General features: G+C 71.9%; 39 protein-coding genes and 1 rRNA gene (1 of these 40 running past the window's edge). 26 read left to right on the top strand and 14 right to left on the bottom strand.

The genetic code is table 11. The features are described 5' to 3' along the window. Nucleotides 1–841, bottom strand: the 5' portion of a protein-coding gene (locus ACFYYH_RS09360) for a threonine aldolase family protein (RefSeq protein WP_388548023.1). It extends 380 nt beyond the left edge of the window; the window shows 841 of its 1221 coding nt (coding positions 1–841); its start codon is at nucleotides 839–841; the stop codon falls past the left edge of the window. Nucleotides 842–975: 134 nt separating this feature from the next. On the opposite strand from ACFYYH_RS09360, the gene ACFYYH_RS09365 reads away from it, so the two are divergent. From ACFYYH_RS09365 to ACFYYH_RS09410, 10 genes are all read left to right on the top strand, one after another. Then, nucleotides 976–1935, top strand: coding sequence for a Rossmann-like and DUF2520 domain-containing protein (locus ACFYYH_RS09365; RefSeq protein ID WP_388548025.1), 960 nt, complete (start codon nucleotides 976–978; stop codon nucleotides 1933–1935). Further along, complete coding sequence (panC, locus tag ACFYYH_RS09370; protein ID WP_388548028.1) at nucleotides 1932–2957, top strand: pantoate--beta-alanine ligase; 1026 nt, start codon at nucleotides 1932–1934, stop codon at nucleotides 2955–2957. The genes ACFYYH_RS09365 and panC overlap by 4 nt, the downstream gene beginning before the upstream one ends. After that, a complete protein-coding gene (locus tag ACFYYH_RS09375; RefSeq protein WP_388548031.1) occupies nucleotides 2954–4960 on the top strand; it encodes an L-aspartate oxidase in 2007 nt (668 codons plus the stop codon). Before panC ends, ACFYYH_RS09375 begins: the two co-directional genes overlap by 4 nt. A gap of 3 nt (nucleotides 4961–4963) precedes the next feature. Beyond that, entirely contained in the window at nucleotides 4964–6004 is a 1041-nt protein-coding gene (nadC, locus tag ACFYYH_RS09380) for a carboxylating nicotinate-nucleotide diphosphorylase (protein WP_388548034.1), read from the top strand. Further along, a complete protein-coding gene (locus ACFYYH_RS09385) occupies nucleotides 6004–6801 on the top strand; it encodes a type III pantothenate kinase (RefSeq protein WP_388548036.1) in 798 nt (265 codons plus the stop codon). The genes nadC and ACFYYH_RS09385 overlap by 1 nt, the downstream gene beginning before the upstream one ends. Before the next feature lie 223 nt (nucleotides 6802–7024). Further along, on the top strand, nucleotides 7025–7852 hold the full coding sequence (locus ACFYYH_RS09390) for a hypothetical protein (protein WP_388548130.1): 828 nt from the start codon (nucleotides 7025–7027) through the stop codon (nucleotides 7850–7852). A 14-nt stretch (nucleotides 7853–7866) separates the two neighbouring features. Further along, a complete protein-coding gene (locus tag ACFYYH_RS09395) occupies nucleotides 7867–8064 on the top strand; it encodes a hypothetical protein (RefSeq protein WP_388548039.1) in 198 nt (65 codons plus the stop codon). 169 nt (nucleotides 8065–8233) lie between these two features. After that, nucleotides 8234–8674 (top strand): BlaI/MecI/CopY family transcriptional regulator, encoded by a 441-nt coding sequence (locus tag ACFYYH_RS09400; protein ID WP_388548041.1) that lies wholly within the window; start codon nucleotides 8234–8236, stop codon nucleotides 8672–8674. 10 nt (nucleotides 8675–8684) lie between these two features. Then, nucleotides 8685–9224 (top strand): amino-acid N-acetyltransferase, encoded by a 540-nt coding sequence (locus ACFYYH_RS09405; protein ID WP_388548042.1) that lies wholly within the window; start codon nucleotides 8685–8687, stop codon nucleotides 9222–9224. Nucleotides 9225–9370: 146 nt separating this feature from the next. After that, nucleotides 9371–9706, top strand: a complete 336-nt coding sequence (locus ACFYYH_RS09410; protein ID WP_066953721.1) for an Lsr2 family protein — start codon at nucleotides 9371–9373, stop codon at nucleotides 9704–9706. On the opposite strand, the gene ACFYYH_RS09415 is transcribed toward ACFYYH_RS09410, so the two are convergent. Further along, the gene (locus ACFYYH_RS09415; protein WP_388548045.1) at nucleotides 9685–10296 is read right to left on the bottom strand and encodes an SCO3374 family protein; all 612 of its coding nucleotides are present in this window, start codon (nucleotides 10294–10296) and stop codon (nucleotides 9685–9687) included. The genes ACFYYH_RS09410 and ACFYYH_RS09415 overlap by 22 nt on opposite strands. A gap of 434 nt (nucleotides 10297–10730) precedes the next feature. Here ACFYYH_RS09415 and ACFYYH_RS09420 point away from each other — a divergent pair, with 434 nt between their 5' ends. Then, entirely contained in the window at nucleotides 10731–13253 is a 2523-nt protein-coding gene (locus ACFYYH_RS09420; protein WP_388548047.1) for an ATP-dependent Clp protease ATP-binding subunit, read from the top strand. 544 nt (nucleotides 13254–13797) lie between these two features. After that, the gene (locus tag ACFYYH_RS09425) at nucleotides 13798–14487 is read left to right on the top strand and encodes a M23 family metallopeptidase (RefSeq protein WP_388548049.1); all 690 of its coding nucleotides are present in this window, start codon (nucleotides 13798–13800) and stop codon (nucleotides 14485–14487) included. On the opposite strand, the gene ACFYYH_RS09430 is transcribed toward ACFYYH_RS09425, so the two are convergent. Then, nucleotides 14477–15055 (bottom strand): TetR/AcrR family transcriptional regulator, encoded by a 579-nt coding sequence (locus ACFYYH_RS09430; protein ID WP_388548050.1) that lies wholly within the window; start codon nucleotides 15053–15055, stop codon nucleotides 14477–14479. The genes ACFYYH_RS09425 and ACFYYH_RS09430 overlap by 11 nt on opposite strands. A 119-nt stretch (nucleotides 15056–15174) precedes the next feature. Here ACFYYH_RS09430 and ACFYYH_RS09435 point away from each other — a divergent pair, with 119 nt between their 5' ends. Continuing rightward, the gene (locus tag ACFYYH_RS09435; protein WP_388548052.1) at nucleotides 15175–16830 is read left to right on the top strand and encodes an MDR family MFS transporter; all 1656 of its coding nucleotides are present in this window, start codon (nucleotides 15175–15177) and stop codon (nucleotides 16828–16830) included. A gap of 131 nt (nucleotides 16831–16961) precedes the next feature. Here the strand turns inward: ACFYYH_RS09435 and cseC are convergent, their stop codons facing one another. The 6 genes from cseC to ACFYYH_RS09465 form a co-directional block, all read right to left on the bottom strand. Further along, nucleotides 16962–18332, bottom strand: coding sequence for a two-component system sensor histidine kinase CseC (cseC, locus tag ACFYYH_RS09440; protein WP_388548054.1), 1371 nt, complete (start codon nucleotides 18330–18332; stop codon nucleotides 16962–16964). A 54-nt stretch (nucleotides 18333–18386) separates the two neighbouring features. Then, nucleotides 18387–19094, bottom strand: a complete 708-nt coding sequence (gene cseB, locus ACFYYH_RS09445; protein WP_388548055.1) for a two-component system response regulator CseB — start codon at nucleotides 19092–19094, stop codon at nucleotides 18387–18389. 8 nt (nucleotides 19095–19102) lie between these two features. Beyond that, complete coding sequence (locus ACFYYH_RS09450; RefSeq protein WP_388548057.1) at nucleotides 19103–19762, bottom strand: hypothetical protein; 660 nt, start codon at nucleotides 19760–19762, stop codon at nucleotides 19103–19105. Next, nucleotides 19759–20430, bottom strand: a complete 672-nt coding sequence (locus ACFYYH_RS09455) for a SigE family RNA polymerase sigma factor (RefSeq protein WP_388548132.1) — start codon at nucleotides 20428–20430, stop codon at nucleotides 19759–19761. Before ACFYYH_RS09455 ends, ACFYYH_RS09450 begins: the two co-directional genes overlap by 4 nt. A gap of 262 nt (nucleotides 20431–20692) precedes the next feature. After that, the gene (locus ACFYYH_RS09460; protein WP_388548059.1) at nucleotides 20693–21685 is read right to left on the bottom strand and encodes an A/G-specific adenine glycosylase; all 993 of its coding nucleotides are present in this window, start codon (nucleotides 21683–21685) and stop codon (nucleotides 20693–20695) included. Between the two features lie 93 nt (nucleotides 21686–21778). Next, nucleotides 21779–22486 (bottom strand): phosphatase PAP2 family protein, encoded by a 708-nt coding sequence (locus ACFYYH_RS09465; RefSeq protein ID WP_388548060.1) that lies wholly within the window; start codon nucleotides 22484–22486, stop codon nucleotides 21779–21781. Between the two features lie 197 nt (nucleotides 22487–22683). Between ACFYYH_RS09465 and ACFYYH_RS09470 the strand changes: the two genes are divergently transcribed. Further along, nucleotides 22684–23619 carry a hypothetical protein gene (locus tag ACFYYH_RS09470; RefSeq protein WP_388548063.1) on the top strand — a complete coding sequence of 312 codons (936 nt, stop codon included), beginning with the start codon at nucleotides 22684–22686 and terminating at the stop codon, nucleotides 23617–23619. Nucleotides 23620–23759: 140 nt separating this feature from the next. Here the strand turns inward: ACFYYH_RS09470 and disA are convergent, their stop codons facing one another. Both disA and radA read right to left on the bottom strand, forming a co-directional pair. Then, complete coding sequence (disA, locus tag ACFYYH_RS09475) at nucleotides 23760–24884, bottom strand: DNA integrity scanning diadenylate cyclase DisA (RefSeq protein ID WP_046507681.1); 1125 nt, start codon at nucleotides 24882–24884, stop codon at nucleotides 23760–23762. A gap of 44 nt (nucleotides 24885–24928) precedes the next feature. Further along, nucleotides 24929–26338 (bottom strand): DNA repair protein RadA, encoded by a 1410-nt coding sequence (radA, locus tag ACFYYH_RS09480; RefSeq protein WP_388548065.1) that lies wholly within the window; start codon nucleotides 26336–26338, stop codon nucleotides 24929–24931. A gap of 174 nt (nucleotides 26339–26512) precedes the next feature. On the opposite strand from radA, the gene ACFYYH_RS09485 reads away from it, so the two are divergent. Further along, nucleotides 26513–28378, top strand: a complete 1866-nt coding sequence (locus ACFYYH_RS09485) for a hypothetical protein (protein ID WP_388548067.1) — start codon at nucleotides 26513–26515, stop codon at nucleotides 28376–28378. Nucleotides 28379–28631: 253 nt separating this feature from the next. On the opposite strand, the gene ACFYYH_RS09490 is transcribed toward ACFYYH_RS09485, so the two are convergent. Then, a complete protein-coding gene (locus ACFYYH_RS09490; protein WP_388548068.1) occupies nucleotides 28632–29510 on the bottom strand; it encodes a hypothetical protein in 879 nt (292 codons plus the stop codon). Nucleotides 29511–29550: 40 nt separating this feature from the next. Between ACFYYH_RS09490 and ACFYYH_RS09495 the strand changes: the two genes are divergently transcribed. From ACFYYH_RS09495 to ilvD, 4 genes are all read left to right on the top strand, one after another. After that, nucleotides 29551–30483 (top strand): Ppx/GppA family phosphatase, encoded by a 933-nt coding sequence (locus ACFYYH_RS09495; RefSeq protein WP_388548071.1) that lies wholly within the window; start codon nucleotides 29551–29553, stop codon nucleotides 30481–30483. A gap of 187 nt (nucleotides 30484–30670) precedes the next feature. Further along, complete coding sequence (locus tag ACFYYH_RS09500) at nucleotides 30671–31711, top strand: sugar phosphate isomerase/epimerase family protein (protein WP_388548073.1); 1041 nt, start codon at nucleotides 30671–30673, stop codon at nucleotides 31709–31711. Nucleotides 31712–31748: 37 nt separating this feature from the next. Then, nucleotides 31749–32360 (top strand): TetR family transcriptional regulator, encoded by a 612-nt coding sequence (locus tag ACFYYH_RS09505; RefSeq protein WP_388548076.1) that lies wholly within the window; start codon nucleotides 31749–31751, stop codon nucleotides 32358–32360. Nucleotides 32361–32578: 218 nt separating this feature from the next. Then, nucleotides 32579–34429, top strand: coding sequence for a dihydroxy-acid dehydratase (ilvD, locus tag ACFYYH_RS09510; protein ID WP_388548078.1), 1851 nt, complete (start codon nucleotides 32579–32581; stop codon nucleotides 34427–34429). Between the two features lie 242 nt (nucleotides 34430–34671). On the opposite strand, the gene ACFYYH_RS09515 is transcribed toward ilvD, so the two are convergent. Continuing rightward, nucleotides 34672–37092: a PQQ-binding-like beta-propeller repeat protein gene (locus ACFYYH_RS09515; RefSeq protein WP_388548081.1), complete on the bottom strand. Its 2421-nt coding sequence runs from the start codon at nucleotides 37090–37092 to the stop codon at nucleotides 34672–34674. Nucleotides 37093–37215: 123 nt separating this feature from the next. On the opposite strand from ACFYYH_RS09515, the gene ACFYYH_RS09520 reads away from it, so the two are divergent. From ACFYYH_RS09520 to proC, 6 genes are all read left to right on the top strand, one after another. After that, the gene (locus ACFYYH_RS09520; protein ID WP_388548083.1) at nucleotides 37216–37530 is read left to right on the top strand and encodes a peptidase; all 315 of its coding nucleotides are present in this window, start codon (nucleotides 37216–37218) and stop codon (nucleotides 37528–37530) included. A gap of 75 nt (nucleotides 37531–37605) precedes the next feature. Further along, a complete protein-coding gene (locus ACFYYH_RS09525) occupies nucleotides 37606–38136 on the top strand; it encodes a hypothetical protein (protein WP_388548134.1) in 531 nt (176 codons plus the stop codon). Between the two features lie 33 nt (nucleotides 38137–38169). Continuing rightward, nucleotides 38170–38934 carry a class I SAM-dependent methyltransferase gene (locus tag ACFYYH_RS09530; protein WP_388548084.1) on the top strand — a complete coding sequence of 255 codons (765 nt, stop codon included), beginning with the start codon at nucleotides 38170–38172 and terminating at the stop codon, nucleotides 38932–38934. A 305-nt stretch (nucleotides 38935–39239) separates the two neighbouring features. Further along, nucleotides 39240–40010, top strand: coding sequence for an ABC transporter ATP-binding protein (locus ACFYYH_RS09535; protein WP_388548086.1), 771 nt, complete (start codon nucleotides 39240–39242; stop codon nucleotides 40008–40010). Further along, nucleotides 40007–40813, top strand: a complete 807-nt coding sequence (locus tag ACFYYH_RS09540) for an ABC transporter permease (RefSeq protein ID WP_388548088.1) — start codon at nucleotides 40007–40009, stop codon at nucleotides 40811–40813. The genes ACFYYH_RS09535 and ACFYYH_RS09540 overlap by 4 nt, the downstream gene beginning before the upstream one ends. A 145-nt stretch (nucleotides 40814–40958) precedes the next feature. Further along, entirely contained in the window at nucleotides 40959–41768 is an 810-nt protein-coding gene (gene proC, locus ACFYYH_RS09545; RefSeq protein ID WP_388548091.1) for a pyrroline-5-carboxylate reductase, read from the top strand. A gap of 107 nt (nucleotides 41769–41875) precedes the next feature. On the opposite strand, the gene trpS is transcribed toward proC, so the two are convergent. After that, the gene (gene trpS, locus ACFYYH_RS09550; RefSeq protein WP_388548094.1) at nucleotides 41876–42874 is read right to left on the bottom strand and encodes a tryptophan--tRNA ligase; all 999 of its coding nucleotides are present in this window, start codon (nucleotides 42872–42874) and stop codon (nucleotides 41876–41878) included. Between the two features lie 882 nt (nucleotides 42875–43756). Here trpS and ACFYYH_RS09555 point away from each other — a divergent pair. Beyond that, nucleotides 43757–44033 (top strand): 16S ribosomal RNA (locus ACFYYH_RS09555); the annotation flags it as partial.

Below are 44033 nucleotides of genomic sequence, written 5' to 3' on the forward strand. Positions count from 1 at the left end.
CCACCAGGGCCGACAGCGCCGCCGGGAACTGCTGGAAGAGCTGGCCCCCGTACCGGTGGCGCCAGACCCGTGCCTCCTCCACCAGCTCCCGGGGACCGACGAGCGCCGCGCCGGACAGCCCGTCCAGGGACTTGTAGAAGGACACGTACACGCTGTCCGCGAGACCCGCGATCTCCGCCCGCGTGCGCCCGAAGTGCGGCTCGCACTCCCACAGGCGCGCGCCGTCGAAGTGCACCACCGCGTCCCGCTCGCGCGCCGCGTTCACCACCGCGACCAGTTCGTCCCAGGTGGGCAGCACGAAGCCCGCGTCCCGCAGCGGCAGCTCCAGCATCAGCGTGCCGAACGGATCGGCGAGGTCCTGGACCTCCTCGGCGGTCGGCAGCCGCGGCTCGGTCGTGGGATGGACCGTACGCAGTCCGCCGACGGCCGACAGCGCCCCGCCCTCGTGCACCTCGGGGTGGGCGAGCGGATGCAGCGCCACGGTCGCGTTCCCCGTGCGCCCCGCCCAGCACCGGAGCGCCACCTGCTGCGCCATCGTGCCCGTGGGGAAGAAGGCCGCGGCCGGGAAGCCGAGCAGCGACGCCACCCGCCGCTCCAGCTCCGCCACGACCCCGTTCCCGTACAGGTCCGTCCATTCGTCCAGATCGTGGACCGACCCCGCGTCCGCCGCCAGGGCGGCCAGCCGCTCCCCGAGCCGCTGGTTCATCCCGGGCCGCACCAGCGCGCGCTCGCACCCCTCCCACGCCGCCAGCCTGCGCCGCCGCGCGGCGTCCGCGGCCTTCTCGTCCGTGTGCCCGGCCTCGGACCGTGCCCGGTCGGCCGGTTCTTTCGTCTCTTCCATGGCCCGCATCATCGCCCACGCGCCGCCGCCTGCCCACAGCCTGTGGACAGCCAGGTGGCCGGGCGGAACGCTGGCGTAGCATGGCGAGAAATCGTCCGGTACCCCCCGCGGACTGGAACGGAAGGCCCCGCCGCGTGAACCCAACAGCTCAGGAACCCCTCGATCCCCGGGACCGTCCGGCCCGGCTCACCGTCGGTGTCGTGGGAGCGGGCCGCGTCGGGCCGGCGCTCGCCGCGTCCCTCCGGCTCGCCGGACACCGCCCGGTCGCCGTCTCCGGAGTCTCCGACGCCTCCCGGCGCAGAGCGGCCGCGCTGCTCCCCGATATCCCCCTGGTCACCCCCGCGGAGGTCCTCGCCCGCGCCGAGCTGGTGCTGCTGACCGTTCCCGACGACGCGCTGCCACGGCTGGTCGAGGGGCTGGCGGAGACCGGCGCCGTACGGCCGGGACAGCTCCTCGTCCACACCTCGGGGCGGTACGGCGCGAAGGTCCTCGACCCCGCCCTGCGGGCCGGCGCCCTGCCGCTGGCCCTGCACCCCGTGATGACCTTCACCGGCTCCTCGGTGGACGTCCAGCGGCTCGCGGGCTGCTCCTTCGGCGTCACCGCGCCCGAGGAGCTGCGTCTGGCCGCCGAGGCCCTGGTCATCGAGATGGGCGGCGAGCCCGAGTGGATCGCCGAGGAGTCCCGTCCGCTTTACCACGCGGCGCTCGCGCTGGGGGCGAACCACCTGGTCACGCTGGTGGCGCAGTCGATGGAGCTGCTCCGTACGGCCGGGGTCGCCGCCCCGGACCGGATGCTGGGCCCGCTGCTCGGCGCCTCGCTGGACAACGCCCTGCGCTCCGGCGACGCCGCCCTGACCGGCCCCGTCGCGCGCGGTGACGCGGGCACGGTCGCCGCACACGTCGCGGAGCTGCGCACACACGCTCCGGGGGCCGTCGCCGGATATCTCGCGATGGCCCGTACGACCGCGGACCGGGCGCTGACGCACGGACTGCTCAAGGCGGAGCTGGCGGAAGACCTCCTGGACGTCCTCGCCGACGGGGACAGCCTGGGGGACACCCGAGGCGGCGGAGCCACCGGGGGTGGCACCCGATGAGCCTCGCACTCGCCGCCACCCGGGCCGAGCTGGACGGGCTGCTCGGCCGGCACACGGGCGGCGGCCCCACCGCCGTCGTGATGACCATGGGCGCGCTGCACGACGGGCACGCGAGCCTGATACGCGCGGCCCGCGCCCATGCAGGACCCGCGGGCTTCGTGGTGGTCACGGTCTTCGTCAATCCGCTCCAGTTCGGCGCGGGAGAAGACCTCGAACGGTATCCGCGCACGCTCGAAGCCGATCTGCGGATCGCCGGGACGGCGGGCGCCGACGCCGTGTTCGCGCCCTCCGTGGACGAGGTCTACCCCGGCGGCGCCCCCCAGGTCACGATCGCCGCGGGCCCCATGGGCGAGCGGCTCGAAGGCGCCTCGCGCCCCGGCCACTTCGACGGCATGCTCACCGTCGTCGCCAAGCTGCTCCACCTCACCCGGCCTGACGCCGCCTTCTTCGGCCGCAAGGACGCCCAGCAGCTCGCCCTGATCAGCAGGATGGCCCGCGATCTGAACTTCCCGGCCGAGATCATCGGCGTACCGACGGTCCGTGAGGACGACGGGCTGGCGCTGTCCAGCCGCAACCGCTATCTCTCCGTGGCCGAGCGCCGCACCGCCCTCGCCCTCTCCCGGGCCCTCTTCGCCGCCCATGACCGCCTCGGGGCGCTGTACGCGCTGCGCGCCCGCGCCGAGTCCGCCCCCGCACCGGGCGCCCGCGCCGCCGCGCTCTCGGCGCTCGGCGAGGCCCGGCTCGCGGCCGACGCCCACGCGGTGGCCGTCGCGGGGACGTCCACCGCGCGCACCCGCCCCTGCGGAGCGGACGCCGTACGGGCCGCGGCCGGCGCCGTGCTCGCCGAGGCGGCCCGCGCCGTGCCGCCCCTCGTCCTCGACTATCTGGCCCTGGTCGACCCCGCCGACTTCACGGAGGTCCCCGACGACCACACCGGTGAGGCCGTCCTCGCCGTCGCCGCGCGGGTCGGCACCACCCGGCTGATCGACAACATCCCCCTGACCTTCGGAGCCCCCAAGTGACCGGAACCGGAATACGGCTGACCGCCCCCGCACCGGGCTGGGCCATCGACGCCGATGTCGTCGTGGTCGGCTCCGGTGTCGCCGGTCTCACCACGGCACTGCGCTGCACGGCCGCCGGGCTCCGCACGGTCGTCGTCACCAAGGCCCGCCTCGACGACGGCTCCACGCGCTGGGCCCAGGGCGGGATCGCGGCAGCGCTCGGCGAGGGCGACACCCCGGAACAGCATCTGGCGGACACCCTGGTCGCCGGGGCGGGACTCTGTGACGAGGAGGCGGTCCGCACCCTGGTCACCGAGGGCCCCGCGGCCGTACGGAGACTGATCGGCACCGGCGCGCACTTCGACACCCATGCCACCGGGGAGCTCCAGCTCACCCGCGAGGGCGGCCACCACCGCCGCCGTATCGCCCACGCGGGAGGCGACGCGACCGGCGCCGAGATCTCCCGCGCGCTGGTCGAGGCGGTACGGGCCGCCGCGCTCCGTACCGTCGAGAACGCGCTGGTGCTCGACCTGCTCACGGACGAGCGGGGCCGTACCTCAGGGGTCACCCTCCATGTCATGGGGGAGGGGCAGCACGACGGCGTCGGCGCGGTCCACGCCCCCGCGGTGGTCCTGGCCACCGGCGGGATGGGCCAGGTCTTCTCCGCGACGACCAACCCCGCGGTCTCCACGGGCGACGGCGTGGCACTGGCGCTGCGCGCGGGCGCGGAGGTCTCGGACCTGGAGTTCGTGCAGTTCCACCCGACAGTGCTCTTCCTCGGAGCCGGATCCGAGGGGCAGCAGCCGCTGGTCTCCGAGGCGGTACGGGGAGAGGGCGCCCATCTCGTGGACGCCGACGGCGTACGGTTCATGCTCGACCAGCACGAACTGGCCGAGCTGGCGCCCCGCGACATCGTCGCCAAGGCGATCACGCGCCGGATGCTGGAGCAGGGCGTCGAGCACATGTATCTGGACGCGAGGCACTTCGGCGCGCGGATGTGGGAAAGCCGCTTCCCCACGATCCTGGCCGCCTGCCGCGGCCATGGCATCGACCCCGTCACGGAGCCGATACCGGTGGCCCCCGCCGCGCACTACGCGTCGGGCGGCGTCCGTACGGATCTGCGCGGCCGGACGACGGTGCCGGGGCTGTACGCGTGCGGGGAGGTCGCCTGCACGGGAGTCCACGGCGCGAACCGGCTGGCCTCCAACTCCCTGCTGGAGGGACTGGTGTTCGCGGAGCGGATCGCGGCGGACATCGCGGCCGCGCCACGCGGCGCCGCCCCCGCGGAGCCCGCCCCGGCCCCGGCCGGACCCGCCATCAGCCGGCTGGCCCTGATCGACCCCGAGGCGCGGGCCGGGATCCAGCGGATCATGTCCGAGGGCGCGGGTGTGCTCAGATCGGCGCGGAGCCTGGGGACGGCGGCGGAAGCCCTGGAGACCATCTTCCAGCGCTCTCTCCAGCAGGACACGGCCCCGGCCCACGACGGCGGCCGGGCCCACGACGGTGGCCTGGTCCACGACGGTGGCCTGGTCCACGACGGTGCCCGGCGGGACGACGCGCGGGAGGCCGGGGACCACCCGGCCGGGTCCCGCGGCGGCGGTCCGGACAGCTCCGGCGGCTTCGGTGGCACCGACGGCTCCGGTGGCACCGACGGCTCCGGTGGCTCCGGCGGTCTCGGCGGGAAGGCCGCCGTGCCCGGTGTCGACTCCTGGGAGACCTCCAACCTCCTCTGTGTCGCCCGCGTCCTGGTCGCCGCCGCGCTGGAGCGCGAGGAGACCCGGGGCTGCCACTGGCGCGATGACCACCCCGAGCGCGAGGACACCGACTGGCGCCGGCACCTTGTCGTCCGCCTCCTGCCCGACCGCGCCCTGGAGATCCGGCGCACCGGCACGGCCTCCTTCCCGCCCGTGCGCCCCGCCGCCGGACCCTCCCCCGTATCTCCCGCCGCCCCCGCCTCCGTAGCTGCCGCCCGTCCCGCCCCCCGTGACCTCCCACATCCCGCCGACGCCCCCAGGGAGCCGTAAACCGTGAGCACGCCCGAAGACAGTCCGCGCCCCGAGCCCGTGGACGTACCGCTGATCCAGATCGGCGCCCCGGCCCCGGCCGCCGCCGGCGGCTGCGGCGACGGCTGCGGCTGCTCCGGCGGCGAGGAGGGGTTCGGCCTCGCCGACCTGGAGTGCGGTCTCGACCCCGCCCTCGCCCAGCTTCTCGCCGACGCCGGCCTCGACCCCGTACAGGTCGAGGACATCGCCCATGTCGCCGTCGAGGAGGACCTCGACCACGGCGTGGACGTGACCACCGTGGCCACCGTCCCCGAGGACGCCGTCGCCACCGCCGACTTCACCGCGCGCGAGAGCGGTACGGTCGCGGGCCTGAACATCGCCGAGGCCGTTCTCTCCGTCGTCTGTACGGAGGAGTTCGCGGTGGAGCGGCATGTCGCGGACGGCGACCGCGTCGAGGCGGGACAGAAGCTGCTGAGCGTCACCACCCGTACCCGCGATCTGCTCACCGCCGAGCGCAGCGCGCTCAATCTGCTGTGCCGGCTGTCCGGTATCGCGACCGCCACGCGCGCCTGGGCGGACGCTCTCGAAGGCACCGGGGCCAGGGTCCGCGACACCCGCAAGACCACCCCGGGGCTGCGCGCGCTGGAGAAGTACGCGGTGCGCTGCGGCGGCGGCGTCAACCACCGGATGTCCCTCTCCGACGCGGCCCTGGTCAAGGACAACCACGTGGTCGCGGCGGGCGGGGTCGCCGAGGCGTTCAAGGCCGTACGGGACCGCTTCCCCGAGGTGCCGATCGAGGTGGAGGCCGACACCCTGGGGCAGGTGCGCGACGTGCTGGACGCGGGCGCCGATCTGATCCTGCTGGACAACTTCACCCCGGCCGCGACGGCGGAGGCCGTGGCCCTCGTCGGGGGCCGCGCGCTCCTGGAGTCCTCCGGGCGGCTCACCCTCGACAACGCCCGCGCCTACGCCGAGACGGGCGTCGACTTCCTGGCGGTCGGGGCGCTCACCCACTCCTCCCCGATCCTCGACATCGGCCTCGATCTGCGCGAGGTCGAGGCCTGATGCTGCTCACCATCGATGTCGGCAACACCCATACCGTGCTCGGTCTGTTCGACGGTGAGGAGATCGTCGAGCACTGGCGGATCTCCACCGACGCCCGCCGCACCGCCGACGAACTCGCCGTACTGCTCCAGGGTCTGATGGGGATGCACCCGCTGCTCGGCGAGGAGCTGGGCGACGGGATCGAGGGGATCGCGATCTGCTCGACGGTGCCCTCCGTGCTGCACGAGCTGCGCGAGGTGACCCGCCGCTACTACGGCGACGTCCCCGCGGTGCTCGTGGAGCCGGGCATCAAGACGGGTGTGCCGATCCTGATGGACAACCCCAAGGAGGTCGGCGCGGACCGCATCATCAACGCGGTCGCGGCGGTCGAGCTGTACGGCGGCCCGGCGATCGTCGTGGACTTCGGTACGGCGACGACCTTCGACGCGGTCAGCGCGCGGGGCGAGTACGCGGGCGGCGTCATCGCCCCGGGCATCGAGATCTCGGTCGAGGCGCTCGGCGTCAGGGGTGCCCAGCTCCGCAAGATCGAACTGGCCCGGCCGCGCAGTGTGATCGGCAAGAACACCGTCGAGGCGATGCAGTCCGGCATCCTCTACGGCTTCGCGGGCCAGGTCGACGGCGTGGTGGCGCGGATGGCCCGCGAACTGGCCGAGGACCCCGGCGAGGTCACCGTGATCGCGACCGGCGGCCTCGCCCCCATGGTCCTGGGCGAGGCCTCCGTGATCGACGAGCACGAGCCCTGGCTGACCCTGATCGGCCTGCGCCTGGTCTACGAACGGAACGTCTCCCGCATGTGAGCCGCCTCCCGGTCCGCTTCCCGGTCCGCCGGCCGGTCCGCTTCCCGGTCCGCCGGCCGGTCCGCCTCCCGGTCCGCCGCCCCGCCACGGCCGGGCGGCGGGCCCGGCGGCGGCATGGCCCGTTCGGCGGGCGGGCCGCGCCAGCGGAGAGGCGTTAAACGGATTTTGTCCCTTTGGCGCGTAGTGTCGCCGCATGCCCACGCCATACGGATCCCGCGGCGGCATGGTGTTCGGCGCCGAGGAGCTGCGAGTGCTCCGACGCGCCCTGGCCGTCGCCCTTCATCCCGTCCCGCTCCCGAACGAGGATGTCCAGGCCTGCCTGCGGCTCGCCGAATCCGTGGACGAGGCGGTACGGGAGGCCGGGCGGCTGCGGGCGTTCCTGCTGGCCGATCTCGCCCGGTACCGTGCGGCGCTGCCCGGCTCCCTCACCGGCTATCTGGAGCTGCTCCAGGACGCCCTGGCCGCCGGCTATGTCCCGCGGCCCGACGATCTCGCGGCCCTGCGCGCCCTGCGGGGCAATGCGGCCGCCGCCGCCCTCCTCGACCGCTGCCAGGCGCTCGCCGAGCGGTCCGTACGGGCCCGGCTCGCCGCCCGCTCCCCGGACCCGGGACCGGTGACCGCCACGGCCCCCGCTCCCCGTACCCGGCTCTTCGCGCTCCCCGGCGGCACGGCTTCCGGCGGCACGGGTCCCGTCAGGACGGGTCCCGTCAGGACGGCCTTCACCGGCCCTCGGAGCCGCGGTGGCGCCGGCCCCGCGCGCGGCGGCCGGTACCTCGCCTCCGACGAGCCGGAACAGCCCGGGGACCCCAGGGAGTCCAAGGACCCCGAGGAGCCCGAGGTGCCCGGGGTGCCCGGGGTGCCCGATGACCCCAAGGACCCCAGGGACCCCAGAGACAAAGACCCCGAGAAGGAGCCCCGCGAGCCGAAGGAGCCACGGAAGCCGGGGCCGCCGCGGCAGCCCGCGCCCGGCCGGCCGATGCCCAAGCCGTCCGAGGTCTTCCCGCCCCGCCGCCGGCCCTCGCCCCCGCCGGAGAAGCTGGCCGCCGGATAGCTACTCTGGACGGCATGGACTACGTATCCGCGCTCGTACCGCCCGTGGTGATGGCCGCCTTCTTCATCGGCCTGGTCGTGACGATCGTCAAGAGCCAGGGCGGGCCCAACAAGGCCAAGGAGGACGCGGCGGTCGACGCGGTCCTCGCGGCCCGGACGGACTCCGCCCAGCAGGGCGGCACACCCGGCACCCCGGGCCCCGGCGGCGTCTGAGCCGTCGGCGGGCCCCGCGCCGCGAGCGCCCGGCCGCGCCCGCGGAGAGCGGTCAGCGCCCGGCGGGCACTTCACCGTATGACCTGGACGTACGACTGATTCCCTGTCGTACGTCCTTTTTGTTACGTCAATAACCGGCCATTCGGACATCTCGCACTATGGTGAAGGCGTGCCCCGTCAATTGGGAGACCTGGAAGACGCCGTCATGACACGCGTCTGGCAATGGAACCGCCCGGTCACCGTCCGGGAAGTCCTCGAAGACCTTCAGCGGGAACGGTCCATCGCCTACACCACCGTCATGACCGTAATGGACAATCTCCATCAGAAGGGCTGGGTACGCAGGGAAGTCGAGGGCCGTGCGTATCGATATACGGCGGTCTCCACCCGGGCCGCGTACGCCGCGGCGCTGATGAACGAGGCATGGTCGAAGAGTGACAACCCGGCGGCGGCACTTGTCGCCTTCTTCGGCATGATGTCGCCCGAGCAGCGGCAGTCACTTCAGGACGCCGTCCGTATGGTCCGGGCGGACCGTCCGGAAGGCGACCCCCCTGAAGACGCCGTCGGGCCGCCTTCCGGGGGGTCCGAACGTCCCCCGGAGGCGGGGCGATAGCGTCCGGGGCATGCTCACACCCGTTCCGCTTCCCAATGCCGAAGCAAATGCCGTCACCGTCCGGCGGGCCAGGACCAGGGATGTGCCGGCCGTCCGCCGGCTGGTCGACCCTTACGTGAGCGAAGGCATCCTGCTCGACAAAGCACCGGTGACGCTTTACGAGGACATCCAGGAGTTCTGGGTCGCGGAACGGGCCGAGGACGCGAGTGTCATCGGCTGTGGTGCCTTGCATGTGATGTGGGAAGACCTCGCCGAAGTGCGCACACTCGCCGTGGATCCCGTGGTCAGGGGCGCGGGAGTAGGGCATCAACTACTTGACAAGCTGCTGGAGACCGCCCGCTGGCTCGGAGTGCGGCGCGTATTCTGCCTCACCTTCGAAGTCGAGTTCTTCGCGAAGCGCGGCTTCGTGGAGATCGGTGAGACGCCGGTGGACGGAGATGTCTACCGAGAGCTGCTGCGTTCCTATGACGAGGGTGTTGCGGAGTTCCTCGGTCTCGAACGGGTGAAGCCGAACACCTTGGGCAACAGCCGGATGCTTCTGCACCTGTGATCGCCCGACTCCTGCGCTGATCCCTATGTCCGAATCGCGCACGTTTCCCGTCTTCTTGCGGCACTGAACCTCTGCCGGGGGTTTGTGTTTTCCTGAGAAAAGCGGTTTCCTTTCCGCGTACTGCATTTTCGATGAAAGGAAATCCGGTGGCACAGAAGGTTCAGGTCCTTCTTGTCGATGACCTCGACGGCGGCGAGGCGGACGAGACAGTGACGTTCGCTCTGGACGGGAAGACCTACGAGATCGACCTCACTACCGCCAATGCGGACAAGCTGCGGGGGCTCCTCGATCCGTACACCAAGGGTGGCCGGCGTACGGGTGGCCGGGCCGCGGCCAGCCGTGGCAAGGGCCGTGTCGCCACGGGCGGGAACAAGGACACCGCGGAAATCCGCAAGTGGGCCAAGGAGAACGGCTACAGCGTCAACGACCGCGGCCGTGTTCCCGCCGAGATCCGTGAAGCCTACGAGAAGGCCAACGGCTGAGTATTCGTACGAAGCGTATTTCCGCGCGAAGTGCGCGACAACCGGGCCCGGTGGCACTCAGCCGCCGCCGCGTCCACGAGTCGTACGAGATCGGGGGCATCCCCACCACTGCCCCCGTGGCCGCCCCGCCCGCCGAGAGTGAGCGCCGGCAGCGTCGACTCCACCTCGAGTCCGGGCTCGGGGGGCCGCAGCCACACGGCGGCCCCCTGCGCGCCGACACCCGCGCCGACGCCGCGGGGCCGTCGCGGTGGCGCCGGGGCGGTGATCCGCCCGCCCGTGCCCAGAGCGGTCAACTCCAGGGCGATTCCGCCCCACTCCAGCCAGTCGAGCAGCCCCGGCAGCTCGTCCGCGCTCCCCGCGGCCACCAGCAGGGCGATGCGCCCGCCGGACAGCGCCACCGGCCCCGTCGGGCCGATCCGCCGCAGTACGGCCGCCCCCGCGTCCGCGGGCAACTCCAGCGCGTCGAAGCGGAGTCCGGTCGGCAGCAGGACCGGCGGCCCCGCCTCCGCCGCCCAGCCGAGTTCGGTCTCGTACCACCGTGCGAGATCGCCGTCGAGCGGGCCGCGAGGGGGCGGGACAGTGAGGGCCATGCCCGGAGCAACTCCCGACCCGCGCCCGGAGTTACGCTACGTCGGGACCCGATCGCACAGTGTTTCCGCGAGGGGGGCGCGCGGGCGCGTTCAGGAGCGCAAGGGTGTTCGCCCGTAGCGGAGGGAACAGGGGTGCGCCGCATGGACTGTCACTGCTTGCGGGTAAGACATTCCTAGTGGGAAGGGGCGACACGCGGTCCCGGGCGTCTTCGCGTTCGCCATCGGCGTACTGATGGTGAGGGTATCTGCCTGGCCTGCGGGAACATCGTCTCGCACCATCGGGTTGGAGCTGTTGTCCGGTGTTCGGGGCTGGGAGCCTGGGACAGGTAGTCGGCAGTTGGAATGAGCGGTCCCCGCTTGCGGGACTAAGCTGCGGAAGGACAGGGAGGGGACCGACCCCTTTACTGCCTGACCGCTCTGAGGAGCGATTAACGATGTTCGAGAGGTTCACCGACCGCGCGCGGCGGGTTGTCGTCCTGGCTCAGGAAGAAGCCCGGATGCTCAACCACAACTACATCGGCACCGAGCACATCCTCCTGGGCCTTATCCACGAGGGTGAGGGTGTCGCCGCTAAGGCCCTGGAGAGCCTCGGGATTTCGCTCGAGGCGGTCCGCCAGCAGGTGGAGGAGATCATCGGCCAGGGGCAGCAGGCCCCGTCTGGCCACATCCCCTTCACCCCCCGTGCCAAGAAGGTCCTGGAGCTTTCGCTCCGCGAGGCTCTTCAGCTCGGCCACAACTACATCGGCACGGAGCACATCCTGCTCGGCCTGATCCGCGAGGGCGAGGGCGTCGCCGCCCAGGTCCTCGTGAAGCTGGGCGCCGATCTCAACCGGGTGCGGCAGCAGGTCATCCAGCTGCTCTCCGGCTACCAGGGCAAGGAGGCCGCCACAGCGGGCGGTCCTGCCGAGGGCACGCCCTCCACGTCCCTGGTCCTCGACCAGTTCGGCCGGAATCTCACCCAGGCCGCCCGTGAATCCAAGCTCGACCCGGTCATCGGGCGCGAGAAGGAGATCGAGCGGGTCATGCAGGTGCTGTCCCGCCGTACGAAGAACAACCCGGTCCTCATCGGCGAGCCCGGCGTCGGCAAGACGGCGGTCGTCGAGGGACTGGCCCAGGCCATCGTCAAGGGCGAGGTGCCCGAGACCCTCAAGGACAAGCACCTCTACACCCTCGACCTGGGCGCGCTCGTCGCGGGCTCCCGCTACCGCGGTGACTTCGAGGAGCGTCTGAAGAAGGTCCTCAAGGAGATCCGCACCCGCGGCGACATCATCCTGTTCATCGACGAGCTGCACACCCTGGTGGGTGCCGGCGCCGCCGAGGGCGCGATCGACGCGGCGAGCATCCTCAAGCCGATGCTGGCCCGCGGTGAGCTCCAGACCATCGGTGCGACCACGCTCGACGAGTACCGCAAGCACCTGGAGAAGGACGCGGCGCTGGAGCGCCGCTTCCAGCCCATCCAGGTCGCGGAGCCGTCGCTGCCGCACACGATCGAGATCCTCAAGGGCCTGCGCGACCGGTACGAGGCGCACCACCGCGTGTCCATCACGGACTCCGCGCTGGTCGCCGCCGCCACCCTCGCCGACCGCTACATCTCGGACCGCTTCCTGCCGGACAAGGCGATCGACCTGATCGACGAGGCCGGTTCCCGGATGCGCATCCGCCGGATGACCGCGCCGCCGGACCTCCGTGAGTTCGACGAGAAGATCGCGGGTGTCCGCCGCGACAAGGAGTCGGCGATCGACTCCCAGGACTTCGAGAAGGCCGCCTCTCTCCGTGACAAGGAGAAGCAGCTCCTGGCCGCGAAGACCAAGCGGGAGAAGGAGTGGAAGGCCGGCGACATGGATGTCGTCGCCGAGGTGGACGAGGAGCTGATCGCCGAGGTCCTGGCGACGGCGACCGGCATCCCGGTCTTCAAGCTCACCGAGGAGGAGTCCTCGCGCCTGCTCCGCATGGAGGACGAGCTGCACAAGCGCGTCATCGGGCAGAAGGACGCCATCAAGGCGCTCTCGCAGGCCATCCGCCGTACGCGGGCCGGTCTGAAGGACCCCAAGCGTCCCGGTGGCTCGTTCATCTTCGCCGGTCCGTCCGGTGTCGGTAAGACCGAGCTGTCCAAGACGCTCGCCGAATTCCTCTTCGGTGACGAGGACGCGCTGATCGCTCTCGACATGTCGGAGTTCAGCGAGAAGCACACGGTGTCGCGTCTCTTCGGTTCTCCCCCCGGATACGTGGGTTACGAAGAGGGCGGCCAGCTCACCGAGAAGGTGCGCAGGAAGCCGTTCTCCGTCGTCCTCTTCGACGAGGTCGAGAAGGCCCACCCCGATATCTTCAATTCCCTTCTCCAGATCCTGGAGGACGGTCGGCTGACCGACTCCCAGGGCCGGGTCGTGGACTTCAAGAACACGGTCATCATCATGACGACCAACCTCGGGACGCGGGACATCTCCAAGGGGTTCAACCTGGGCTTCGCGGCGCAGGGTGACACCAAGACCAACTACGAGCGGATGAAGAACAAGGTCAACGAAGAGCTGAAGCAGCACTTCCGGCCCGAGTTCCTCAACCGTGTCGACGACACGGTCGTCTTCCACCAGCTCACCGAGGAAGACATCATCCAGATCGTCGATCTGATGGTCGCCAAGGTGGACGAGCGTCTGAAGGACCGGGACATGGGCCTCGAGCTCAGCCCGTCCGCCAAGTCGCTGCTCGCCAAGAAGGGTTACGACCCGGTCCTGGGCGCCCGGCCGCTGCGCCGGACGATCCAGCGCGAGATCGAGGACATCCTCTCCGAGAAGATCCTCTTCGGAGAGCTGCGCCCCGGTCACATCGTGGTCGTGGACACCGAGGGCGAGGGGGAGGCGAAGGCCTTCACCTTCCGCGGCGAGGAGAAGTCGCCTCTGCCGGATGTTCCTCCGATCGAGCAGGCGGCGGGCGGCGGTCCGAACCTGACGAAGGACGTCTGACAGGGACGCGTGAGGCCGCTCAGGCCCTTCCGGCGCTGAGTGACTGACTGAAGGGGCTGCCCCGGACCGTTTCACGCGGTCCGGGGCAGCCCTTTGTCGCCGTGCGGGCGCTTTGTCCTCGTACGGGCGCCCCGTGCGCCGGGCCCTTGGTCCCGAACCGGACAGCCCTTCGGCCCGGTGCCCGTGATATGACGCACAGGCGTTCGCGGGTCTACGAGCCGGGTTAGTGGCGGGGACGGCCTCGGCCGGGACGTTCGGCCCCCGGCCGGGCGGGTCCTTCAGCGCCGCGGCGCCTGCGGTGCGTCCGGCCCGAGGGGATGCCGGTTTTCCGCCCCTTTCACCTGGTGCTAAACATATTTATTTCGGTCCATAACGGCGCACCGTGCTCGGGCGTGGCGGGGAATCGAGCGGCGGATCAAACGGGACATTTCTACGAGGTGATGTCGTAGATGGGGCGTTTTGGTATGTGATGGGGTCCGGGTTACCAAGGTGGGGTCAGCCCGGCGCACAGGTGCCGGGCCCCTTGATGCCCGGAGGTTTCCGCATGTCGCCGCGCAAGCTGTCCCGTCTCACCCGCTCGTCCGTCCTTCGTACCCGTGCCGGTGTCCTGGCTGCCGGACTCGGAGTGTCGTTGGCGGCCGGAACCGGGGCCGCGTTCGCCGCGACCGGCGGCGACGCTCCCGCCAGTTCGTCCGTCACCGCGGCCGCCGTCCAGCAGCAGGCCGCTGTGCAGAGCAAGGCCGTCTCCAAGGCGGGCGTCAAGGCCGACGCCAAGGCGGCGGAGTCCAAGGCCAAGGCGACTGCCAAGAAGGCCGTTTCCTGGACCGATCCGGTCGTCAAGTACACGCTGAGCGCGACCTTCGGCCGCGGCGGCAGCATGTGGGCCGCCAAGCACTCCGGCCAGGACTTCGCCGTACCGCTCGGCACCCCGGTGCGCGTCGTCCACAGCGGTACGGTCGTCAAGGCCGGCCCCTACGGCGCCGGTGACGGTCCCGCGTACGGCAACGCGATAGTGGTCAAGCACGCGAACGGTACGTACTCCCAGTACGCGCATCTGTCGAAGATCAAGGTGTATGTGGGCCAGCAGGTGAGGACGGGCCAGCAGATCGGTCTGTCCGGCAACACCGGCAACTCCAGCGGTCCGCACCTGCACTTCGAGATCCGTACGACCCCGAACTACGGCTCCGCCGTCAACCCCGTGAACTTCCTGCGCTCGGTCGGCGTCAAGGTGTGACCCGATGGGCCCGGCTGATCAGTTCGGTGGAGACCTCAAGGATGGCCTGGCGCTTCTCCTCGGGGTCTCCTTCGACTTCCCGGAGGGCGAACTGGCCGGCGTGCATGGTGAAGAGCGCGCTGATGCAGCGGACGCGGTCCGTCAGGGACGCCTCCGGGTCCTGGATCAGATCCATCAGGTCGATCATGCGGCTCTTGAACGTCTCGCCGATGCTCAGATCGCGCACCGTCGCCTGGTTCTCCTGCATGAAGCGGAAGAGCGGGGTCGCCCGCGTCAGCGCGTCGCTGTAGCGGCGCAGGATCTCCTGCTTGGTCTCCAGCGTGTGCGGCTGGGTCCGGCCCCAGGCGATCAGCTCGTCGATCGGGCGGGTCAGATCCTCGAAGATGCTGACCAGGATGTCTTCCTTGGTCTTGAAGTGGTAGTACAGCGCCGCCTTGGTGACGTCCAGCCGCTCGGCGATCTCCCGCAGCGAGGTCTTCTCGTACCCCTGCTCGGCGAAGAGCTCCATCGCGATGTCCTGGATGGCCTGACGGGTGTTGCTCCGCCGCGGCTGCTGTGTGCTGCCCATGGTGCTCTCCCGAGGAATAACTTACTTGACGCCCGGCAAGTAAGAGGTCTACCTTCCCCAGTGTAGTCAGCTTGCCGGGCGGCAAGTAAGTGTCAGGGGAGCGCAGGGGAGTGGGCAACATGAGTCCGACCGGGAAACAGACGGGGAAGGGCCGGCCGACGGACAGTGTCGAGACCGTGGCCGGGCCCGGGACGGTGACCTCCGACGGCCCGGGGGCGCCGGAGAGCGGGGCGGCCAAGGCCGGGCCCCAGCAGCGCAGTGTGCGCGTGGTCCTGCTCGCGCTGATGATCGCGATGCTGCTGGCCATGCTGGACAACATGATCGTCGGTACGGCGATGCCGACCATCGTCGGTGAGCTGGGCGGGCTGGAACATCTGTCCTGGGTGGTCACCGCGTACACCCTGGCGACCGCCGCCTCCACCCCGATCTGGGGCAAGCTCGGCGACATGTACGGACGCAAGGGCGTCTTCCTCGCCTCGATCGTGATCTTCCTGATCGGGTCCGTGCTGAGCGGTATGGCCCAGGACATGGGACAGCTCATCGGTTTCCGTGCCGTCCAGGGTCTGGGCGCCGGCGGTCTGATGGTCGGTGTCATGGCGATCATCGGTGATCTGATACCGCCCCGGGAGCGGGGCAAGTACCAGGGCATGATGGCCGGTGTGATGGCGCTCGCCATGATCGGCGGACCGCTGGTCGGCGGCACCATCACCGACCACCTCGGCTGGCGCTGGAGCTTCTACATCAATCTGCCGCTGGGCGCGGTCGCGCTGGTGATGATCACCGCCGTACTGCATCTGCCCGCCAAGGACCGGTCGAAGGTCAAGGTCGACTACCTCGGGGCCGCGCTGCTGACCATCGGCATCACCTCGATCGTGCTGGTCACCACCTGGGGCGGTACGGAGTACGCCTGGGGCTCGGCCATGATCATGGAACTGATCGCGATCGGGGTCGTCTCGCTGGTCGGCTTCGTCGTCGTACAGACCAAGGCCGCCGAGCCGATCATGCCGCTGCACATCTTCCGCAGCCGCAACTTCACCCTGATGTCGGTGATCGGGTTCCTGACCGGTTTCGTGATGTTCGGCGCGGTGCTCTTCCTGCCGCTCTACCAGCAGTCCGTCCAGGGCGCCTCGGCCACCAACTCCGGTCTGCTGCTCCTGCCGATGCTGCTGTCGATGATGGTCGTCTCGCTCATCGCGGGCCGGGTCACCACCAACAGCGGCAAGTACAAGATCTTCCCGATCATCGGCGGCGGACTGATGGTCGTCGGGCTGTTCCTGCTGGCCCAGATGGACACCGGCACCTCCCGGGTGACCTCCGGCGTCTATATGGCGGTCCTCGGCGCCGGTATGGGCTTCCTGATGCAGATCACCATGCTGGTCGCGCAGAACAGCGTCGAGCTGAAGGACATGGGGGTCGCCTCGTCCGCGACCACCCTCTTCCGTACGCTGGGCAGCTCGTTCGGTGTCGCCATCATGGGGGCGCTGTTCACCACGCGGGTGCAGGACCAGATGGCCTCCGCGGGCGGTTCGGGCGCCACCCAGCAGTCCGCGCAGCTCGACGCGGCGAGCCTGGCGAAGCTGCCGGACGCGGTGCGCGAGGCCTATCAGGTCGCGGTCTCGTCCGGTACGCACGCCGCCTTCACCCTCGGCGCGTCGATCGCGGTGCTCGGATTCGTCGCGGCCTTCTTCGTCAAGGAGGTCCCGCTGAGGGGCGCCGGACCGCAGGCGGCCGACGAGGCTCCCGTGCTGGACAGCAAGGTCCCGCAGTCCGCCTGATCCGCCTCCCGCCGCGTGCTCCGTACGCGGGGACTCCGGCCCCCGGCCCCGCACGGCCCCCGGCGCACCCGCGCCGGGGGCCGTCGGCGGTTTCCGGTCCGGCCCGGCGGGACGTTCGCGGCACGCGCCGGTCAGGAGATCCTGAGTACCGGGAAGCTGCCCGTGGCCGTCGGGGCGTGTTCCGGGAGCCAGAGGACCGCGATGGCACCCCCCGCGCCTCCGACCCCCGCGCCTCCGATCCCCGCGCCTCCGCCTCCGATCCCGGCGCCTCCGGTCCCCGCGCGTGCCGCCGCGCCCTCCGGTTCCGCGTTGCGGAAGGTGAGCCGGGCCCCGAGGACCCGCGCCTGGCCGGCCGCGATGGTCAGGCCCAGACCGTGCCCATGGCCCGCGCGGTCGCTGGCGCCCGTACGGAACCGGCTCGGGCCCTCGCGCAGCAGGGCCCCGGGGAAGCCGGGGCCGTGGTCCCGTACGCGCACGACCCGGCCCTCGACCGTGACCTCGACCGGTGCGGCGCCGTGCTCGGCGGCGTTGGCCAGCAGATTGCCGAGGATGCGTTCGAGCCGCCGCGGGTCGGTGTTCACCCAGGACTCGCGCGCCACCGTGACCTCGATCCCGGAGGCGAGCAGGGCCACCCGCCGCTCGACGAACTCGCCGAGGGCGATCTCCTGGAGTTCGGCGCGCTCCGACGCGCTGTCGAGCCTGGCCACCTCCAGCACGTCCTCGACCAGGGTCCGCATGGCCTGAGCCCGGTCCCGCACCAGCTCGCTGGGGCGGCCGGGCGGCAGCAGCTCGGCCGCCGTGAGCAGGCCCGTCACCGGGGTGCGCAGCTCATGGGCGATGTCCGCGGTGACCCGGCGCTCCGCCTCGATCCGTTCGTGGAGGGCGTCGGTCAGCGCGTCCACCGCGCGGGCCAGGTCGTCCGTCTCGTCGCGGACGACTCCGCCGACGGCGTCCCCGACCCGTACGTCCGTGTTGCCCCGCGCGACCCGGGCCGCCGCGCCCGCGGCCCTGCGCAGCCGGCGGGAGAGCTGCCCACCGATCAGCACCCCCAGGGCGCAGCCCCCGAAGACCACCGAGACCGAACCGATGATCAGGGAGCGGTCCAGATCCTCGATGATGGTGGCGCTGCGGTCGGTGGACCTGCTGTGCAGCGAGAGCACGGTGCCATTCCCCATCGGGACGGCCGCCCAGACGTCGGGCACCCCGCTCGCGCTCTCCTCCACATAGGTCGCGCGCCGGCCCTGCCGCATCTTGGCGCGCAGGTCGTGCGGGAGCGCGGGGTCATTGACCACCGTGCCGAACCTCGGCTCCTTGGTCGAGTCGTACAGCCGCTCCGCGAACAGCAGCCGTTCGAGCTGCACCTCACGCGCGTTGTCGAGCATCGAGACCCGGGCCGAGTTGTGGACCACCAGACTCAGCGCCACCGCGACCAGCGCGCCCACGGCGGCGATCGCGATGCTGATCTTCCAGCGCACGCCGGTGCGCAGGGCGAGCCGTCTCATCGGGGGACCCGTTCCGTACGGTGCGTGCTGTCAGGGGTCATACCGTGCGCCGTCTCATGCCCTGAGCTTGTAGCCGAAGCCGCGGACCGTGTCGATCCTGTCCTGTCCGATCTTGGTGCGCAGCCGCTGGACATGGACGTCCACGACCCGGGTGTCGCCGCCCCAGCCGTAGTCCCAGACCCGCTCCAGCAGTCTGTCGCGGGAGAGCACGGTCCCCGGCGCGGCCGAGAACTCCAGCAGCAGCCGCATCTCCGTCGGGGTCAGCGCGACCGGCTCACCGGCCCTGCGCACCTCCATGCCGTCCGTGTCGACCTCCAGCTCGCCGAAGGTCAGCACACCACGGCCGCCGGGCTCGTCCCGCCCGTTCCCGTCCTGCGCCGCGGGGCCGCCCGCGTGGCCGAAGCGGCGCAGTACGGCCCGGATCCTGGCGACCAGCACCGCCCCGTCGAAGGGCTTGGTCACATAGTCGTCGGCGCCGGCCTCCAGGCCGAGCACCACATCGATGGCGTCGGCGCGCGCCGACAGCATGATCACGGGCACGGTCGACTCGTCGCGGATACGCCGGCACAGGCTGACGCCGTCCAGACCGGGGACCATCACATCGAGCAGCGCGATGTGCGGCCGGTCGGCGCGGAACGACTCCAGCCCGGAGAGCCCGTCGGGCCTGGCGGTGACCACGAAGCCGACGCGTTCCAGCGCGAGCTGGGTGGCCTCGCGGATGACATCGTCGTCCTCGACGAACAGCACACGGGTCCCGGCCATCCCCGGCCTCAGTTCCCGGTCGGCACGGTCGGCACGGGCGTGCTCACGCCTCCGTTGCCCACCGCCCTGCTGTAGTCGTTGCGCACCCGGTAGCGCTCGCTGAACCTCGCGTCGCCCCAGTGGTAGGTGACGACGTCCTCCCCGGAGGGGTACGAGACCGGATCGCCCTTCGCGTACACCTGCCGGGTGACCACCAGCGCGCCGCGGTCGATGGTGGCGTAGACGGCGGGCTCCTCGCTGGCGAAGACGTTCCGGTAGCGGCCGTCCTCGGACCGGTACACATAGGTGCCGATGCCGATCGCGTCGGCGCAGGTCATCACATTGATCACGACATCGGGCGCGGCGCCGCCGGTGAGATCTCCGTACGAGGTGTCCACCGGGTAGGTGTCCTCGGCGCACGGCTTGAGATCGGCCTTGATCCGCCGGCCGACCTTCGGATCCCGTCGGAGCAGGGACACCGCGTCGACGGTCCTCGCGGGGGCCGGCCGGGATGTGCGGGGGGCCGGTATCGCCCGTTCGACGGGCATGGTCACCGCCGCGCCCTCGTCCCTGGTCCCCGTGCCGCCGGCCGAGCAGCCGGTGGCGAGCACGATGAGAGCGGCGAGCCCGGCCAGGGCCGGGGCGCCCGCCGCGCGGGCCGTGCCCCCCGGACGGCCGGGGCCTGTCACGCCGCGCACCTCTCCCGCCCCCGTTCCTCACGACCGCCGTGCCCATCGCGTGTACCGCGCGCATCGCGGTCGCGCTCACCGGGGGTGCCCAGGCCGTCCGTCCTGTCCCGGCGACGGGCCGTACGCTCCGGGGCGCGGGCGGCGCGCAGCTCCGCGTGCGCCGCTTCCCTGCTCGCCCGTTCCCTGCTCTCCAGCTCCTCACGGAGCCGGGCCAGCGCCCGGTGGAGCGTGCTCTTCACCGTACCCGCCGACATCCCGAGCGCCGCCGCCGTCTCTTCCGTACTCATCTGCTCCCAGTGTCGCAGCACCACGACACCGCGCTGCTTGGGTGCCAGGACCTCCAGGATCTCCAGCAGCAGGGCGCGGTCGGCGTGCTGCTCCGTGCCGTCCTCCACGCGCGCGTCGGGGAGCTGCTCGGTGGGCACCTCGTCGAGCTTGCGCGCGCGCCACCACTCCGTACGGGTATTGATCATGACCCGGCGCAGATAGGCGTCGGCGAGCGACTTGTCGGCGATGCCGTCCCAGCGGCCGAACATACGGGCCAGGGCGGTCTGGAGCAGGTCCTGCGCGTCGACGGGGTCGGGGACCAGACGGCGGGCGCTGCGCAGCAGGGCCTCCTGCCGGGTCCGTACGTACTCCTCGAATCCGAGCACCTCGCCCTGCGCCATGCCGACCGCCTCCGCCCCTGTGACCATCCGTGCCGTTCGTTCGCCCACGGCACCGAAATTACGGAGGGGTTGTCACGGAGATGTGCGGGACAGCCGTCGGTAAACGCACGGCTGCCCATCGGTTGTGTAACGGCCGGCCGGGGGTGCGGACGCCGTCCGGCGCGGCCCCACCCGGCCCGGTCGGCCGGGTGCGGCCGGACGGGACCGGGTCAGGACCGGGTCAGGACCGGGTCAGGACCGGATCACTCGGGTCAGGGCCGGATCAGCTCTGCGGGAGCCGGTAGACGCCGTTCTCCAGGGGCTCGACCAGTCCGTCCGCGACCAGACCGTCCAGCGCCCTGGCGCGCTGCACCGGTTCGTCCCAGACCGCGTCCAGGGCCGTCTGCGGCACCGGGCCGACCGCGTCACGCAGGACGGCCAGAAGCCTGCCGCGCACCTGGCGGTCCGTGCCCGCGTACGTCTGGCCGCGCCGGGGGGCGCCTTCGTGCGCGGGCTTGCCGGAGAGCCGCCAGGCGCAGCGCGCGGCGATCGGGCAGCGCGCGCACTCCTCGTTCTTCGCCGTGCAGATCAGCGCGCCCAGCTCCATCGAGGAGGCGGCCCAGCGCGCCGCGGTCGCCGCGTCCTCGGGCAGCAGGGCACGGGCCAGCTTCCGCTCGGCGGCCGTGGTCGCGTTCGGCGGGTACTGGACACCGGTGACGGCGCGCGCGAAGACCCGGCGCACATTCGTGTCGAGCACGGCGTGCCGCTGTCCGTACGCGAACGAGGCCACCGCGGCGGCCGTGTACTCACCGATCCCGGGCAGCGAGAGGAGCTGCGCGTGCTCGCGGGGTACGTCGCCTCCGTACCGCTCCGTTATCGCCTGCGCCGCGCCGTGCAGTCGCAGCGCGCGGCGCGGATAGCCGAGCCGGCCCCAGGCGCGTACCGCCTCGCCGGGGGCCTCCGCGGCCAGATCGGCGGGGCGCGGCCAGCGGGCGAGCCACTGCTCGTAGATAGGCAGGACCCGGCTGACCGGGGTCTGCTGGAGCATGAACTCACTGACCATCACACCCCAGGCGCCGGCCTCGGGGCGGCGCCAGGGCAGATCGCGCGCGTGCGTCTCGAACCACGCGATGACGGGGGTGTGCAGGGCGGCCGGGTCGATGCCGGCCGCCCTGGTCACGGAGGCCGGCGGGACGGGGGATTCGGGGGAGACGGGGGCAGCGGGGGAGGGGGTGGAGGCCGTGGAGGTCGCGGAGTGCGCTGAGGTAGCAGTCATGGCACCACCGATCCTGGCACGTCACGAGGCGTGGACGGTGCAGCGGACGGGCGTGGGCCGGAGGTTGTCGCAGGCGCGCCGCCGCCGGGTGGCTCAGCCCCGGGGGGTCCGGATGGTCATCGTGGGGGAGTCCCCGAGGTCGGTCCGGACGGGCGCGGCGGCGGCGTGGGCGGGGCGGACCGGAGCGGCCGGCGGACCGCCCGGCCCCGCCAGCCAGAGCGACAGGCTCGAACGGCTGGTACGCATCGTCGCGACGAGCAGCCCCACCGGCCGGGCCGCCGTCAGCATCACCAGCGTGACCACGACCGCGCCCAGGACCAGGCCCACCGCCACGTCGTGCGGGTAGTGGACCCCGACGAAGACGCGTGAGAACGCCATCAGCAGCGCCATCGGTACGGTGAGGAACGCGAGCCGGGGACGGGCGATCACGAGGGCGATCGCCGCCGCTCCGGCGATCGTGGAGTGGTTGCTGGGGAAGGACCAGTCGCCGACCGGCGGGCAGGGGACGAGCGGGGTGCCGGCCCCGGCGACCGCGCGGCACGGCCGCTCCTCCCGCAGGACCGATTTGGACAGTTCGCTGGTCACATAGGCGATCGCGGTGGCGAGCGGGGCGAGCACCGCCAGGGCCACGGCCCGTGTGCCGCTCCGCCGGGAGGACCACCAGACGGTCACGAAGAGCAGGCCGAACACCAGCAGCCCTGCCTCCGTCCACAGTTCGGCCAGGTGCTGGACCCAGGTTGGGGTGGTGCGGGCGAAGTCGGTGATGTCGCGATAGAGATCGCTCGTTGCACTGCCGTTCATGTGATCAACGTACAGATGACGGCTGTTGGTCACATCGCCCCCTGGCCAAAGACGCATCCTGGACGAAAGGAAGGGGTCTCTTCATGGTCAAAAGTGCTATTCCTGAAGGGCGTTCCGGGATGATGATCCGTAAAACTTGCTGAGACGGGCGGCATGTGGGGCGGGAGTTGGCCCTGATCTCTCGTACAGTTGCCGCCGTGGGATCTTTGCGCAATCCGGTCGGGCCGCTTCCCTCCACCATCTACTGGCGACGGAGGGCAGTAGCGGCGACGCTGATCGCGCTGCTCGCGTTGCTGGTGGTCTGGTTCGTCAGCGCCACCGGGGGCGGGGGCAGGAAGAACGGCGACACGTCCGACGGCGCCAATCCCGCGACGTCCATCACCCCCGGGCCGTCCGGATCGGGACCGGCCATCAGTGAACAGCCGGGCGGACGCGACGAATCGGGCGGCACCGGCGGGAACGGCGGTGGCGACGGCGGTACGGACTCCGGCGCCGACGGTGGCAAGAGCGGCGGTACCGGCGGCACCGGAGACACCGGCGGCGGCACCGGAGGCGCGGGCGGCGGCGGAAGCACCGGCGCGGGAGGCGCGGCGGGTACGGGCGGCGCGGGCGGGCCGGGTGGCGCGGGCGGCGCCGCAGGAACGGCCAACGGCGGTGCCGGCGGCGGGGGTACGGGCACCGGCGACGGCGGCACCACCACCGGACGGGCGGTCGGCGCGGGCTCCGCGCTCCCCGACTGCGCCCCCAACTCCCTGGCGCTGACGCTCGCCACGACGAAGGTCGCCTACGAGCCGGGCGAGAAGCCCGCGTTCCGGCTGATCGTCAAGAACACGTCGGGCACCACCTGCAAGGCGGACTTCGGGCCGAAGGCCATGGTGCTGACGGTCACCGACGCCGAGGACGAAGAGGTCTGGTCCTCCGCCGACTGCCCGAGGACCGGCCGGCTGTACTTCGAGGTCCCGGCGGGACAGACCGTCACCCGCACCGTGCAGTGGGACCGCAGGCAGAGCGCGCCGCGGTGCGCCACTCCGCCCGCGGGGGCCGTCGTTCCCGGAACGTATCTGGTCGAGGCCACCAGCTCGCGTGCCACGGTGAAGCAGGGCCAGCAGTCCATCCGCCTGGAGAAGGACTGACGGCGGAAGGGCTGACGGGGAAGGACCGATGGGGAGGGGCTGACAGGGAAGGACCGACGGGGAAGGACTGAGCCGCTCCCGCCACGGACGCGGAACGCCCCGGCCCATGGGCCGGGGCGTTCGCCGTAGGAGCGTGCGGGTCAGACGTACCGTTCCAGGATCGACGACTCCGCGAGCCGCGACAGACCCTCCCGCACGCTGCGGGCCCGCGCCTCGCCGACACCGTCCACCGTCTGGAGATCGTCCACGCTGGCCGCCAGCAGCTTCTGGAGTCCGCCGAAGTGCTCGACCAGCCGCTCGATGATGGCACCGGGCAGCCGCGGCACCTTGGCCAGCAGCCGGTAACCACGCGGCGAGACCGCGGAGTCGAGAGTCTCCGGCGCCCCGCTGTAGCCCAGCGCCCTGGCCACCGTGGGCAGTTCGAGCAGCTCCGAGTGGGTCAGGGAGTCCAGCTCCCCGAGCGCCTCGTCGACCGTACGGGCCCGCTTCGCGGTCGGTTCCGGCACATAGTCGCGCGCGACCAGATCCCGCTCCGGCTCCACCCCCGCGATCAGCTCGTCGAGCTGGAGCGAGAGGAGCCGGCCGTCGGTGCCCAGCTCGACCACGTACTCGGCGATCTCCGTGGCGATCCGGCGCACCATCTCCAGCCGCTGTGCGACGGCCGTCACATCCCGGACCGTCACCAGGTCCTCGATCTCCAGGGCCGAGAGCGTGCCCGCCACCTCGTCGAGGCGGAGCTTGTACCGCTCCAGGGTCGCCAGCGCCTGGTTCGCCCGGGACAGGATCGCCGCCGACTCCTCCAGGACCCGGCGCTCCCCGTTCACATAGAGCGCGATCAGCCGCATCGACTGCGACACGGAGACGACGGGGAAGCCGCACTGCTTGGACACCCGGTCCGCGGTGCGGTGGCGCGTGCCGGTCTCCTCCGTGGGGATGGAGGACTCGGGGACCAACTGGACGCCGGCCCGCAGGATCTTGGTGATGTCCTTGTCGAGGATGAGAGCGCCGTCGAGCTTGCACAGCTCGCGCAGCCGGGTCGCGGTGAACTCCACGTCCAGCACGAACCCGCCGGTACACATCGACTCGACGGTCTTGTCCATGCCCAGGACGATGAGACCGCCGGTGTTTCCGCGCAGGATCCGCTCCAGCCCGTCGCGCAGGGCCGTACCCGGCGCGACCGCGCTCAGGGAGGCGCGCATCAGCGCTTCGTTGCCGGAGCCCGCGCCGGACTTTCCGGGTGCTGATGCCCGGTCGTTGGCTGCCACTGCACTCCTCCGGCTCGTACGGATGGGCGAGACCAGGGCAAAGTCTACCGGCGAGCGTTGTCCTCCCGTGGGGCCTCCGCACGACCCCGGCGCGGCAGCACCCTGAGAGCATCGCCCATGTCGGCGACTTCTGTGACCTTCATACCGGCGGGGATCTTCCCCGGATCGGTCGGCACGAGGGCCTGGGTGAAGCCCAGCCGATGGGCCTCCGCGAGCCTGCGCTGCACGCCCGTGACCCGTCTGACCTCGCCCGCGAGCCCCACTTCGCCGATCGCGACCAGGTTCTTCGGCAGCGGGGTGTCGCTGGCCGCGGAGGCCAGCGCGAGGGCGATCGCGAGATCGGCGGCGGGCTCGGAGAGCTTCACCCCGCCGACCGTGGCGCTGTAGATGTCCCGCTTGCCGAGCGCGCTGATCCGGCCGCGCTGCTCCAGCACGGCGAGCATCATCGAGACCCGGGAGGTCTCCAGCCCCGAGGTGGTGCGCCGGGGCGAGGGGATCTGCGAGTCGACCGTCAGCGCCTGCACCTCGGCCACGAGGGGACGGCGGCCCTCCAGCGTGACGGTGAGGCAGGTGCCGGGAACGGGCTCGTCACGCCGGGTGAGGAAGAGACCCGACGGATCGGTGAGACCGGTGATCCCCTCGTCGTGCAGCTCGAAGCAGCCGACCTCGTCCGTGGCCCCGAACCGGTTCTTGATACCGCGGACGAGCCGCAGCCGGGCGTGCCGGTCGCCCTCGAAGGACAGCACGACGTCCACCAGGTGTTCGAGCAGCCGCGGCCCCGCGATCGCGCCGTCCTTGGTGACATGGCCCACGAGCAGGGTGGCCATACCACGCTCCTTGGAGGCCCGGATGAGCGCGCCCGCGACCTCTCTGACCTGGGCCGTCCCACCGGGCGCGCCGTCGATCTCGGGCGAGGCCACGGTCTGTACGGAGTCCAGGATCAGCAGGGACGGCTTGACCGCGTCGAGATGGCCGAGGACCGCGGAGAGATCGGTCTCTGCGGCCAGATAGAGATGGTCGTGGATGGCCTTGATCCGGTCCGCGCGCAGCCGGACCTGGCTGGCGGACTCCTCGCCCGTCACATAGAGCGTGCGGTGGTCGTCACTGGCCGCCTTCGCCGCGACATCGAGCAGCAGCGTGGACTTGCCGACGCCCGGCTCACCCGCGAGCAGGACGACGGCGCCCGGGACCAGGCCCCCGCCGAGCACCCGGTCCAGCTCGGGCACGCCCGTGGAGCGCGCCGTGGCCGTACGGACGTCGACCTGGCCGATCGGGAGCGCGGCGGTGGAGACCCGGCCGGCCGCGGTGGTCCGTACCGCGGGCGCGCCGTACTCCTCGACCGTGCCCCACGCCTGGCATTCGGGGCATCGGCCGAGCCACTTGGCGGTCGTCCAGCCGCAGTCGGTGCAGCGGTAGGACGGCCTGTCCTTGGCGGATTTCGTACGGGCAGCCATGGCGTCACCGTATAGGGCCCCACCGACAGCGCCGACCACGACGACCGCACCCCCGTCCGGAGCGGCGGCACGCGCCCCCGGGATCCCCTTACGGGGGATGCGTTCACCCGTAAGAGTTAAATGTGCTCAAGGGGTGTGAAAGGCGCGGGTCGCGCTGTCTACGGTCGCCGGGTGATGAGCAGCAGCCCCGGATCCTCCCCGCACACCACCGGCGCACACCGCGCGCCCCGCCGTGCGCCCCGGTCGGTGGCGCAGCACCCACCCGCACGGTACGAGCCGTACCTGGACGGTCTGTTCACGTACTGCCTCTCCGTGCTCTGCGACCACGACGACGCGACCGAGGCGCTCGGCGACGCCCTGGCGGTCGCCGACCGCCAGTACGGCCGGTCCCCGACGGCTGAGGGGGAGCGCAAGGCGTGGCTGTACGCGCTCGCCCGCTGGGCCTGTCAGCGCAAGCTCACCGAAGACCGCCGCAACCGCCAGGGGGCGCACTCGGGCCCACGCGCGCCGGAGCCCGCACCGGCGGCGGACCCCACGCCGGAGATCACCGCGCGCCGCGCGCATGAACTGGGTCTCCTGGCCTGGCCCGAGGCCGCCGGCACCACACCGGAACAGCGCGAGATCCTGGAACTGGCCGTACGGCATCAGCTCGGCCCGCGCGAGGCCGCCGCCGTGCTCTCGCTCCAGCCCACCGCCGCCCGTGAGCTGCTCGCCTCCGCGGCCTGCGAGGTGGAGCGCACCCGCGCCGCGCTGGCCGTCGTCGACGCGGGCGACTGTCCCTCCGTCGCCCGGCTCACCGGCGACCACCGGGTACTGCTGTCCGCCGCGCTCCGGCGTGAACTCGTCCGGCACGTCGACGACTGCCCGCGCTGCCGCCGCGCCGCCGAGCGGGTCGAGGCGGCCGGCCCCTGGCCCGGGTCCCGTACCCCGCCGGCCGGGGCCCCCGCCGCGCCCCCGGGCACCCCCGCCCGGCCCGCCTCCGCCGCGCGGGCGGCCACCCCCGCCGTCCTGCCCCTCGTCACGGCACCGAGGACCGCCGTGCACACCGCGATGACACGCGCCGCACGGGCCCGAGCGGCGGCGCCGCGCCTCGGCCGTGACGGGTTCCCGGTGGACCCCAAGGACCGGGCCGCCCGCCGGGGCCGGCTGCGGGCCCGCGCCCTGACGACCACCGTCGTGGCGACCGTCGTCGCCGCTCCCGTGCTCGCGCTCTGGGCGGCGTACCAGGCCGAGTCCCCGGCGGACGAGGGCCACGAAGGCTCCTCGGTCAGCGCGGGAGAGGCGGACAAGCCCGGCCACGGGCGGCCGTACGACCGGTACGAGAACACCGGGAGCGCCGCGAGCGACTCCCGCTTCGGCGACGACGGCCGTACGTCGGACATCTCCGTCGAGGTCATCAGCGACGGTACGGGCATGCCGTCGGCGCTCCCGGGACAGCCCGTCCCGGGCCGGATCACGGTCGAGGCGCGGTCGGCCGGCGGTCTGACGACCATCACGCTCAGGGCGTCGGGCAGGTCGCCGGTCGCCTGGAGGGCCGGGACGACCGCCTCCTGGCTCCGGCTGAGCCAGGACCACGGCACGCTCGCGCCCGGTGAGTCCGTGACGATCCGGGTCTTCGTGGACCACCGGCGCGAGCCGTCGGGGCCCTGGAGCGAGCGGATCGCGCTCCGTCCCGCGGGAGCGGTCGTGAACATCCACGGCCAGGGCTCCCGGCCGCCGTCCGCGGGCCGTCCGGGGCGTCCCGGCCATCCGGGCCACCCACCGGCCCACCCGGGCCGGCCGGGCGGCTCCGGGAATCCCGGCCACCCCGGGACCGGCGGGCCGAAGCCCCCGGGCTCCCCGGATCCCGCGGAGCCGGGTCCGTCCCGCCCCACCGATCCAGGGCCCACGGATCCGGGCGGTCCGGAACCCACCGACCCCGGCGGTCCCGGGCCCACGGATCCGGGGTCCGAGGGCCCGGGACCCATCCCCGGCGATCAGCAGCCGCCGGACGAGGATCCGACGGTTCCCGAGTACGAGCCCCCGGTCACCCCCGTCTGACCGGCGCGACGGCGTCGGCGCCCCACGGCGTCCGGCGGCCTACGGCGTCCGGCGGCCCACGGTGCTCACGGCGGCCTGCGGTCGGCGTACGTACGGCCGGTCGGCCGTGCGGATTCCCGCCGAGGCCACGCAGGGAGGGTCGGGGGCGGGCCGGGGTTCGGGCGCCGCCCGGGTCCCGTCCGGGCCCCGACCGGCCCCGGCGGCGCCCGTCAAGGACCCGAGCGGGATCCGGTCGCGCTCAGGGCCCCGGCGCTCAGGCCCCGGCGGGGTCCGCCGGATGCGGCGCCACCAGCGGGAGCCCGTTCGCCAGGCGCTGCTCGCACAGCCCGGCCAGTTCCTCGTACGCCGCCTCGCCCATCAGCTCCGTCAGCTCGGGCCGGTACGTCCGGTAGACCGGTTCGCCCGCCCCGTGCGCCGAGGTCGCCGACGTGCACCACCAGTGCAGATCGTGGCCGCCGGGACCCCAGCCCCGCCGGTCGTACTCACCGATCGAGACCCGGAGCACGCGCGTGTCGTCGGGCCGCTCGATCCAGTCGTACGTACGCCGCACCGGAAGCTGCCAGCAGACGTCCGGTTTCGTCTCCAGCGGTTCGCGGCCCTCGCGCAGGGCCAGGATGTGGAGCGAACAGCCCGCGCCGCCGGCGAAGCCGGGACGGTTCTGGAAGATGCACGAGCCCTTCCAGCGCCGGGTCTGCCGCTCGCCGTCGTCGTCGGTCTGCGTCCAGCCGGCCGTCGTGCCCTCCTTGTGGAACTGCCACAGCTCGGGGGTGAGACGGGCCACGTGTCCGGCGACCCGCTTCTCGTCGTCCTCGTCGGAGAAGTGCGCGCCCAGCGTGCAGCATCCGTCATCGGCACGGCCCGCCTGGATGCCCTGGCAGCCGCTGCCGAAGACACAGCTCCACCGCGAGGTGAGCCAGGTCAGATCGCACCGGAAGACCTGCTCCTCGTCGGCGGGGTCGGGGAATTCGACCCAGGCGCGAGCGAAGTCCAGGCCCTTCTCGTCGGGGACCGGCGGAGTCTTCCGGGTGTTCCGCGCATGACGTGCGGCGCGGGCCTCCCGAACCTCCTCCGGTCGTTCCTGCTTGTTCGGGCCGCTGGCTTTGCCCGGCTTCGCCTTTTTCGTCTTTGGCACGGCTCCAGCGTATGCGCGCGCCCGCAGTAGCGTTCCGTTCATGAGACTCGGAGTCCTGGATGTCGGTTCGAACACCGTTCATCTTCTGGCGGTGGACGCCCACCGTGGCGCCCGCCCGCTGCCGGCGTATTCGCACAAGGCGGAGCTGCGACTCGCCGAGCTGCTCGACGCGGACGGTGCCATAGGGCCCGACGGTGTCGACCGGCTCGTCGCGACGATCGCCGACGCGCTCCAGGCCGCCGAGGACAAAGGCTGCGAGGCCGTGCTGCCGTTCGCGACCTCCGCCGTACGGGAGGCCCTCAACGCGGACCAGGTGCTCGGGCGGGTCAGGAGCGAGACCGGCGTGGACCTCGAAGTGCTCACCGGCGAGCAGGAGGCCCGGCTCACCTTCCTCGCGGCCCGCCGCTGGTTCGGCTGGTCGGCCGGGAAACTGCTGGTCCTGGACATCGGGGGCGGCTCCCTGGAGATCGCGTACGGAATCGACGAGGAGCCGGACGCCGCCGTGTCCCTGCCGCTGGGCGCGGGACGGCTGACGGCCGGCTGGCTGCCCGGCGATCCGCCCGACCCGATCGATGTGAAGGCGCTGCGGCGCCATGTACGCGCCCAGATCGCCCGTACGGTCGGTGAGTTCGCCCGCTTCGGCACCCCGGACCATGTGGTGGCGACGTCCAAGACCTTCCGGCAGCTCGCCCGGCTCGCGGGGGCCGCGCGCTCCGCGGAGGGCCTGTACGTACAGCGCGAACTGAGTCGTACGTCACTGGAGGAGTGGGTCCCCGAGCTGGCCGCGATGACCTCCCTCCAGCGCGCCGGGCTCCCCGGTGTCTCCGAGGGGCGCTCGTCCCAGCTCCTGGCAGGAGCGCTGGTCGCGGAGGGCGCGATGGACCTGTTCGGGATCGACGTGGTGGAGATCTGCCCCTGGGCGCTGCGCGAGGGCATCATCCTGCGCCGCCTCGACCAACTCCCGACCACCTAGGCCCTGTCCGGTCGATCTTCGCGGGCCCGGAACGCCTGGCACGGCACCTCGCCGCGTTGTCGGAATCGTCCAAGTACGTCCAGTACGAGAACGATCCTCCGCCTTGCGATGTACCGCACCGGACGCCCCGGGCTGTTCCACGAAGATCGCCCGGACAGCACCTGGAAGGTGCCCTTACGCTGTCTCCGTGGCAGAACCAGTGGTGCGGGTCCCGGATGCGAAGGTCGCCCTGTCGACGGCCTCGGTCTATCCGGAGTCCACGGCGACGGCTTTCGAGATCGCCGGGCGCCTCGGGTACGACGGGGTCGAGGTCATGGTGTGGACCGATCCGGTCAGCCAGGACATCGAGGCGCTGCGCAGGCTCTCGGACTATCACCAGGTGCCGGTACTGGCGATCCACGCGCCCTGTCTGCTGATCACCCAGCGGGTGTGGTCGACCGATCCGTGGGTGAAGCTCCAGCGGGCGCGGGCGGCGGCCGAGAGGCTCGGCGCCTCCACCGTGGTCGTCCATCCGCCGTTCCGCTGGCAGCGGCAGTACGCGCGCGACTTCGTCACCGGCATCTGGCGGATGGCGGGGGAGACGGACGTACGGTTCGCGGTCGAGAACATGTACCCCTGGCGGTACCGGGACCGCGAGATGCTCGCGTACGCGCCGGACTGGGACGTCACCAGGGACGACTACCGGCACTTCACGGTCGATCTCTCGCACACCGCGACCGCCCGCACCGATGCCATGGGCATGGTCGACCGGATGGGCGACCGGCTGGGGCATGTCCATCTCGCGGACGGCAGGGGCTCGGCGAAGGACGAGCACCTTGTGCCGGGCCGGGGCACGCAGCCCTGCGCCGAACTGCTGGAACGGCTGGCGGGCTCCGCGTTCGACGGCCATGTCGTGATCGAGGTCAACACCCGCCGGGCGATGTCGTCGGCGGAGCGTGAGGCCGATCTGGCGGAGGCGCTGGCCTTCACCCGGCTGCATCTCGCGCCGGCCCGGGGGCCGGCCGGCACACCGGCCGGAGGCCCCGGAGGCCCCGGCGGGCAGGGAGTACCCGGTGGCCCCGGCGGGCAGGGCGCGGCACCGGCCGCGCCGCGGCGGGAGGCCTCCTCGTCCTCCTCGTCCTCGACGTCGTCGGCGGCATCCGCCCGGACATCGCCCCCGGCACCGTCCGCCGGGCGTGAGTCCCGCCCGTCCCGTACCCCGGGCTCCTCGGGGGCGCGCCCCTCATGACCGGCGAGACGACCGGCGAGACGACCGGCGAGGCCCCATGACCGACACGGCTCCGCGCCGTCGTGGCCGTCCCGCCCGCAAGGACACGGAGTCGGGCCCCGGCGCCCGGCAGAGGATCCTGGAGGCGGCCCGCGCGGAGTTCGCCGCGCGCGGCTACGACAAGACGTCCATCCGGGGCGTCGCCAAGGCCGCGGGCGTCGACCCCGCCCTGGTCCACCACTACTTCGGTACGAAGGACGAGGTCTTCGCTGCGGCCGTCGAGGTCTCCTTCGAACCGGCCCTGATGGTGCCCGCGCTGCTCGCCGGCGGCCCCGACGGGATCGGGGAGCGGCTCGCCCGCTACTTCATCGGTGTCTGGGAGAACCCGGTGACCCGGGCGCCGCTGCTGGCGGTCATCCGTTCCGCCCTGACGCACGAGGCGGCGGCGAAGGTGCTGCGTACGTTCGTCCTGCGCCGGCTGCTGGAGCGGGTCGCGGAGGAGCTGGACGTACCGGATCCGACGTTCCGCGCCGAACTGGCCGCGTCGCACATGATCGGGATCGCGTTCCTCCGGTATGTGATCAAGGCGGAGCCGCTTGCCTCCGCGGACTCCGAGAAGATCGTCGCGATGGTGGCGCCCACGCTCCAGCGGTATCTGGCCGAAGGCTGAGCGACCAACGCCGAGTGACGGAGGCTGAGCGACCAAGGCCGAGCGACCAAGGCCGAGTGATCAAGGCCGGGCGGCCGGTTCCGGGTGACCGCAGTGTGGGCGGCCGTTCCGTATAGCGGACGGCGTGTCCAGATCTTGGAGCGTGGGCGTACGCTCTTAGACAGTCATTTCCGCCCATGGATCTGCCGACGATGGATCCGCCGAAGGAGCGAACGACGATGCCCGAGCTGAGGTCCCGCACTGTCACCCACGGCCGCAATATGGCGGGCGCACGCGCCCTGATGCGAGCCTCGGGCGTAGCGAGCGCGGACATCGGCAAGCCGATCGTCGCGGTGGCCAACTCCTTCACCGAGTTCGTGCCGGGGCACACGCATCTCGCGCCGGTCGGCCGGATCGTCTCCGAGGCGATCAAGGCCGCGGGCGCCGTGCCGCGCGAGTTCAACACCATCGCCGTCGACGACGGCATCGCGATGGGCCACGGCGGGATGCTCTACTCCCTGCCGTCCCGCGATCTGATCGCCGACTCGGTCGAGTACATGGTCGAGGCGCACTGCGCGGACGCGCTGATCTGCATCTCCAACTGCGACAAGATCACCCCCGGCATGCTGATGGCCGCGATGCGCCTCAACATCCCCACGGTCTTCGTCTCCGGCGGCCCGATGGAGGCCGGGAAGGCGACGCTCGTGGACGGTACGGTCCGCAAGCTCGACCTGATCAACGCGATCGCGGACGCGGTCGACGAGAGCGTCTCGGACGCGGACATCCTCCGTATCGAGGAGAACGCCTGTCCGACCTGCGGTTCCTGTTCCGGCATGTTCACCGCCAACTCGATGAACTGTCTGACCGAGGCGATCGGCCTCTCGCTGCCCGGCAACGGCTCGGTGCTGGCCACCCACACCGCCCGCAGGGCGCTGTACGAGAACGCGGGCCGCACGGTCGTCGAGATCACCAAGCGCTACTACGAGCAGGACGACGAGTCGGTCCTGCCGCGCAATGTCGCCACCCGCGCCGCCTTCGACAACGCCATGGCGCTGGACATCGCCATGGGCGGCTCGACCAACACCATCCTCCATCTGCTCGCCGCCGCGCAGGAGGCCGAGCTGGAGTACGGCCTCTCCGACATCGACGCCGTCTCGCGCCGCGTCCCGTGTCTGGCCAAGGTCGCGCCGAACGTCGCCCCCGGCGGTACGTACTACATGGAGGACGTCCACCGGGCCGGCGGCATCCCCGCCATCCTGGGCGAGCTGTACCGCGGCGGTCTGCTCAACGAGGACGTGCACACCGTCCACTCGCCGAGCATCAAGGGCTGGCTGGACACCTGGGACGTGCGCGGCGGTTCACCGTCCGAGGAGGCCGTCGAGCTGTGGCACGCGGCCCCCGGCTGTGTCCGTTCCGCCGAGGCCTTCTCCCAGTCCGAGCGCTGGGACACGCTCGACACGGACGCCGCGAACGGCTGTATCCGCGATGTCGCCCACGCCTACTCCCAGGACGGCGGACTGGCGGTCCTCAGGGGCAATCTCGCCGTCGACGGCTGTGTCGTGAAGACGGCGGGGGTCGACGAGTCGATCTGGACCTTCGAGGGCCCGGCCGTCGTCTGCGAGTCGCAGGAGGCCGCCGTGGACAAGATCCTCCGCAAGGAGATCACCGAGGGCGATGTGATCGTCATCCGCTACGAGGGCCCGCGCGGCGGCCCCGGCATGCAGGAGATGCTCTACCCGACCTCGTATCTGAAGGGCCGCGGACTGGGCAAGTCCTGCGCGCTGGTCACCGACGGCCGCTTCTCCGGCGGTACGTCGGGTCTGTCGATCGGCCACGCCTCGCCCGAGGCGGCCTCGGGCGGCACGATCGCGCTGGTCCACGACGGCGACCGGATCCGGATCGACATCCCGAACCGCGCGATCGAACTGCTCGTCGCCGAGGACGAGCTGGCGGCGCGCCGCGAGGCGTTGAACGGCGTGTACGCGCCGGCCGCCCGGGAACGCAAGGTCTCGGTGGCGCTGCGCGCGTACGCGGCGATGGCGACGAGCGCGGACAAGGGAGCGGTGCGGGACGTCACCCGTCTGGGCTGACCCGCTCCGCCGCCCCCGCGCGTCCGCCGCCGCCCCCGCGCGTCCGCCGCCGCCCCCGGCGTGTGGTGAGGCCCGCGCGCCCGTGATGAGGCCTTCGCGCCCCGGCTCCCGCACAGGGACCGGGGCGTACGGCTGTCACTCCTGCTCGCTCCCACCCGTGGTTAGCTCTCACCCCATGGCTCACTGCCACCCCGTGGCTCGCTCCCACCCGTGGCTCACTGCCGCCCCGTGGTGGGAACAGGTCACCAGCGCGCGGGGTCCTCGCTGCCGACCGCGAACAGGGACCCGTCGGGCGCGCTGGCGAGCACCCTGCCGGGGACGGCGACCGGTGTGGGCAGCGTCCCGGACAGCGTGTCGCGCCCCTCACCCATCCGCGGTTTCGTCTGACCCGCCAGAACCCCGCGCGCCGCGTCCACGGCGAGCAGCCGCCCGTCGCCCGCGCTCATGAAGAGCCACTTCCCCGCGGCCGTCGGGCGCGACGCCCGGGTGACCGAGGTCTCCAGCCGCCAGCGCTGACCGGGCCCCGCCGTCGCGCCTCCGCCCGTGTCGACGGCCAGCAGTGAGCCCGTGTAGCCGACGACATAGACCAGGTCACCGGCGACGGTGGCCTGGGCCTGGTCGACCGGCGAGGGCAGCGGGACACGCCGTACGGCACGGCTCGACGCGTCGAGCCGTACGACGGCGTCGGTCATGTCGTTGATACCGCTGGAGAGCAGGAAGAACGTATCTTCCGACGCCCCCGCCGGGGTGAGCGTGCCGGTGAGCCGCTTCTCCCAGAGCAGGTCCCCGTCGGCGGGATCGACGGCGCTCACCTCCGTGGCGGTGCCGTCGGGCGAGGGTGTGGCGGCGAACAGCGGACCGTCGGCGCCGCCCGCCGTCCAGACGGAACCGGTCCCGCCGCGCTGTCTCTCCCAGCGCTCGGCGCCGGTCGCGCCGTCCAGCGACCGCACCGTCCCGTCGTACGAGACGAGCAGCACGGAGTCGCCGGCGTGCCGGACGGTGGCGTACGAGGAGATGTCGACGTGCCAGCGCTCGGCGCCCGAGGCGGGGTCCAGCGCCTCCAGCCGGCCGCCGCCGGGCGTGATGACATGGAGCAGCCCGCCGGAGAGCACCGGGGCCGCGCCCTCGTCGGCGTCGGTGAGGGCGTGGTCCCCTCCCCCGTTCTTCACGGACCAGTCGACCCGGCCGTCCACGGGGCTGATCCGGGCGGCTTTGACCCCGGGAGCCGTGCAGTAGACGGCGGTGCCGTCGGCCGAACAGACCGGCATACGGTTCGCGCCGCTGCCGCTGCCGCCGCCCAGCTCGATCTGCCAGGGGCGGGCCGCCTCGCCGCCGGACCGTCCGGCGCTCGGCGGGGCGGGGACGGTGCCGTCGTCCGTCGTGGCACGTACCCCGGCGAAGCCGGCCCCGGCCAGCGCGGCCACCGCCGCCCCGGCCGCGAGCCAACGGGCGCGCGGGAGACGGCGACGGGGGGACGGGACGGTCCCGGGCTGCCGCCCTGCCCTGAGCCGGGTGGTACGAAACCCGTCGCCGGCCGGCGCGGGAGGCACGGAGCCGTCGCCCGGGAACACGTCAGCCGCGGAGCCCACGCCCCCGGCGCGGCCCTCCCCGGCGTCCCCGGCATCCCTTGCCTCTCCGGCTTCCCCCGCCGCCCCGGAGCGACCGGAGCGACCGGGGCGGCCGGGGCGGCCGGGGTGACCCGAGTGATTGGTGGGCTCGGAATCCTCGCTCCCGGCCGCCTCGGGCCAGCGCCGCTGCGCCGGTATGAGCGACCTCGCCCCCCGTGCCCCGGCCGGCCGGGACGCGTCGGCCGTTCCCCGCGGCTCCCACGGGCCATGCCCGGAGGTGCGGAGCGCGGCCATCAGTTCGTCGGGCGTCGGCCGCTTCTCCGGCTCCTTCGACAGGCATCGCGCGACCAGCGGCAGCAGGCTCTCGGGCACCCCCGCCAAGTCCGGCTCGTTGTGGACGACTTGGTACGCGACCACATACGGGCTGTCCGAGTCGAAGGGGCCGCGCCCGGTCGCCGCGTGGACCAGCAACGCGCCCATCGCGAACACATCGGCGGCGGGGCCGACTTCGCGCGGGCGCTGGAACTGCTCGGGCGCCATGAACGGCGGCGTCCCGATCAGCTTGCCCGTCTCCGTCCGCAGATCACTGTCGGCCGGGCGCGAGATACCGAAGTCGATGACCTTGGGCCCGTCCGACGCCAACAGGACATTGCTCGGCTTGAGATCGCGGTGCACCACACCGGCCCGGTGGATGTCGCGAAGCCCCTCGGCCAGTCCCGCGCCGAGTCTGAACAGTTCGTCCGCGTTCAGCGGGCCGCTCCGCTTCACCCGCTCCGAGAGGGTGGGGCCGTCGATGAACAGCGTGGCCATCCAGGGGCGTTCCGCCTCCGGGTCGGCGTCCACGACGGGTGCGGTGAAGGCTCCGCTCACCCGGCGGGCCGCCGCGACCTCCTGCCGGAACCGGGCTCTGAACTCCGGATCGGAGGCGTGGTTGACATGGATGACCTTGACGGCGAGCCGCAACCCCGAGGCGGAGGTGGCCAGATGGACCACCCCCATACCGCCCGAACCCAAGGCTGCTTCGAGCAGATAGTGACCGGCGTGATCCGGACGTTCCGCTTCCGGGGCCGGCCCGGTGTTGCGCAGTGGTGGCATCGCCCACCCCCGTGTATTCGTGCGCAAACGCGACGCACGGAGCCTAGTCGATGATGCGTGCGATCCAGCCATCGGTTGCTAGCCTGCCGAGCAGATTGTGCACCTTCAATGGGGGAGGACCGAATGGCAGTCGAAGAGGTTGAGAGCGACGTGAGGGAAGCCGGGGAGGCGGCGGTCGAGATGGTCGCGGCGACCCGCTATCCGGTCGCGCCGGGCTACCGGGTGAACGTACGCAGCGGACCGGGTACGAACTACCGGCTCGTGAGGGTACTCGCGTACGGCGCCACCGTGCCGATCAACTGCCAGAAGCCCGGGGAGTGGGTCTCCGGTCCGTACGGAACCACCAATATCTGGGACAACATCGCCAACGGCCAGTACATCTCCGACGCCTACGTACACACGGGCAGCGACGGCTACATCACCGTGCGCTGCACCTGATGCCCGGGGTGAACCGCGCGGGGGGATAATCACCCCGTGAGCGACCACCCGGAGCAGCATGAACACCCCGAGGCCATCACGGCCACGACCGTGACCGCGGACGACGGCGGCCGTGGCCGTGGTGGCCCGGAGCCCGAGGCGATCCGCTTCTTCGGTACGAGCTGGGTCGCCCACGACGGCGGATACGCGGCCCGTCGGGTCGCGGTCGCCGTCGGCGCGCTCGCCGCCACCCTCGCCGCCTGCTTCGTCCTCCGCTTCGCCTACCAGGGCCTGGAGATCGCGGAGGTGGGCTCTTTCGTGGGCCTGCTCGTCGTCGTGATGTTCGCGGTGTGCGGCGCCGTCGCCTTCCGCAAGACCTGGGAGGGCTTCACCCGCCGTCCGGCCGACCCCGGCCGCGAGGAGTCCCTGCGCGGTCTGCGGGCGATCGGCTTCATCGGCTCGTTGACCGCCTACTTCCTGCGCTCCCTCGCCGAGGCCCCCGGGGAGGGGCTGCGCCGTCGCGAGTACGAGGCGGCCGTCGTCCGGTACGAGCGCCGCCGCACCGCCCGCACGGGCAACCCGGCGGCCCGGCGCGCCGCGAGGAGCAGGAAACCCGGGCGAGGATAGAGCCGTCCCGGCCCCGGCCAGCAGGATGGGTCCATGACCAAGCGAGCACTCTCCTTCGACGCCGTCGCCGACCAGTACGACACGTCCCGCCCCGGATATCCGCCCGCGCTCTTCGACGCCGTCGAGGAGCTGGCGGGCCGCCCTCTCGCCGGCTCCCGTGTCGTCGACGTGGGCGCCGGCACCGGTATCGCCACGCGTCTGCTGCGCGAGCGGGGGGCGCGGGTCATCGCCGTGGAACCGGGCCCCGGCATGGCGCACCGGCTCCACCGCACCCTCCCCGATGTCCCGCTGGTCCGGGGCCTGGGGGACGCCCTGCCCTTCGCCGACGGCACCGCGGACCTCATCACCTATGCCCAGTCCTGGCACTGGACCGACCGGGACCGCTCCCTCCCCGAGGCCCTGCGGGTGCTGGCGCCCGGGGGCGCGCTCGCCCTCTGGTGGAACGTCTCGGACGCCGAGGTGCCGTGGATCGCCGCCCAGGACGCGCGGATCCGCCGATGGGCCGGCGACGGCGCCCATGGCGTCCACGGCACCGCCCGGGGCCACCGCGATCTGCCCGAAGGACTGCGCACCGAGGAGCGCCTGGTGCGCTGGACCCGCCCGGTCACCCTCGACACCCATCTCGACAACCTGGCCACCCACTCGGTCTTCCGGATGCTCGGCGAGGAGGGCACCGCCCGCTTCCTCGCCCAGGAGCGCGCCGAACTGCTCACGGTCTTCCCGGACGGACTCGTCGACGAGGCCTACGCCGTCGAACTGACCGTCACGCGCCGCGCGCCCGCCCCGCCCGCCGCCTGAGACGGGACGCCGAACGGTTCGTACGACGCGGGCCCCGGGCGACCGAGCCCCGCGAGACCGGAGACCCCCGCGAGACCGGAGACCCCCGCGAGACCGGAGACCCCCGCGAGACCTGAGACCCCCGCGCGGCCGGCACCCCGCGCGGCCGGCACCCCGCGCGGCCGGCACCCCGCGCGGCCGGCACCCCGCGCGGCCGGCACCCCGCGCGGCCGGCACCCCGCGCCGCCGGAACCCCCGCGCCGCCGGAACCCCGCGTTGCGCGCACCTCCTTGACGGTGCGGTCCCCGGCGCCCACTATTCATCACATGATGAATTCTGCTGAGGGTGAGGCCATCCATGCCCATGGCCTCACCGTCCGGCGAGGCGACCGCACCGTTCTGCGCGGCCTCGGCTTCTCCGTACCCCCCGGCCGGATCACCGGCCTGCTCGGCCCCTCCGGCTGCGGCAAGTCGACCCTGATGCGCGCCGTCGTCGGCACCCAGGCCAAGGTCACCGGCACCCTCGATGTCCTCGGCAGGCCCGCCGGGGACGCCGCGCTGCGCGCCCGGATCGGCTATGTCACCCAGGCCCCCTCCGTCTACGACGATCTGACGGTCCGGCAGAACCTCGACTACTTCGCCGCCGTGCTCGACCCCGGCCGGTCCCGCCGCGACGCCCGCCGTGAGAGCGTCACCCGCGCCCTCACCGACGTCGACCTCGCCTCCCACGCCGACACACTGGCCGGCCGCCTCTCCGGCGGCCAGCGCAGCCGGGTCTCCCTCGCCGTCGCCCTGCTCGGCACCCCCGAACTCCTCGTCCTCGACGAACCGACCGTCGGCCTCGACCCCGTCCTCCGCCGGGACCTGTGGGACCTCTTCCACCACCTCGCCGCCGAGCGCGCCACGACGATCCTCGTCTCCTCCCATGTCATGGACGAGGCCGAACGCTGCCATCGGCTCCTGCTGCTGCGCGACGGCGAGATCCTCGCCGACGACACCCCGGACGCCCTGCGCACCCGTACACACTCCGAAACCGTCGAAGCGGCCTTCCTCCACCTGGTCGACCAGGCCGACGCCCTCCAGGAGAGCGCCCGATGACCACCACGACCCCCGCCGCGACCCGCACCGGCACCCCTGGGAGGACGGGCGGCGCGACAGCGCCCTTCTCCGCCGCCCGCGCCCTGGCCACCGCCGCCCGTGTCCTGCGCCAGCTCCGGCACGACCCGCGCTCGATCGCGCTGATGATCCTCGTCCCGTGCGTGATGCTCTTCCTGCTCCGCCATGTCTTCGACGGCAGCCCGCGCACCTTCGACGCCATCGGCGCCTCGCTCCTCGGCATCTTCCCGCTCATCACCATGTTCCTGGTCACCTCGATCGCCACCCTGCGCGAACGCACCTCCGGCACCCTGGAACGCCTGCTTGCCATGCCCCTGGGCAAGGCCGACCTGATCACCGGCTACGCCCTCGCCTTCGGCCTCCTCACCGTCGTCCAGTCCGCCCTCGCCACCGGCCTCGCGCTCTGGGCCCTCGGGCTGGACGTCGTGGGATCCGCCTGGCTCCTTCTCCTGGTCGCGCTCCTCGACGCCCTGCTCGGCACGGCCCTCGGACTCTTCGTCTCCGCCTTCGCCTCCTCCGAGTTCCAGGCCGTCCAGTTCATGCCGGCGGTGATCTTTCCCCAGCTCCTCCTCTGCGGCCTCTTCACCCCGCGCCCGGACATGCACCCGGTCCTTGAAGCGATCTCCGGCGCGCTGCCCATGTCGTACGCCGTCGACGGCATGAACGAGGTCCTGCGCCAGCCCGACATCACCGGCGACTTCGTCCGTGACGTGCTGGTCGTCGCGGGCTGCGCCGTGCTCGTCCTGGCCCTGGGCGCGGCCACCCTCCGCCGCCGTACGTCCTAAGAGTTGTCCCGTGGGAACGCGTGTTCGCCCCGTACGCCCACGCCGTACCGCCCATCGGACAGCTCACACCCACCCCCCGACCCCGGTGCGAGGATGGAAAGCGGACGACCGCTCCACCCATCCCCACCGGCGAGGTGACCCCGAAATGCCCCAGACAGTCGCAGTCCTCGGCACCGGCAAGATCGGCGAGGCCCTGCTCAGCGGCATGATCCGGGCCGGCTGGCGCCCCGCCGACCTGCTGGCCACCACCCGCCGCGAGGACCGCGCCGCGGAACTGCGCGGCCGCTACGGCGTCGAGACCGTCACCAACGGCGACGCCGCCAAGCGCGCCGACATCCTCATCCTCGCCGTCAAGCCCCAGGACATGGGCAAGCTCCTCGACGAACTCACCCCCCATGTCACCGCCGACCGCCTGATCATCAGCGCCGCGGCCGGTATCACCACCGCCTTCATCGAGGAGCGCCTGGCCACCGGCACCCCGGTCGTCCGGGTCATGCCCAACACCCCCGTCCTCGTCGACGAGGGCATGTCCGTCATCTCCGCCGGCAGCCATGCCCTCCCCGTGCACCTCGCCCACGCCGAAGGGATCTTCGGCGGCGTCGGCAAGACCCTCCGCGTCCCCGAGTCCCAGCAGGACGCCGCCACCGCCCTCTCCGGCTCGGGCCCGGCGTACTTCTACTTCCTCGTCGAGGCCATGACCGACGCCGGCATCCTCCTCGGCCTGCCCCGCGCCCAGGCCCACGAACTGATCGTCCAGGCCGCCATCGGCGCCGCCATCATGCTGCGCGACAGCGGCGAGCACCCGGTGAAGCTCCGGGAGGCCGTGACCTCCCCCGCCGGCACCACCATCAACGCCATCCGGGAGCTGGAGAACCACGGCGTACGCGCGGCCCTCATCGCCGCCATCGAGGCGGCCCGCGACCGCAGCCGCGCCCTGGCCTCCGGCACCGGCTGACCGCCGCTCCCGAGTGCCCCCGGGCGGGGACACCGTGTGTCCCCGCGTGTCCCCGCCCAGGCATACGGGTCAGACGTACGGGTCGGCCGTCCGGCCCCGTACCGGGCTCAGCCGGCCGGGAGCAGTCCCATCGCCCGGTAGGCCGCGTCGACCACCGGCCGGGCCAGCCTCCTGGCCCGGTCCGCTCCCGCTGTCAGCACCGCGTCCACCTGACCGGGATCCGCCACCAGGGCCGCGTGCCGCTCCCGCAACGGCCGCAGCGTCTCGACGACCGCTTCCGCGGTGTCCTTCTTGAGCGCGCCGTACGACGCGTACCCATCGGCCAGCTCGCTCGGGTTCCCGTTCTCGCAGGCCGCCAGGATCTCCAACAGATTCGCCACCCCCGGCCGGGTCTCCCGGTCGTACACGACTTCCCGTCCGCTGTCGGTGACGGATCGCATGATCTTCTTCCGCACCACATCGGGGTCGTCCAGCAGATAGACGATCCCGGCACCGGACTCGTGCGACTTCCCCATCTTCGAGGCCGGGTCCTGGAGATCCATGACCCGTGCCGCCACCGTCGGCCTGGTCGCCCGCGGCACGGTGAACGTCTGCCCGTAGCGCTGGTTGAACCGCACCGCGAGATCCCTGGTCAGCTCGACATGCTGGGTCTGGTCGTCCCCGACCGGTACCTCGTCGGTCCGGTAGGCCAGGATGTCCGCCGCCATCAGCACCGGATACGACAGCAGGGAGAACCGGACGCTCTCGCCCGACGCCCGTGCCCGCGCGCTCTTCTCCTTGTACTGGATCATGCGCCGCAGCTCCCCGTCGGCGGCCGTGCACTCCAGCAGATACGAGAGCCGCGCGTGTTCATCCACATGGCTCTGGACGAACACGGTGCAGAGCGCGGGGTCGAGACCGGCCGCCAGCAGCAGCGTGGCGGCCTGCCGGCTGAGTCTGCGGACCCGGGCCGGATCGTGTTCGACGGTCAGGGCGTGCAGATCCACCACACAGAACAGGGCCTCGGCCGCGTGCTGATCCACTTCGACCCACCGCCGGACGGCCCCGAGGTAGTTGCCCAGCGTCAGATGCCCTGTCGGCTTGATCCCGCTGAAGATCCGGGTCATCTCTTCTCACCCTCCTGGTCGGAGCCGCCGTCCCGGACGGCCGGACTGGACTCCCGAGGGGGAGAAACACGAACGGCCGCCGAAGCGGCGGCCGTTGAGCGCATACGTATCTGGCGGCCGCCGTCAGGCGGGCCACCACTGAAGGAGATGCGCATGCGATGTCATGGCCCCAGGCTAGCGGCCGAACCACGAAGTTGACACGCCAAACACAGATCCGTAATGTTCTCCGGGCTGTCCGACGTGAGCACCGGCCCAGGTCGGTCCCCGGACAGTCATTCCGCAGGACTCACCACCAGCGTGCGACGGCTCGTCGCATTCTTTTGCGTGCGTCTTTGCGAAATGAGGAATCCGCGTTCGAAGGAACGCGGCCCCGATTAGGTTCGGAGCCCCGGATTCCGCTAAAGTCTCACTCGTCGGAACGGCCGAAGGGCCGAGAGGACAGCCCACTCTGACTGGGAATCAGGCCCGAAAGGATCTGGTAGAGTCGGAATCGCCGGAAAGGGAAACGCGAAAGCGAAGAACTGGAAAGCAAGCCCCGCTCCGACGGGGAATCGGACACGAAAGAGTCTGATAGAGTCGGAAACGCAAGACAGCAACACGGAAGAACAGCAAGACAGTAAGACAAGTAAAACAGCAGGACCGAAGGGAAGCCCGGAGGAAAGCCCGCGAGGGTGAGTACAAAGGAAGCGTCCGTTCCTTGAGAACTCAACAGCGTGCCAAAAGTCAACGCCAGATATGTTGATACCCCGGCCTAGCGGACGATCGTCCGGTGGGTTGAGGTTCCTTTGATAGAAACACAGCGAGGACGCTGTGGACCGTCGGTCTTATTCCGGCCGATGGTCCCGCTCTCGTGTGTGTGACCGGATTTGGTTCCGGTAGACATTCACGGAGAGTTTGATCCTGGCTCAGGACGAACGCTGGCGGCGTGCTTAACACATGCAAGTCGAACGATGAAGCCTTTCGGGGTGGATTAGTGGCGAACGGGTGAGTAACACGTGGGCAATCTGCCCTTCACTCTGGGACAAGCCCTGGAAACGGGGTCTAATACCGGATAATACTTTCTCCTGCATGGGAGAGGGTTGAAAGCTCCGGCGGTGAAGGATGAGCCCGCGGCCTATCAGCTTGTTGGTGGGGTGATGGCCTACCAAGGCGACGACGG

Source organism: Streptomyces sp. NPDC002018, assembly GCF_042890865.1.
Taxonomy (GTDB): Bacteria; Actinomycetota; Actinomycetes; order Streptomycetales; family Streptomycetaceae; genus Streptomyces.

Coding starts and splice junctions, on each gene's coding strand:
- ACFYYH_RS09460 (WP_388548059.1), bottom strand. CDS start 21,685: ATGACTGCTACCTCAGCGCACTCCGCGACCTCCACGGCCTCCACCCCC.
- cseB (WP_388548055.1), bottom strand. CDS start 19,094: ATGGCCGGGACCCGTGTGCTGTTCGTCGAGGACGACGATGTCATCCGC.
- trpS (WP_388548094.1), bottom strand. CDS start 42,874: ATGACCCGGATCTTCAGCGGGATCAAGCCGACAGGGCATCTGACGCTG.
- ACFYYH_RS09395 (WP_388548039.1), top strand. CDS start 7,867: ATGGACTACGTATCCGCGCTCGTACCGCCCGTGGTGATGGCCGCCTTC.
- ACFYYH_RS09430 (WP_388548050.1), bottom strand. CDS start 15,055: ATGGGCAGCACACAGCAGCCGCGGCGGAGCAACACCCGTCAGGCCATC.
- ACFYYH_RS09495 (WP_388548071.1), top strand. CDS start 29,551: ATGAGACTCGGAGTCCTGGATGTCGGTTCGAACACCGTTCATCTTCTG.
- ACFYYH_RS09415 (WP_388548045.1), bottom strand. CDS start 10,296: ATGGCCCTCACTGTCCCGCCCCCTCGCGGCCCGCTCGACGGCGATCTC.
- ACFYYH_RS09535 (WP_388548086.1), top strand. CDS start 39,240: ATGATGAATTCTGCTGAGGGTGAGGCCATCCATGCCCATGGCCTCACC.
- cseC (WP_388548054.1), bottom strand. CDS start 18,332: ATGAGACGGCTCGCCCTGCGCACCGGCGTGCGCTGGAAGATCAGCATC.
- radA (WP_388548065.1), bottom strand. CDS start 26,338: ATGGCTGCCCGTACGAAATCCGCCAAGGACAGGCCGTCCTACCGCTGC.
- ACFYYH_RS09515 (WP_388548081.1), bottom strand. CDS start 37,092: ATGCCACCACTGCGCAACACCGGGCCGGCCCCGGAAGCGGAACGTCCG.
- ACFYYH_RS09435 (WP_388548052.1), top strand. CDS start 15,175: ATGAGTCCGACCGGGAAACAGACGGGGAAGGGCCGGCCGACGGACAGT.
- ACFYYH_RS09455 (WP_388548132.1), bottom strand. CDS start 20,430: ATGGCGCAGGGCGAGGTGCTCGGATTCGAGGAGTACGTACGGACCCGG.
- ACFYYH_RS09540 (WP_388548088.1), top strand. CDS start 40,007: ATGACCACCACGACCCCCGCCGCGACCCGCACCGGCACCCCTGGGAGG.
- ACFYYH_RS09520 (WP_388548083.1), top strand. CDS start 37,216: ATGGCAGTCGAAGAGGTTGAGAGCGACGTGAGGGAAGCCGGGGAGGCG.
- ACFYYH_RS09405 (WP_388548042.1), top strand. CDS start 8,685: ATGCTCACACCCGTTCCGCTTCCCAATGCCGAAGCAAATGCCGTCACC.
- ACFYYH_RS09505 (WP_388548076.1), top strand. CDS start 31,749: ATGACCGACACGGCTCCGCGCCGTCGTGGCCGTCCCGCCCGCAAGGAC.
- panC (WP_388548028.1), top strand. CDS start 1,932: ATGAGCCTCGCACTCGCCGCCACCCGGGCCGAGCTGGACGGGCTGCTC.
- ACFYYH_RS09485 (WP_388548067.1), top strand. CDS start 26,513: ATGAGCAGCAGCCCCGGATCCTCCCCGCACACCACCGGCGCACACCGC.
- ACFYYH_RS09465 (WP_388548060.1), bottom strand. CDS start 22,486: ATGAACGGCAGTGCAACGAGCGATCTCTATCGCGACATCACCGACTTC.
- proC (WP_388548091.1), top strand. CDS start 40,959: ATGCCCCAGACAGTCGCAGTCCTCGGCACCGGCAAGATCGGCGAGGCC.
- ilvD (WP_388548078.1), top strand. CDS start 32,579: ATGCCCGAGCTGAGGTCCCGCACTGTCACCCACGGCCGCAATATGGCG.
- ACFYYH_RS09425 (WP_388548049.1), top strand. CDS start 13,798: ATGTCGCCGCGCAAGCTGTCCCGTCTCACCCGCTCGTCCGTCCTTCGT.
- ACFYYH_RS09530 (WP_388548084.1), top strand. CDS start 38,170: ATGACCAAGCGAGCACTCTCCTTCGACGCCGTCGCCGACCAGTACGAC.
- ACFYYH_RS09420 (WP_388548047.1), top strand. CDS start 10,731: ATGTTCGAGAGGTTCACCGACCGCGCGCGGCGGGTTGTCGTCCTGGCT.
- ACFYYH_RS09390 (WP_388548130.1), top strand. CDS start 7,025: ATGGTGTTCGGCGCCGAGGAGCTGCGAGTGCTCCGACGCGCCCTGGCC.
- ACFYYH_RS09385 (WP_388548036.1), top strand. CDS start 6,004: ATGCTGCTCACCATCGATGTCGGCAACACCCATACCGTGCTCGGTCTG.